Source organism: Thermodesulfovibrionia bacterium, assembly GCA_030646035.1.
Taxonomy (GTDB): domain Bacteria; phylum Nitrospirota; class Thermodesulfovibrionia; order UBA6902; family UBA6902; genus JACQZG01.
The window spans coordinates 1-57,671 of record JAUSMY010000010.1 but is presented as its reverse complement, the minus strand read 5'-3'; the positions used below and the strand labels follow the sequence as shown (position 1 = coordinate 57,671).

The following is a 57,671-nucleotide window of genomic DNA, read 5'->3' as shown; positions in this document are numbered from 1 at the left end:
TCTCCGGGTCTTGGCACAGTCCCGCCTCCGACCATTGCGACATCGGATAATGTATGGTGAGGGGAACGGAAGGGGCGGGTGGCAAAGAGCGGCTGCTTTCTCTTCAGTATGCCGACTACGCTGTGTATTCTTGTTGTCTGAAGAGCTTCTTCAAACGTCATGTCAGAGAGTATCGTCGGGATCCTTTTGGCAAGCATCGTCTTTCCGGAGCCGGGAGGGCCGATGAGAAGGATGTTGTGCCCGCCTGCTGCTGATACCTCAAGCGCGCGCTTCACCTGCTCCTGTCCCTTTACATCAGAGAAGTCGTTGATATATACAGAGTTCTCTTTCATTATCTCGGATATGTCTATATCGATCGGTTTTTTATTGTTATTACCATTAAAGAAATCTATCAGCTCAGGCAGGCTTTCAAAGCCGAAGACATCAATGCCTTTTACTACACCTGCCTCTCTCTCATTTTCTCTTGGAATGACCAACCCCTTCAGCTTGTCATCCCTCGCCCTTATCGCCATGGAGAGTGCGCCTTTGACAGGTTTTATCTTTCCGTCAAGAGAGAGCTCGCCGGATATCATATAACCGTTAATGGAATTCTTTTCGATCACACCCTCGGCAACAGCTATGCCTATCGCAATCGGGAGGTCAAAAGCAGAGCCTTCTTTCTTTATGTCGGCCGGCGCAAGGTTAACGGTGATCTGCTTGAGCGGGAAGTTGAAGCCTGTGTTCTTCAGCGCTGACTTCACGCGCTCTTTGCTCTCCTTTACCGCTGCGTCCGGGAGGCCGACGGTTGAAAAATGCGGCAGCCCTCTTGATGTGATATCCACTTCAACATCCACGACATGTGCGTCTATCCCGATCAATGCGGCGCTCAGTATTTTAGAAAGCATCTTTCATCTCCTGACCTGTTATAATGATAAGAAAACATAGTATACTTGTTTAAATAATTCAAGCTAACTTATTAACTTAAAAGATAAAAAGGCTTTATGAGGCATATAAAACTCACGCTTCAGTTTGACGGTTCCGGCTACTCCGGCTGGCAGGTTCAGGAGAAGGACAGGACGATACAGGGAGTTCTTGAGAGCGCGCTTTCTGCCATCACAAAAGAGGTTATCCGTATCACAGGATGCTCAAGGACAGACGCAGGTGTTCACGCGTTAGAGTTTGTGGCATCGTTCAAGACAGACTCAGCAATGAAGCCTGATGAATTTCTCCGGGCTATTAACTCAAACATACCGCAGGACATCAGGGTCATGAATGCTGAAGAGTGTGATGAAAGTTTTCATCCGCGATATGACGCAAAGAGCAAGCGCTATTCATATATCATCTCAACCGCAGTTCCTCAAAATGTATTTCTCAACAGATACGCGTGGCAGATGCCCTTAAGGAATCCATTAGATGTCAATGCTATGAAAGAGGCTTCGAAGGTTTTGATTGGCGAGCATGACTTCTCATCCTTTCGAGCCTCGGGCTGCGGTTCAAAACATCCTGTTAGAAATGTGATGAGCATAGAGATATCAGAAATGCCGTCGATAGATTTCATGACATTCAAGCTCAATATTCCTGTGATCAAGGTCAGTATTGAGGCTAATGCCTTTCTCAGGCACATGGTACGCAATATCGTCGGCACGCTTGTTGATGTAGGGAAGGGCAGGACATCTCCAGCTCAGATGGAAGAGATACTTAATGCCAAAGACAGAAGCGCCGCAGGAAAGACTGCGCCTTCCTGCGGGCTGTTTTTAGAGAATGTCAGGTATTAATTTCCAGGAATATTTTTAATAATTTTCAGCCAGCAATTCGTAATGAGCCTGCGGGTGTTTGCATGCAGGGCATTCTTTGGGCGCGTCAGCAGCTTCAATAACATAGCCGCAGTTTCTGCAGTGCCACTTTGATGCCGAAGGCTTTTTAAAGACGGAATCGCTTCTAAGATTGGCCGCCAGCCTTCTGTATCTTCCCTCATGAAATCTTTCAACAATGGATATCTGTTTGAAAGATTCAGCTACCTCGGGAAAGCCTTCATCCCTTGCAGTCTTTTCAAAATCCGCATAGAGTGTTGTCCACTCCAGATGCTCACCGGCTGCAGCGTGGTCAAGATTCTCAGCCGTGCTCCCGATCTTTCCGGCAGGATAAGCCGCAGTGATCTCCAGGTCTCCGCCTTCAAGATAATTAAAAAAGACCTTTGCATGCTCTTTTTCATTCTCCGCTGTTTCAATAAAGAATGCCGATATCTGTTCGTACCCTTCTTTTTTTGCAGCGCTGGCAAAATATGTGTACCTGTTCCTCGCCTGCGATTCGCCTGCGAAAGCCTTTAACAGATTCTGTTCTGTCTTTGTTCCCTTGATAGATTTAGACATGAAATGATCTCCTTAAACATATTTTGAATTGATTTTATCATACGACAATTAATAGTCAAGCTATCCTACGACATTATAATCTCTTATCCTGATCCCGACCCCCAGATCCTTTGCTATCTTTTCACATTTCTCAATGTCAATGTCCGGGAGTTTGACAACTGTGACGTTCACTTCGGGGATGTATTTCTTTGCTTCTCTGATAAATGAGATCACGCCTTCAAATGAATCTTTGAAGTCAGGTTTGCAGACCTTATCGTATTTCTCCTTATTATCTGCATCAAGACTTATCGACATGCTGTCAACTAAACCTTCAAGTTCAGGCAGGATGTTTCTTTTATGTATCATGTTTCCATGGCCATTGGTATTAATACGGACTCTGCTTCTTTTGCTCTTCAGCCATGTTGAAACTTCCTTTACAATATCCAACCTCATCAACGGCTCACCCAAACCGCAGAAGACGACCTCTTTGTAATGTGATGGATCTCCGATCGCATTTATTACATCTTTTGCAGACGGCTCGTTTTCAAGGTGGAGGTTATGTCCTTTAACAAAACTTGTATGGAACCTGACGCAGAAGCTGCATCTGTTCGTGCATCTGTTTGTGATGTTCAGATAAAGCGAGTCTCTTATCCTGTAAGCAATAGCTCCATTTTTGGGTATAGCCCCGATCTTGAAGAGGCTCTTTGCATTCAGTGTAGTTATCCTTGCGATGTCTTCTAAAGTCACACCTCTTATATCAGCAATCGCCTGTGCCGTGTATCTGACATAGGCAGGCTCGTTCCTCTTTCCCCTCATCGGAACAGGGCTGAGATACGGGGCATCGGTCTCAATAAGGAGGTTTTCATCAGGGATCATCTTAGCGACCTCTCTGAGTTCTTCAGCTTTTTTGAAAGTGACAGGCCCTGCTATTGAGATGTAAAAGCCCATATCAATGACCTTCTTCGCCATATTCACGTCGCCGGAAAAGCAGTGCAAAATGCCGGTAAGGCCTTTAGCATCTTTATTGAGAATGTCCAATGTGTCATCTTCTGCCTCACGGCTGTGAACTGTGATGGGAAGAGAGAGTTCCTTTGCAAGCGCTATCTGCTTTTTGAAGGCTGAAATCTGTATATCTTTAGCAGAGTGCATATAGTGGTAATCAAGGCCTATCTCACCGATAGCAACGACTTTTGGATTCTTAGCCCACTCTTTCAGTTCATTAAAGAGCTTGTCATCAAGCGTCTTTGCGTCATGGGGATGGATGCCTATTGTTGAGTAGATGTGAGGGAACTTGTCTGCAATCGCTAAAGACTTAATATTCCCTTCTCTGTCAGAGCCGATATTAATGATATACCCAACGCCGCTCTCTTTTGCCCTTTTAATGACCTCATCCCTGTCGATATCAAAAGGCTCCATATCGAGATGGCAGTGAGAGTCTATGAGTTCAATATTCATCATGTTTGCCTTAAAAGTGAATAAAAAAGGGCTTAAGGGACCATGGGGTAAAGGATTCAAGTGGATTTTCCTTGGTCACCAGAACCCTTGAATCCTCGTATCCTGAATTCTAACACATTTTATCCCATTGAAATCTAAGGGATTTTATCAAAGCTCAGTTTGAATTATTTTGTAAAATATGATAAATTTCAATTCACCTTTATTTCCATAAGGAGGGTTAACTATTGAAAGAGAGTGAGATAATCAAGGCATTAAGAAGTGAGAGTGAAGAATTCATTAAGTTTGAAAATGAGCACAGGGAGTTAGATTTGATACTTGATGAACTGCAGAAGAAGAAACACCTTACTACTGAAGAAGAGGTCGACAAGAAGACTATGCAGAAGCAGAAGCTCCATTATAAAGACCAGATGGCGCAGATTATAAGCCAGTACAAAGTTAAGTAAAATAGAAAGTTTTCATCAGATTTACGCAGCTGATAATACCCGTCACAATTATGTGGCGGGTTCTGTTATCACATAATGGGATGAAACGCTAAGTAAAAAAAACATTATGAAGAGCGATAAGATAAAAAAAGGATTGGAAAGGGCGCCGCACAGGGCATTGCTGCATGCAACAGGGCTTCCGCGTTCTGAGATGAAGAAGCCTTTTATCGGTGTCGCGACAAGCTTCACCGATATTATCCCGGGGCACTCAGGCATGCGCGACCTTGAGAGGTTCATTGAAAAGGGCGTGCATACCGGCGGAGGTTATCCTTTTTTCTTCGGGATACCAGGCATATGCGACGGCATTGCGATGGGGCATAGCGGAATGCATTACAGCCTCCCTTCCAGAGAGCTTATCGCGGATATGGTTGAGACTGTGGCAGAGGCCCATCAGTTTGACGGGCTAGTGCTTCTGACCAATTGCGACAAGATAACACCCGGCATGCTTATGGCTGCCGCGCGTGTCAATATCCCTTCTATTGTTGTGACTGCAGGGCCGATGTATTCCGGGAACTTGAGAGGCAAGAGGCTTTCAATGGTAAACGATACTTTTGAGGCGGTAGGAAAATATAAAAAGGGGCTTATAAATGATTCGGAACTCAAAGACCTTGAGATGTGCGCCTGCCCGGGGCCGGGTTCCTGTCAGGGTATGTATACAGCCAACACAATGTCCTGTGTTACAGAGTCTCTGGGCATGAGCCTGACAGGATGCGCGACAAGCCTTGCCGTTTCTTCAAAAAAGCGGATGATCGCTTTTCACAGCGGAGAGAGGATCGTCCAGCTGGTAAAGAAGAAGATAACGCCGAGAAAGATAATGACGCTGGATGCCATAAAGAACGCCATCGCGGTTGATATGGCATTAGGCGGTTCTACCAATACCGTTCTGCATATCACTGCGATAGCACATGAAGCAGGTGTTGAACTGCCGCTTGAGCTTTTTGACATTATAAGCAAAAAAACTCCGCATCTGACCAACATGCTTCCGGGCGGAACGGATTACCTTGAAGACCTTGAATATGCAGGCGGCATACCCGCTGTCATGAAGAGGCTCAAGAGCAAGCTGAAAAATACTTTGACTGTTACAGGCACCAAAACATTTGATATCGCAGACAATGCTGAGATTATGGATGCAAAGGTTATCAGGCCTTTTTCCCAGGCTTATCATAAAGAGGGCGGCATAGCTGTACTGAAGGGCAATATCGCACCTGACGGAGCTGTAGTAAAACAGTCCGCGGTCAGTGAGAAGATGATGAAGTTTGAGGGCAGGGCCAAGGTCTTTGATTCTGAAGAGGCAGGCATGAAGGCTATACTCTCAAACAAGATAAAGCCCGGAGATGTGGTTGTCATCAGGTATGAAGGGCCGAAGGGCGGACCCGGAATGAGGGAGATGCTGAGCCCTACCGCCGCGATCGCCGGCATGGGCCTTAGCGATTCAGTCGCGCTCATAACTGACGGCCGTTTTTCAGGAGGTACAAGAGGGCCTTGTATAGGCCATATTTCCCCTGAGGCTATGGAGGGTGGCCCTATTGCTATTGTGAGAGACGGTGATGTAATATCCATAGATATTTTTAAGAGAAAAATTAACATTGAACTTAGTGATGAAGAGATAAAAAACAGGCTCAAGAATCTGAAGCCTTTTAAGCCTAAGATACGCAAAGGCTGGCTTGCCAGATATGCTTCACATGTTACATCGGCAAGCACCGGTGCTGTGATGAAAATCTAAAGATATAATCAAGGTAAAAAACAAATGAAAATGAGCGGCGCGGAAATACTGATCGAATGTCTGAAAAAAGAGGGAGTAAAGCATGTCTTCGGTTATCCCGGAGGTGTGGTCCTCAATATCTTTGACGTTCTTTATGATGAGAAGGATCTGGAACTCATACTTACGAGGCATGAGCAGGCAGCAGTGCATGCTGCTGACGGTTACGCAAGGGTCAGCGGCAAGGTCGGCGTGGCTATCGTCACTTCAGGCCCGGGCGCGACAAACACTGTGACAGGACTTGCCACTGCTTCTATGGACTCGATACCTATCGTGGTCTTTACAGGCCAGGTCCCGACAATGCTTATCGGCAATGACGCGTTTCAGGAAGCGGATATAGTCGGAATAACGAGGCCCTGCACAAAGCATAATTATCTTGTTAAAGATGTAAAGGACCTTGCGCAGACCGTAAGGGAGGCTTTTCATATTGCCTCAACCGGAAGGCCGGGCCCTGTGCTCATAGACCTGCCGAAGGATGTTACTTCAGGCATGTGCGATTTTGTATGGCCTAAAGAAGTGAATATCAGAAGCTACAACCCGAAATATGAGGGCAACAAGTGGCAGATGAAGCAGGCTGCAGAGGAGATCGCAAAGGCAAAGAGGCCTGTAATAATGGCAGGCGGCGGAGTTATACTTTCCGGCGCATCAAAGGAACTTAAGGAACTGGCAGAGCTCACAAAGACACCGGTCACCGTGACGATGATGGGGCTTGGTGGATTTCCAGGGACCAACAATCTCTCAATGGGAATGTTAGGTATGCACGGCACATACTGCGCAAACATGGCTGTTCAGAATGCCGACCTTATCGTCGGCATAGGTGTCAGGTTTGATGACCGTGTAACAGGAAGGACAGCAGACTTTGCTCCAAAGGCAAGGATAGTTCATATAGACATTGACCCTACATCGATAAGAAAGACCACAAGGGTTGACGTTCCTGTTGTGGGAGATATAAAGCAGGTGCTTAAAGAGATAATAAAGAACCTTAAAGAGACAAAAGAGCAATGGGGCGCTGTAAGAAAGTCATGGCTGAAGCAGGTGGATACCTGGAAGAAGGAGAGGCCGCTTGACTATGAACATGACGATAAGATCATAAAGCCGCAGTTTGTTGTTGAGAAAATATATGAACTTACAAATGGCGAGGCTGTGATATGCACAGAGGTCGGCCAGAACCAGATGTGGGCTGCGCAGTTCTATAAATATGACAAGCCCAGAACATGGCTTTCATCAGGCGGGCTCGGCACAATGGGATACGGATTTCCTGCCGCTATAGGCGCGCAGTTTGCAATGCCTAAGGCGACCGTATTTGATATCGCAGGTGACGGGAGCATACAGATGAATATTCAGGAGCTTGCCACCGCAGTCATCAATAAACTGCCGATCAAGGTCGCGATTCTTAACAACCGCTATCTCGGAATGGTAAGGCAGTGGCAGGAACTTTTCTTCAACGAGAGATATTCTCATACGAATCTTGATGTTGTGCCTGACTTTGTAAAGGTTGCCGAGGCATACGGCGCTGTCGGGCTGAGGGCGACAAAACCTGAAGAAGTTGAGCCTGTTCTCAGGGAAGCATTGAAGATAAAGGACAGGCCGGTATTTATGGACTTTGTGGTTGACTGGCATGAGAAGGTCTATCCCATGGTTCCTGCGGGCGCAGCCATAGATGAGATGATATTCGGTGAGAAGAAGGAAAAGAAGCAGAAGTTTGACAGCAGTCAAATAAAGATCGCTTAGGAAGGTCTCGTTATGAAGCACACAATTTCTGTACTTGTAGAAAATAAGTTCGGCGTTCTTTCCAGGGTCTCAGGACTCTTCAGCGGCCGCGGATTCAATATCGAAAGCCTCTCTGTCGGAGAGACGATCGATCCTGATATCTCCAGCATGACGATCATCACACATGGAGATGACCTTATAATAGAGCAGATAACCAAGCAGCTCAATAAGCTTATAGATGTTATCAAGGTCACGGATCTGATGGAGGTCGAGCATGTTGAGAGGGAGATGGTTCTTGTCAAGATCGCTCCGGCAAAGGCTGACAGGCCTGACGCGCTTCGGATAACCGAAATATTCAGGGGAAGGATAATTGATTCAGGCCCGAAGACATTTACCATTGAGATAACCGGAGACGAGAAGAAGATCTCGGCGTTCGTAGAGATGATGAGGCCGTACAATATAAAAGAGTTTGTCCGCACAGGCAAGGTTGCGATAGCAAGAGAAGGCGTTAAAAAATAATCTATGTAGTCAGAAGACTGCTCAATTTCCAGAGGGGGATTTAATGAATATTCATTACGATAAAACTATCAAGAAGGATCTTATAAAAAAGAAGAAGGTCTGTATCATGGGATACGGCAGCCAGGGGCACGCCCATGCAAATAATTTAAAAGAGAGCGGCGTGGACGTTATCATAGGAGTTAGAAAGGGTTCCAGTTTTGAAAAGGCCAAGAAGGCAGGCTTTAAGACAATGGTGCCTGCTGATGCAGCAAAGGTTTCTGATGTGATAATGATCCTTCTTCCTGACGAGAGCCAGGGCGATACATACAGGGATGAGATAGCCCCGAATATCAAAAAGGGTGCATATCTCGCTTTTGCGCATGGTTTTAACATACACTTCAACCAGATAGTTCCTGCTGAAGATATTAACGTATTCATGGTCGCGCCTAAAGGCCCGGGACATCTTGTGAGGGCTGAATATGAAAGAGGCAGCGGCGTGCCCTGCCTTGTTGCGATACATCAGGACCCTTCAAAAAATACGATGGAACTTGCGCTTTCATATGCATCCGCAGTAGGAGGCGGAAGGGCGGGAGTTATTGAAACATCATTCAGGGAAGAGACCGAGACAGACCTCTTCGGGGAGCAGGTTGTATTATGCGGCGGGCTTACATCTCTTATTCAGGCAGGCTACGAGACGCTTGTTGAAGCAGGCTACGCGCCTGAGATGGCATACTTCGAGTGCATGCATGAGGTCAAACTCATTGTTGACCTTCTCTATGAAGGCGGTATCTCAAACATGAGGTATTCGATAAGCAATACAGCCCAGTACGGCGACATCACAAGGGGCCCGCGCGTTATTACCGGCGAGACAAAGAAAGAGATGAAGAGGATCCTTGATGAGATCCAGTCGGGTGTATTTGCGCGCGAGTGGATGCTTGAATGCAAGGCGAACAAGCCTGTCTTTAACGCGCTTACCAGAAGAGGCGAAGAGCACTCTATTGAGAAGGTCGGCGCAAAGCTGAGGGCGATGATGCCGTGGCTCAAAAAGGGCAAGCTTGTAGATAAGTCAAAGGCGTAGCGCCTTGCTTCTCACTATTCAATACCGGTTACTGAGAAAATGTTGAAGTATGCCAGGGAAGGCTATCCCTTTATCATTTTTTTTACAGTTATTACTCTGCTGACCCTGCTTTTCGGCAATCTGTGGGTGGCTGCGCTTCCATTTCTCCTTACGCTCTTCATGCTCTATTTCTTCAGAGACCCTGAGAGGGTATTTTCCGCAGATAACAATACCTTGATCGCGCCTGCGGACGGCTGCGTTGTGCAGATACGGGAGATCGTTGAAGATGAGATAACGAATGAGAAGATGATCGAGGTGAGCATCTTCATGAACGCCTTTAATGTACATGTTAACAGGGTTCCCTGTGACGGCACTGTTAAAGATGTTAAGCGCTATTCCGGAAGGTTCATGGCAGCATGGAGCGAGGAGGCTTCAAAGGCAAATGAACACATAACCATGCTATTTAATACTGTGCATGGCAATATAGTTGTAAGGCAGGTGGCAGGGCTTATAGCAAGACGCGCGGTATGCAGGGTGAAGCCCGGGGATGTGCTGAAACAGGCCGAGAGGTTCGGCATAATCAAGTTCAGCTCAAGGGTTGATATTTTTTTGCCACTTAATACGAAAATTAAAGTAAAATTAAAAGATAAAGTAAAGGCAGGGGAAACGGTTTTAGGAATTATCAGTCAGGTGAAATCATGAGAAAAGGTATCTACTTACTGCCAAATACGGTCACGCTCTGCGGGATGTTCTTCGGCTTCTATGCCATCATGTCAACCTTTAAGGGGCAGTATGTTCATGGCGCATGGGCCATCCTTGCGGCTGTCATATTTGACGGGCTTGACGGCTGGGTTGCAAGGATGACGAATACCGCGACAAAGTTCGGGATACAGCTTGACTCCCTGTCTGACCTCATCGCATTCGGTGTTGCCCCGGCAGTGCTTATATATGGATGGGGACTGAACGAGTTTGGACGGGTTGGCTGGGGCGCGTGTTTCTTTTATGTCGTCTGCGGCGCGCTAAGGCTTGCGAGGTATAACGTGCAGAAGGATACTGCTGAGAGCAAGGCCTTTACAGGACTGCCGATCCCCGGAGCCGCTACCATGATTGCAACACTTATCCTTTTCCATTCAGAGATGTGGGGAGGGGTTCCGCCGCTTAAGAGCTACACTCTTATGGTGCTGCCTTTTCTTCTCGCCGCGCTGATGGTGAGCACGTTTACTTATCATGGGATAAAAGAGGTCTCTACAAAACAGGGCACGCCTTTCTGGTTCCTTGTCGGTGTTGTAACAGCTCTTGCATTTATATTTATGTACCCTGAGATAGTCATGTTCATCCTCTCTGCAATTTATGTCTCCTGGGGGATTCTGGAAGGTTTTTACCGTCTCTTCAAGGGGAAGAGATCGAATATATCAAAAAGCAATAAGGCTGTTGACAGGGAAGAATGAGAACGATAAAGATATTTGATACTACATTAAGAGACGGCGAGCAGTCTCCGGGCGCTTCGATGAATGTTGATGAAAAGGTGCAGGTCGCAAAGCAGCTTGCGCGTCTCGGAGTCGATATTATTGAGGCGGGTTTTGCCATAGCATCACAGGGCGACTTTGACGCGATCAAAAGAATAGGCGACGAGGTTGAAGGGCCGATCCTGTGCAGCCTTGCGAGGGCGAAAGAGGGCGATATCAAGCGCGCGTGGGAAGCTATTAAGGATGCCAAGAGGAAGAGGATACATACTTTTCACTCAACGTCAGATATCCATCTCAAGCACCAGTTCCGCATTGGCCGTGACGAGGCGCTTAAGAGGTCTGTGGAGATGGTCAAATACGCAAAGAGTTTTACTGATGATATTGAATTTTCTCCTATGGATGCAACGAGGACTGATATCGGATATCTGTGTGATGTCGTAGAGGCGGTCATTGACGCAGGCGCATTGACGGTGAATATTCCCGACACGGTAGGCTACACCATTCCTGAAGAGTTCGGAAAGATGATAAAGACGATAACTCAGAAGGTGAAGAATATCAATAAGGCTGTCATAGCGGTGCATTGCCATAATGACCTCGGCCTTGCCGCTGCCAACTCGCTTGCCGCTGTAATAAACGGCGCCGGGCAGATAGAATGCACCATCAACGGCATAGGCGAACGCGCGGGCAACTGTTCCATGGAAGAGGTTGTCATGGCATTAAGGACAAGGCGTGATATATATAATGCTGATACGAAGATCAATACCGAAGAGATAATGAGAAGCAGCAGGCTTGTGACCAAGATAACAGGCATGTCGGTCCAGCCTAACAAGGCGATCGTCGGAGCTAACGCATTTGCGCATGAATCAGGCATACATCAGGACGGGCTTCTGAAGGAGAAGACCACTTATGAGATCATAAGGCCTGAGACTGTCGGTTTTCACAAGACAAAGTTCGTACTCGGCAAACACTCGGGAAGGCATGCCTTCAAGACAAAGCTTGCTGAACTTGGCTTCACTCTCAGCGAAGAGGAACTCAACAGCACATTTGAACGATTCAAGAACCTTGCTGACCAGAAGAAGGATATATACGATCAGGATATCGAGGCACTTGTATCTGATGAAGTAACAAAGGTTCCCGAGGTCTTCAGCCTTGTTGATATGAAGATATCCGCAGGGCTTCATGAAAAGCCCAAGGCTATGATCAAGTTGAAGATCAGAGGCAAAGATAAACAGAGAACCATGAACGGTGACGGGCCGGTTGACGCGGTGTATAAGGCGATAACCGCAATCACAGGGACAAAGAGCAAGCTCTTGAAGTATGAGGTTAAGAGCATAACCGGAGGCACTGACGCCCTCGGCGAGGTCATGGTCACGCTTGATGAAGACGGCAAATCCATGAGCGGCCACGGCGCTGACACTGACATAATTATCGCCTCTGCAAAGGCTTATATTAATGTTCTTAACAAGCTGGAAGCAAAGAAGAAAAAGTTAAAGTAGTTCATTAAGATACGGAGGGAATGTGACTATTACAGAGAAGATACTTGCGGCGCATGCCGGGAAGGATAAAGTTGTTCCGGGTGAGCTTATCCTTGCGAAGGTGGACTTTATACTTGCCAATGATATAACAGCTCCCATATCGATCACAGAGTTCAAAAAGACTGGCGCAAAGGGTGTGTTTGACAAGGGAAAGGTGACATTTATCCCCGACCATTTCGCGCCGCAGAAAGATATCAAGGCTGCTGAACAGTGCAAGATGCTCAGGGAATTTTCAAAGGATTACGGACTTGAACTCTATTTTGAAGTAGGCAGGATGGGTGTTGAACACGCGCTTCTTCCTGAGCAGGGTATCGTCGCGTCAGGCGACCTTGTGATAGGCGCTGACAGCCACACATGCACATACGGCGCTCTCGGCGCATTCTCCACAGGTGTCGGTTCCACAGATGTCGCGTCAGCCATGGCGACAGGCGAGTGCTGGTTCAAGGTCCCTGAGTCTATGAAGTTTGTCTATTACGGCAAGCTTAACAAATGGGTCAGCGGCAAAGACCTTATACTTCATACCATCGGTGACATAGGGGTTGACGGCGCTCTTTACAGGGCGATGGAGTTTGAGGGCGAGACGATAAGTTCACTCTCAATGTCAGGAAGGCTGACCATGTGCAACATGGCCATTGAGGCAGGCGGCAAGAACGGCATCATCGTCCCTGACAAGATAACAGAAGAGTATGTAAAGGGAAGGGCAAAGAGAAAATATAAATTCTATACATCCGATACTGATGCAAAGTATGTTGATGTCAGGGAGTATGACTGTTCAAAGATACCGCTTACAGTATCGTGTCCGCATCTTCCTTCAAATACAAAACCTGCGGCAGAGCTTTCGCATATCACCATTGATCAGGTGGTTGTAGGTTCATGCACAAACGGCAGGATCGAGGACTTGAGGGAAGCTGCAGAGATAATCAAAGGAAAGAAGGTCAACCCTAACACGAGAATGATAGTCATTCCTGCGACACAGCAGATATACCTGCAGGCTGTTAAAGAGGGATTGGCAGAGATATTTGTAAACGCAGAGGCGGTCTTTTCAACACCGACATGCGGGCCATGCCTCGGCGGTCATATGGGCATACTTGCAAAAGGCGAGAAGGCGCTTGCCACTACCAACAGGAACTTTGTCGGCAGGATGGGAGACCCGGGCAGCGAGGTCTATCTCTCAAACCCGGCAGTTGCCGCAGCATCCGCAGTTCTCGGCAGGATAGCCATACCGGAGGAGGTATTATGATACTTAAAGGAAGAGTATGGAAGTTTGGCAGGGATATAGATACTGACGCGATCATACCGGCAAGATATCTTAATACATCTGACCCGAATGAACTCGCAAAGCATGTCATGGAGGATGCTGATAAAGATTTCCCGTCAAAGGTTAAAAAAGGCGACATGATAATCGCTGACGCCAACTTCGGCTGCGGTTCTTCACGCGAGCACGCGCCTATAGCAATCAAGGCCGCTGGTATGCAGGGAGTAGTGGCAAAGAGCTTTGCGCGTATATTCTACAGGAATGCGTTCAATATCGGGCTTCCCATCTTTGAGTCTGAGGAGGCATCTGAAAAGATATCCGAAGGCGATGTCATAGAGGTGGACGCTGACAAAGGTGTTATAAAGAACATTACCAAAGGCGAAGAGTACACTGCAAAACCGATCCCGCCTTTCATGCAGGAACTTATCTCTGCCGGCGGGCTGATAGAGTGGACAAAGAAGCGGTTGAAAGCTTCATAGCATATTAATACAGACTTTGATATGAAGATGTTAAGCATTCTTGACATCTTATAAAGCCGTGTGTAAAACTAAATCACGCCACGAAGGCTGAGAGGTCAGAAGACCTTTGAAACTTTCGTGGTTTTTTTATTTTAGCTGGAAGGAGAATTCTTATGACAAATGAATTGATGATACTTGTGACTGCGGCAGCTTCTATCGGGTTTCTTCACACGCTGTTAGGGCCTGATCATTATATTCCTTTCATAGCGATGTCAAAGTCCGGTGAGTGGTCCATGCGCAAGACTACCCTTGTTACCGTTCTATGCGGCATCGGGCATGTCCTGAGTTCAGTTTTGCTGGGTACAGTAGGCATAACTTTCGGACTGGCTGTTTCAAAGCTTGAGGTCTTTGAATCGTTTCGCGGAGATATTGCAACATGGGCGCTTATAGCGTTCGGCCTAGTCTACTTTGCTTGGGGAATGAGGAGGGCTTACAGGAACAGGCCGCACACACATATACATCATCACGGAGGCGGCGCTGAGCATGTGCATACTCATGTTCATGCTGAAGAGCATCTGCATCTGCATAAAAAGAAGAATTCCGGTATCGTCACTCCATGGGCGCTTTTTATAATTTTCATCCTCGGCCCTTGCGAGCCGCTGATCCCGATGCTTATGTATCCTGCCGCAAGGCACAGCATGCTGGGTCTCGGGCTTGTTGCGGGAGTATTCAGCCTGGTAACTATATCTACCATGCTCGGCATTGTGCTTGTCTCTATATACGGAATAAATATTCTCCCAGCCAAAGGGCTTGAGCGTTATACCCATGCAATCGCAGGAGCGATAATAAGTTTTTGCGGAGTATCAGTACTGCTGTTTGGACTTTAAGTAATAATCCTACAATTAACCGGAGCTATATGACAGAACTTGAAAAACTGAAACATCTTCTTGAACACTGGATCGAACACAATGATGCGCATATCAATACTTATAAGGAATGGGCATCAAAGGCAGAGTCTCTCGGCGAGAAAGATTTGTCCGGTATTTTGGTAAAGGTTGTTGATGAGAGCAAGAAGCTTAACGATCTATTTAATAAGGCACAGGAGATTATATAACGCCCCCGGCTTTGCCACCCCCTCTTAAGCTAAGAGGGGGAATGGGGGAGTTATTCTACTACAATAACCCATGCCTGCATCCCTCTATGTCCACATCCCGTTTTGTCTGAAGCGTTGCATATACTGCGATTTTGTCTCTGGGATATATGACCCGCAAAAGGCTGCTGCATATATCAAAGCTCTGAAAAAAGAGATACTCGCAATCCCTCGCGGCACCTCATTTTCAACTATATACATTGGCGGAGGCACGCCAACAGCTCTTCCTACAGAATTTCTTAAGGATCTCATCGGTCATATCTTTACACGCTTTGATTTTTCACCCCCCCATCCCCCCCTTATTAAGGTGGGGCAAAGGGGAGGTGAGGCAACGATAGAGGCAAACCCCGGGACTCTTGATCTGGAAAAATTGAGAGATGTTAAAGAAGCCGGGATGAACAGGTTAAGCATCGGAGTTCAGTCTTTCAATGATGATGAACTTAAGTTGCTCCACAGGCTTCACTCTTCTTCAGAAGCAGAGAGGGCATTTTATCTTGCCAGAGAGGCGGGCTTTCAAAATATCGGCATTGACCTTATTTACGGCATTCCGGGACAGAGCATAGAGAGCTGGAAGAAGACGCTTCAAAAAGCGGTTCAGCTTGGCCCTGAGCATATATCTGCATACGAGCTTACCGTTGAGAATGGGACATTACTGCATGAGCGTATCAAAGAGGGCGGTATTTCAGTTTCAGATGAGGAGTTGATCATTGAAATGTATAACCACACAATTGACCATTTATCTTTATCAGGCTATGAGCATTACGAAATATCTAACTTTGCAAAACCCGGCTGCCGGTCCCGCCATAATCTCAACTACTGGGACAGGGGGGATTATTACGCCGCGGGCTTAGGCGCGCATTCATTCATCAATGGAAACCGTTCTTATAACATTGGCGATCTGGAAGATTATCTTAAAGCTATTTCTGATAATAGAAGCCCTGTTCAGGAAGAAGTTTATATAACCAAAGAGAAGGCTGCCTCTGAGGCTATCTTTCTCGGACTTAGAACGACTGATGGAATAAATGTCGAATCTTTCTTCAAGCGCTACGGGATGAATATCTTAAGTCATTATCAGGCTGAATTGGCGGATATGCAGGCAAATGGCCTGATCGAGATCACGAATTCAGAATGCTCATATGAAACCAATCTGAGGCTGACCAGACGCGGACTGCTCCTCTCCAATGAGGTATTTGTGAGGCTTTCCTGAAGTATAGTATCGATTTAATTCTAATGTTATAATAGTCACATTATGCAATATATACATGGGAGTATCTGGAATGTCGATGAAATTTGAACCTAAGTGGATAGCCTGGGAGATAACGAGAAGGTGCAATCTCAAGTGTGTTCACTGCCGTTCCTCGTCTGAAATGGAGGCCAAGGGCCATCCTGATTTTTCAACAGAAGAGGCGTACCGCGTAATTGACGATATAACAAGTTATGCAAAGCCTGTGATCGTGCTTTCCGGTGGAGAGCCTCTTTTACGCAAGGATGTCTTTGATATCGCAAAGTACGGCACTGATAAAGGGCTGAGGATGTGCATTGCTACAAACGGCTCTCTTGTTACAGAAGAGGTTTGTCTGAAGATGAAGGATTCAGGCGTGAAGATGGTCTCGCTCAGCCTTGACGGTTCAACAGCTGAGGTTCATGATAATTTCAGAAACCAGAAAGGCGCATTTGACGGCGTTATCAACGCCACAGGCCTTTTTAGAAAACACGATATCAAGTTTCTTATTAATTCATCATTCACAAAGAGAAACCAGGGTGAGATACCAAAGCTCAGCAGACTGGCAAAAGAGCTCGGCGCCACTGCATGGTATATGTTCATGATCGTTCCCACAGGAAGGGGAGAGGATATCATGAATGAGCTGATATCCAAAGAGGATTACGAGGAGCTGCTCAAGTGGCATTATGAGATGGAGAAGAATGAGAAGGATATGCTTGTGCGCCCCACCTGCGCGCCGCACTATTACAGGATAGTGCTTCAGATGCAGAAAGAGGAGGGCGAGAAATTTGCGCGCCGCACACTTAATTTCTCCACAGGCGGTTCAAAGGGATGCCTCGCGGGCCAGCTCATCTGCCTCATAGATGTGGACGGCAATGTGCTTCCTTGCAGTTATTTTCCTAAATCAGCAGGCAACATCAGGGAGAAGACTTTCAAGGATATATGGGAGAATTCCGTGCTTTTCAAAGATATGCGAGACTTCAAGTCATACAAGGGAAAGTGCGGTTCATGCGAATACGTAAATGTATGCGGCGGATGCAGGGCGCGCGCATATGCCGTGACCGGGGATTATATGGACGAGGAACCGTTCTGCGGTTATGTTCCGGTAAAAATGCTGAAAGAAGGTAAAAATAAAAACGAGCAGCAGAAGGGATAAGATCATGAATGATACTTTTTTAAAGGCATGCAGAGGGGAAGAAGTTTCATACACACCCATATGGATAATGCGGCAGGCAGGAAGATATCTGCCTCAATATCAGAAGGTAAGAGGTAAGGTTGATTTTTTGACTCTTTGTAAGACTCCCGAGCTTGCGGCTGAGGTAACTATTCAGCCGATAGATATTCTCGGCGTGGATGCCGCGATATTATTTTCCGACATCCTTATTCCGTGCGAGGCTATGGGTATAGGTCTTGATTTTCATGAAGGCAAGGGGCCTCTGCTCTCGCCTCCGATACGCGACGCAGCCACTGTGAATAGACTCTCTGTTCCTGACCCTGAAGAGAGGATGGGTTTTGTTATGGACACCATCCGTCTCTTGAGGAAAGAGCTTGCCGGAAGGGTTCCCCTCATAGGTTTCGCAGGCGCGCCTTTTACAACAGCAACCTACATGATCGAAGGCGGCACCTCGAGAAATTTCCTTAACACCAAAATGATGATCTATCAGAACCCCGCGCTCTACAGATCTCTGATGGATAAGGTCACAGCCACAATAACAGAGTATCTCAAGGCGCAGATAAGCGCGGGCGCACAGGCGGTGCAGATATTTGATACATGGGGCGGGATATTTTCGCCTTCAGATTTCAGGGAGCATGCGCTGTCATATGTTCAGAGGATAATCACAGACCTGAGGAGCTGGATGAAGGCCGAAAGAGTTGAAACAGTTCCTATTATCTATTTTGTAGGTGAGACAGCCGGGCTTCTTGAGGATATAAAGACATCAGGGGCAGATGTATATGGAGTTGACTGGAGAATAAATATAGATGATGCTATCAGAAGGCTTGGCGGAGATGTCGTGGTGCAGGGCAACCTTGACCCGCTCTCAATGTTCCTTCCGAAGCAGGAGATAGAGAAGAGGGTGCAGGATGTTTTAGACAGGGCATCATCTGCGAAAGGTCATATCTTCAATCTGGGGCACGGCGTTGTGCCGCAGACCTCTCCTGATAATGTGATAGCGCTTGTTGAGATGGTCCACAGGCTTTCTAAAAAATAAAGGCTGCAAGGATAGATATTGTGAGTGAACTGGCACAGAAGAACCATGTAGACATTGAACACCGGGGCAGCGAGGAGATATTCCGCAACATCTTTGAATCGCTTAGTGATGCTGTTTTTATTATTGATCCCTACGGTAAGTTTGTAGATGTCAATAAAACTGCTATTGACCGCCTTGGGTACACAAAGGAAGAGATATTATCCATGAACATATTTGAGCTTTCTCCCAGGGAATTTGCAGTCAGAATCCCTGAGTGCCTTAGTGCTGTACAGGAATGCGGCGAAGCTGTATATGAAATGGCCTTAAAAAAGAAGGACGGTACGATAATACCGGTTGAGGCAAACTGCAGGATGATTGATTTCGGCGGCGAGAATATAATGCTTAGCGTTATGAGGGATGTTACAGACAGGAAGAATGTAGAAGAGTCTCTCAGAAAACACCAGCTTTTTCTCTCTTCAATACTTGAGGGCATAGGCGACGGCGTTGTTGTGATAGACCGCGAGTATAAGATAATTACAGCCAACAGCGGATACCTGAAACAGACAAAGATAGATCTTGCCGAGATAGTCGGCATGCATTGTTATAAAGTGTCACACCATATTGACAAACCCTGCTTTCAGGCCGGTGAAGAATGCAGCGTAAAGAACGCCTTTGAAACAGGTGTGAGCCACAGGATAATCCACCGGCATTTTGATAAAGACAAAAATCCCATATTTGTTGAGACCATATCTTATCCTCTCAAAGGGGCTTCAGGTGAGATAGACTCTGTTGTTGAGGTTGTTTCAGATGTCACGGCAAGGATGAAGACAGATGAGAAACTCACCTCAAAGATAAAAGAGCTTGAGGATTTTTATGAGATGTCCATAGGCAGGGAGCTGAAGATGGTCGAATTGAAAAAAGAGATCGAGAGGCTTAAGGCTGCTGCAGGAGAGAAAGATACAATATGAAATTACGGCTCCCGATATTAGTAGCTTTTTTTGGCTGGCTGGTTGTCATAACATACTTATTTTATGATTATGCCGAGCACACTGATATGTTTTTTAGACACCTATTTCATTTTGATTCTTTTATTGAAACCTTTTTTCATATTCTTATTCTTACCTCACCTGTCGGCTCAACTATTACCGCATATCTGATGAATGAAAGAAGAAAGCTCCTTGAGAGGACGCTGAAGTCAGAGAAGATGCTGAGGTTAGCTTCTTCTGAATGGCTTACTACATTTGATTCCATGCCTTATGGCGTCATGCTGATCGATGAAAACTCAGATATTATGAGGGCAAATAAATATGTTGCGACCCTCGCTGGCAGAGACATAAAGGAGCTTGTACATAAGGGGAAATGCTGCGGGGCCGTCCATAAGCTTAATAAGCCGCTTGAAGGCTGCCCTCTTTTGAGATCCATCAGCAGCAACAGAACTGAGGAATTCATACATCACAACAAGGAAAGCAACAGGCATTTTATTGAGAGTGCCACCCCTATATTTGATGAGGATGGGGTTCCTAATGCATATGTGCTGGTGATAATTGACATCACGGACATTAAAGAGAATGAGAAAAAACTTATACAGTCCAAGGATGCCTTCTTTAATATGCTCAAGGACCTTGATGCAACATATAAGGAGCTTAGAGATATCTACAATGATCTTGTTATTGCATTCTCAAATGTCATTGACGCAAAGAGCCACTGGACCAAGGGCCATTCCATGGATGTTTCCTATTATGCCATCGCAATTGCCAAAGAGATGGGGCTGAAGGAGCAGGAGATCGAATATCTTAAGACAGCCGCGCTTTTACATGACATCGGCAAGATAGGCACATATGATGAGATCCTTGACAAGCCTTCCCAGCTCTCTGATGCCGAGTTTATGATGATCAGGATGCATCCTGTAAGAGGCGATGAGATACTCCGCCCTATAAAAGGGCTTGACAAGATACGCCCTATCATAAGGGCTCATCATGAAAAATATAACGGCACGGGTTATCCTGACAGCCTTAAGGGAGAACAGATCCCGCTGCTTGCAAGAGTATTATGTGTTGCAGACTCATATGACGCTATGATATCTGACAGGCCTTACCGTTTATCAGTCGGCAATGAATTTGCGATTGAAGAGCTTAAGCGCTGTTCAGGAGAACACTTTGATCCTGAGGTTGTGGATGCCTTTCTGAGAGTGCTTGGGAAACATAAAGAGTCTGCAATAAGGTAATAATATTTCATTCCGGCCTTGATCTTTTCAGGTATATAAATATGAACGATACGGCTGACAGAAAAACTGATCATACCATAGGCGTTCTTCTGCTCAACCTCGGCGGTCCTGACTCATTAGAGGCTGTCAGGCCCTTTCTATATAACCTCTTCTCTGACAGGGAGATCATCAGGCTGGGCCCCTCCTTTCTTCAGAAACCTATCGCAAGGATTATCTCAACATTCCGCTCGTCAAAGAGCAGGAGGATGTACGGGATGATAGGCGGAAGGTCGCCCATACTTGAGATCACCACAGCACAGGCTGAGGCGCTTGATAAGGCGCTTAATAAAGAAGTCATGGGAGTAGATAGTTTGCAAGGCGAGAAAACCTCAGCTTCTCAGCAGCTCAGCTTCTTAACCTCTCAACCTCTCTATAAAGTCTATATCGGCATGCGTTACTGGCACCCGTATATAAAGGATACCGTAAAAAGGATGGTGCAGGACGGGATCAAAGAGGTCATAGTCCTCTCTCTGTATCCTCATTACTCAAAGACCACAACAGGTTCATCAGTATCAGCGTTTAAATACGCTGCTGAGGAGATGGGCCTGAGCATAAAATATATAGAGCAATGGTTTGACTTTCCACCCTACATAGATGCAATGTGCGAACTCATCCATGAAGGCATTCAAAAGTTTAAGGATGAGGATATCGTTCTTTTGTACAGCGCCCACAGCCTTCCTAAATCTTTTATTGATGAAGGCGACCCGTATCTTGATCACATTAAAGGGACGATAGAGGCGGCTAATAAACGGCTTTCCGAAGAGCCGTATAATATTAAGGATATTAAATGGCAGCTCTCTTTTCAGAGCAGGAGCGGGCCTGTTGAGTGGCTTGAGCCTTCAACTGACAATACAATCTTAAAGCTCGGGGAGAAGGGATGCAGGAATATCCTTGTCGTGCCTATAAGTTTTGTGTCAGACCATATAGAGACTCTCTATGAAGTAGATATACTCTTCAGGGAACTTGCCAAAGGGCAGGGCATAAACCTCAGGAGATGCGGATCGCTGAACACATCAGAGAAGTTCATCAATGCATTAAAGGAACTGGTAATGATAAAAACAAGTGAGGCGCAATGAAGAAGGTTCTTGTTATAGGCGGAGGGCTTTCAGGTTTGTCGGTTGCTTATGCGTTGTTGAACAGCCCGCAACTGGATATCACTCTCCTTGAATCCGACCCAAGGACAGGCGGGAAGATATGGACTGATAATACTGAAGGCTTTGTATGCGAAAAGGGCGCAAACGGTTTTCTCGATAACAAGCCCAGGACGCTTGAGCTCTGCGGCAGCCTTGGCATTGACCCGGTGCGAAGCAATGAGAACGCAAAGAAGAGATACATCTTTTCGGGCGGGAAGCTTAACGCGCTTCCTGAATCACCTCCTGCATTTCTTAGATCTGATTTTATATCATGGCCCGGCAAGATAAGGATGCTCTATGACCTCTTTGCACCGAAGGGCCCTGAGGATGAGAGCGTAGCTGATTTCATAATACGCAGGCTCGGAAAGGAGGCGCTTGATAAGCTTATCGACCCTATGGTATCGGGTGTTTTTGCAGGCGACCCTTATAAGATGAGCATAAAGAGCTGCTTCCCTCGCATCAAGGAATTTGAATATAAATACGGCGGCCTCTTCAAGGCTCTGATAAAGATAAAGAGAGAGAGGGGCAACTCAGGCGCCAATGTCTCTGTCGCCCCTCCCGGCAGGCTCACATCTTTTTATGATGGCGCGCAGAAGATCACAGATGCCCTTTCAGAGGCGCTTGGCAGCAGGGTCAGGCTCGGGGCCTCTGTTCACGGGATAAACAGGAGCGGTGACAGTTATCAGGTGCATACATCTGCCGGCATCTTTGAAGCGGATATCGTGATCCTCGCCTCGCCTGCATACGCATCTGCTGATATTTTAAAAGATTTGGACAGGGAGCTTTCAGATACACTCTCTACAATCCCTTATCCGTCCCTGTCGGTTGTCTGCCTTGGATACAGGAGGGAGAAGGTGGGGCATGACCTGGGCGGTTTCGGCTTTCTCATACCTCAGAAAGAGGGCAGAAAGATACTCGGCACTCTCTGGGACTCAAGTATATTCCCGAACAGGGCGCCTGAAGGACATGTGCTGCTCAGGACGATGATCGGCGGAGCAAAGGCGTCTGAACTTGCGATGATGGATGACAGCAGGCTGCTGAGTACGGTGATGAACGAACTCAGGCCGATCATGACATTGAAGTCTGATCCTGATATGGCAAGGATCTACAGGTGGGAGAGGGCTATCCCTCAATATCTGGTGGGGCACTCAGACAAGCTGAAAAAGATTGATGAGAGGCTCAAGCTTCATAAGGGCATTTATCTTGCCGGCAACGCCTACAAAGGCATCGGCATGAATGACTGTATAGAGAATGGATATAAGCTTGCTGAAGAGGTTTTAAGGACGATATAGTGACGGTGTATTTACTGATCTTCCTTTGCGTGTATCTCAATCAGTGTGAGGAACAGCGCGGCGATCAAGGGCCCGATAATAAATCCCACAAGCCCCATGAGTTTTATTCCGCCGAGTACGCTTAGGAAGACTAACAGCGTGTGCATCTTTGTCCTGCTTCCGATCACCAGCGGCTTGATGATGTTGTCAATGGTGCTGATAATTATAAAGCCGAAAAGAAATAGCCCGATGCCCTTCATGTAACTGCCTGACAGGAACATGATAAGGCTTGCAGGCCCCCATATGAGAAAAGTCCCGAAGAAAGGCACGAGTGAGGCAACTGCCATTGTTGCTCCCCAGAATACCGGGGATGGAGTGCCGAATAACCAGAACGCGACACCTCCGAGCAGCCCCTGAGCGATTCCGACAACAACGCCGCCGTACACTCCGGCTATGACAGTCTCCTTTATGCGTTCTTCAAACCTATGCTTCTGTTCTTCAGTAAGAGGCAGGAGTTTTTTGAGATACGCCGCAAGCGCCTCTCCGTCTTTGAGGAAGAAATATATTATCATGAGCATGATGACAAAGTTCCCTGCCAGAAGGACAGCGTTTGTAAGGAGGCCGGTGATATTATGAAAGATGTATTCTCCTAATGACTTCAGGGTCGCTGTAAGGCTTTCCTGGAGGTTAAATCGTTGAAGCAATTCAGCGGGCACTAATTTCTGCAATGTTTCATCAAGCCGGGTATATATATCAAGATTTATGATGTTTTCAATGCCCTGCTGTTCGATCTTATTGTAGATGTCAGTAATATCGCCTGTGAGTGAACTGATAATAAAGAAGAACGGAAGCAGCACCGTTATCATAATAACAGCCAGAGTAAGCAGTGAGGCAGACCACTCCCGTTTGGATGATCTGAGTATTAATTTATACAGAGGGTAGAATGTAATGCTGAGGACCATTGCCCATGAGATAGTGAAGATAAAGGGGCTCAGTATCTTATAGAAAAGATAAAAGGTGATCAATGTGAAGATGAGATAGATCACTTTGGATAAACGAATATTAGTCATCATAGGTCACTTTTTTCCATATTTGCTTTTTGCCGGATCAGCATTAAGATATATTTTTTCGTAAGCTTTTGCAATTAAAGTATTTAAATACTGTTCATCTGATAATCCTGCCCGGCATCTTTCCTGTTGCCTGCCCTTCAAACAATACAGGCGTTCCATTCACAAAGACATGGTGGATGCCTTTCGGCCTTACAAACGGCTTGTTATATTCAGCTGTGTCATTGACCTTTTTCGGGTCAAAGACGGTAATGTCCGCAAAGCAGCCTTCTTTTATAATGCCGCGGTTCTTTATATTGAAAGTTCTTGCAGGAAGCCCTGTCATTTTATATATCGCTTCATTGAGCTTCAGCACACCGTATTCCCTGACATATTTGCCTAATATCCGGGGGAAACTTCCGAATGCCCTGGGGTGGGGTTTTTCATTTGACGTTATGCCGTCAAAGCTCCTTGCAGAGCTGTCAGAGCCAATCATTGCGTAAGGCCGTTTAAGTATCTCCCTGAGGTTGTCCTCGTTCATTGAGAAGAAGATGGCCCCGGTCCTGAGTTCGTCATCAATAAGCAGGTCGAACATGCAGTTGATAGGGCTTTTTTTCAGAGGGAGGCTGATCTCAAAGAGCGTCTTGCCTTCCATCCATTTGTTCTTATCTGTAGTCACGGACGATATCATCACAGACTTCCAGAAAGATTTTTCAGGGTGCTTCTTGAGAAAATCGTTTTTGAGATGTGCCTGTTCATTCCTGAGCCGGTGGAGCTCCTTTTTATGCCCGCCTTCAAACGCCCATGCAGGCAGTATCGTATCAAGATCTGTGCTTGAAGCGGTATAAGGATACCTGTCGCATGTGACATTAAAGCCCTTAATGTTCTCATGCTCTATCTGCTCAAATACACCTTTGAGCTTCTTCCAGTTATTCTCGCCGTTGGTCTTCAGGTGTGAGATGTGGGCTTTTATGCCTGATTCATTCACAATGGTCATTACCTCGTTGACCGACTCAAGGAGCCTGCTGCCCTCGCTCCTCATATGAGTTGTATAGATGCCATTGCTCTTTGCCGCCTCGCGCGCAAGCTCGATTATCTCCGGTGTATCAGTAAATATCCCCGGCGGATATATAAGGCCTGTTGAGATGCCCTTTGCACCTGCGCTGATAGCGTCGTTTAGAAGTTCTTTTGTCTTTTCGATAGTACTCGTTGAAAGCGGTTTGTCAGAATATCCGGCGACAGAGGCCCTGAGGTTGCCGTGTCCGGCAAGCGTTGCAAAGTTAACGGCAAAGCCTTTCTTTTCCAAAATGCTGAAGTATTCGGGGAAGGTGTTCCATCTCTCTTTGATATTCAGGTTTGCGAGCTCTTTCTCCCTGTGCTCAAGCGCCTCTCTGTAAAGCGGCGCTGCGGACAGGCCGCAGTTCCCGTTCATCTCTGTTGTTACGCCTTGGCAGATCTTCCCCTCAGCCCTTCCATCTGCAAGCAGGGTGAAGTCAGAATGCGCATGAGAGTCGATAAATCCCGGGCATAGGCAGAGCCCCTTAATATTTATTGTGTTATCGGCATGAACTCCCGAGAGCTCTCCTATCGCCTTTATGCGGTCGCCTTCAATGGCGATATCAGCTATCTTAGGCGAGGCATCGGGAGATGTGCCGTCAATAATGAATCCGCCCTTTATTAAATAGTCTATAGCCATATAATTTTATTTTTGCCTGGCCATCAATGTTGACCCTTTAATATAATCTCCGACACCTTCAGCTATGCCTTCTGCTATCCTGTCCCTGTAGCCCTTGCTTGCGAGGAGCTTCTCTTCATCGCTGTTGCTTATAAATGATACCTCAACCAGCGCGGACGGCATCTCAGCGCCCACAAGCACATAGAAGAGCGCCTGCTTTATTCCAAGGTCTGTTGTCTTATTGTACTGGTCTTTCAATGTGCTTACCATCGAATCCTGTAAATTGCGCGCGAACTTTACAGATTCCTGCTTCTTGTGGCTTCTGGTCAGGTCGTCAAGTATCATCTGAAGCCCGCCCCTTAACAGCTTCATCTTACTTATGGAGATATTGTTCTCTCTTGCCGCGACCTTCAGCGACTCGTCGTCATTTGTCCAGTTAAGTATATATGTTTCGATCCCTTTTGCAGACCTCTTTGTGTTTGCGTTAGCATGGACGGAGATAAAGAGGTCAGCGTTATTTGAGTTTGCTATCTCGGTCCGTTCATTAAGAGGGATGAATACATCTGTCTTCCGGGTATAGATTATATTTACGCCATATCTTTCATTAAGTATCTCGCCCAGTCTTTTGCCCACATCAAGGACCACATCTTTTTCCTTCAGCCCGTTCGGCCCGACTGCGCCAGGGTCTTTGCCTCCATGGCCGGGATCGATAACTATCGTCTTGATCTTTACATCATCCGGTATCTCTTTTATAAAGGGCTTGCTCTCAATGATTAGCGGCGCAAGTGCTGCTTCAGGTTTGTAGATATCGATAACGAGCCTGTCGGGATTTTCAAGTACAAATGCGGAATACTGGCTCATGCCTTCAAGGTCAAGAGTGACCCTTGCTGTATCTTCACTGAACTGGCCTGAGCGTATCTTCTTCAGTATACCGTTATTGACAGCTATCGAGGTTTTGGTATCTTTCGCGAGTGTGCATCCCTTGATATCAAAGTAGAGGCGTTCAGGTTTTTTAAGGCGGTTGCTGTTAAATGAAGCCAGGCTGCTGAGGTCGATTACCACCCTTGTATATGTCTTGTATGTTAAGTAGCGTACTCCCAGAATGCTGACATGCTCAACAGCGCTGATGCGGCTTGATATGAAGACCATGAGGATGACAAAAGCCAACAGGATCTTTTTCATAGTGTATTTTTGTATATATATATATTATTGTCAATAAGTTAGGCTATGACTTATAAATAAATTAATTGAGTAAATCAGGAAGAATAGATGTGTTTAACGCTTCAGGTAGTGAGTTATAAACTGATAATATTAAATAATGCAGGTGGAATAATGCTGTGTCTGCAATGTGCTATATGCAGCTAGGATCAATCGGGCTTGGGTCAAAATCCCCTTTACACCCACCGCCCTGGCAGCGGTCGTTAATGGAACATATGTCTCCGTCACTGCAATGTTCAAAATCGTCATAGACAGAATTGCCGCCGGAACATTTATAGCAAATTCCAGGATCCTGAAGGTCATCAGAAACAGTATTCCCACCGGAACATTTTCGGCATTGTCCCGGATCATCGAGATTATCAGGCACAGCACTGCCACCTGAGCATTTCTTACACAGTCCCGGATCTTCAAGATCGTCAGGGACGGAATTGCCGCCAGAACACTTCAGGCATGTACCTGGGTCTTCTGAATTATCAGGCACAGCACTGCCACCTGAACATTTTTTGCAACGGCCTGGATCTTCTGAGTTGTCAGAAACAGGACTTCCGTTTAAACATTTTTTGCACATGCCTGGATCTTCTGAATTGTCAGGGACAGGGATTCCATTAGAACACTTCTGACAGGGTCCAGGATCCATTGTATTATCAGGCACACAGTGGTTTTCATCATCAAGTACTTCACATTGTCCGCAATGGGTATCGTCACCGTTGTCATTGCTGTTGTCATTGCTGTTGTCGTTGCTGTTGTCGTTGCTGTTGTCATTGCTGTTGTCATTGCTAATATCATTACTGATTTTTTCCAGTTCTATTATTAACTCAGGAGTAATAGGTGAAGGGAATCCAGGCTGCTCATTATTTCTGGAAAAAATCGTGAATCCTTCTTTAATTATTTCTCTCCAGTCAGGATGCTCCATTAGCCAGAATTCAACTTCACCCTGCAGTACGGCAACACCGGATTCCTTATCACACATCCAGACATAGAATTCAGTACCCCTTGCAGCAGCCACGGCATTAGGGGTATGTACCTCAAGGCTGGACCTCCCTGAGACTGCTCTAAGGTCGCCATTTAAAAGCTCAAGAACAGAAACGTCTTTTTTGCTGCCTTCACTGCCGGAATACTTTTTAATGACTAATCTCGAGTTTTCGGTAAGGCTTATTATGCTGTCGTCAGAAAAATGAAGCTTCAATCTTGAGTTCTCTAATGTTTCTATTGTATCGAACTTGTAAATGGGGTCGTCTTTTATGGCATCAAAAGTTTTATTATCCCTTGTAATGGTAGCTGCTCCACTTACTGATAAGATAGTACCTACTTTTTCGGAGTTAAAGGCATCTGAAGGTATGCAGAAGAGAAAAATTAGAAGGAAAAAAGAAAAATATTTATAAAGCTTAACGTTATTCATTTTCATGACCATCAAAAGACCTTGTATTTATGACTTAAATAATTATACAGAATATAAGACAAGAAATACAATATAGCAAAATAGTTATGAAATGATGAACCTATTGATAAATAATGTTTCTTTCCAAGAAAACTTTGCAATTTTTATGGTCAGGTTTTATCTGAAGGCATTTCCTCCATTGATCAAAAGCCTCGCGCAACATGCCGAGTTTTTTATACTCGATGCCAAGCTGAAAGCGGTAATCCGCATTTTTCTGATCGAATAAAACAGCTTTGTTTAACGCATCAAGTGCTTCTTTATGCAAGCCCATGCCGCTGTAACTGTTTGCCAATAATTCATATATGGTGGCATTGTCCGGATTGAAGATAAGCGCTGTTTTCAGTACGTTAACAGCATTGCCGAGGTTCCCGGTGTTTAGATAGATCTGGGCAAGAGATATGTAAATAGAAACGTTTTTCGGATCTTCGGCAATTAATTGCTGAAGAATGATAGTTGCTTTTTCATTATTCCCCATTGTTTCATATATAGAAGCCAGTTGTCTGATTAGTCGTGCATCATTCGGATTCAGCTGAATCGCTGTCTGGATAGTGCCGAGAGCATTGGAATAGTCTTTCATGCTGGAATAAATTCCGCTGAGAGTGATATGAAGAGGAGCATCTTTGGGTTTTTCTTTAGTTAATTGCTGAAATATAGCAATCGCCTTTTTATGGTTTCCCATTCTTCCATATATTAAAGCCATCTGTTCTCTTAGATAAGGATCCTCCGGATGATAATTTAACGCTGTCTGTAGTGTTTCCAACGCATGCTGGTTATCATTTGTTTTGAGCAATATCCTGGAAAGTCGCAGATACATCGAAATATCTTTTGGATCTTCATTAAGTATCTGTTGATAAAGAATTATGGCTTTTTCATTCATATCAAGATTTTCATAGGTTATCGCAATCTCTTTGTTCAAGGAAATTTCATTGCCGAATTGTTTTATGTATTCCCCCCCTGCTTCAAGGGCTTTATAATATTCTTTTGCGTTATTAAGTTCGGTAATTATTGATAAGGCATTGAGTATTGATGGTTCAAGCCTGAAGGCAAAAGAGAATTCCTCAAAAGCCGCATGCTTTTCTCCTTTGCTTAACAGATAATATGCAAACCTCCTTCTGTATTCCGCTATTTCAGGTACCACAGGTTTCAGTTCAGCGTAGCTGGGATAGAACTTCCATAGATCATCGAGGATCTTTGGAAGATACGAAAAATTGGATCTTAACTGAAGGAACTTGCCGTATTCTTCGCGTGCTTTGTCAGCTTCGCCCCGGGAAAGAAAAAATGTTCCGGTGTCATAGTGGGTAAAGGGACTTTGCGGAGCAAAATGAGCGGCTTTTGTCAGCGCTTCTCCGGCCTCGTCAAGACGCCCCAATCGCTGAAGGCTGAAGGCTTTTTTGGTGTAGTAATATCCCCTGACCGGATTTGCAGTTATTGCATCATTGAAATATTTGACGGATTTATTAAGAAGGTCCTCTTTCTCAGATGTTTCTTTGGCGTTAACTGCTTTTGCAGCCATTATATCTCCCATTGCCGCAGGATGTTCCGCATTACCCGAATCAATTTGGATGGCCCGATATAGTGATTCTGCAGCAAGGTCATAATTGCCTGACTTTTGATGATCAATTGATTTATTCAGATAATAGCCTCCAAGAAATGGAGGAAGAATATTAATGAGCGCCATGGAACAAAATAATAAAATAATGCAATAACCAGCGAATCCCTGTTTCATGGAAATTGCTCTGCTGATCAGGGCTGCCTTCTCAGGCCTGGAAGCAATTAACGCAATGGCGGAGCAGATAAAAAAGAGAAAGGCATTTGAAGGAATGCTGAAGTTGAAGTCAGTATTGCTGTGAACTAATATAGCAAAACAGGATGACAGCGCTCCCAGTCCAACCGCCTGCAAGCCTTTGTCGGGAAGCGCAACAAGCTTTTTTGTCACTGAAATGAAAAAGACGATTATGCACAGAAATGCAGATATTATTCCTGCAATTCCCAATTCCGCAGTCAGTTCAAGATAATCATTATGGGCATGACTGTAATACAAACTGCTCAGGTGTTCGCTTTTAAAGAGAGGAAAGGCATGACTGAAAGTTCCGATACCTGTACCAAACCAGGGGTTTTCAGCAATCATGTCTATTATATCCTTCCATACTCCCAACCTCTCTTTTCCTGCTGCAAAAGGGTCTTTCAGTGTCTGAAGCCTTTCAATTACGGCACCCATGCCAAACCACGCCATGACAGATAAGGCAAGGACCAGGACACCGCTGATAAGCCATAGATTTTTCCTTCTGCCGCTGCTGGCGGAAAAGAGTGCAAAGAGACAGAGCATGCCGACTAAAAGGCTGATGACACCTCCGCGAGATAAAGAAAAAAAGATAGCTGCGGCAGCGGAGACGGCAAGACATATCAATAACAAACGCCTTATGCCGTTATACGCAATGGCAAGACCGATACATGATAGCGTGATCATCTCAAGGTATCCTGCGAAATGGTTGTGATTTACAAAGGTGAAGAAGCTGCTGTAAATATCAGGTGAGAAAATCCTTGAACCCTTTGACTTATCGATAAGCAGGAGCAAACCTGTAAAAGCATATAAGCCTCCAAAAACAGCTATAACCCAGGATAGCCTGAAAAGTTTACGCCTCTCGCTGAACGTATTGACCACAAAATAAAAGATCAAAACATAATTAATAAGTTTATATATCTGGATACGGGATGCATACGGGTAAACTGAAAAGAAGATAGAAATAAAGGCAAGGAATAAAAGAATCAGTGCAAACAGGTCCACCGGCGTGCGGTAAAGTTTTATTTGACCGCTGCGTATCATGGAGACTGCCCATAATGCTATGATGGCGATCGAGACCGCATGCAATACAGTCACAGACCATATCTCAACAGTACCGTAAGCCAGCGGCGTAAAGATAAGAAGAAAATAAAGAAGCGCTTCCTGCATTTGGAATATTATAATAAAGAAATAATAAAATTAACGGGCAGGCTGATTAACCAAGAGAATTGTATACAGTTATCAAAGCGGTGAGGCAGCAGTGCGCGCAGGCATCTGCTGCCATAGTCTTTATCAGGATTTCTGAAGCGCCTTTATTTCAGCTATTAACTTTTCAGGGTCAACATTATGCATGGCAGAGCCGAAAGTTATGGACTCGACATTGATCCCCGGGCATGTAAAGCACCCGTTGCCGAAGTACTTCTTTATAACAGCATCCGCTCCGGGCACCTCTTTTATTAAGTCACCTATTACTGAATTCTTTGTGATTTCCATCTGAGTACACCTCCATATTTATGAGCATCGCCTGCTCTGTTTTTATCTCTCTAAACTTATTGTATTACGTCCCGCAGGCGGTGTCTATGATGCAAATCATAAGCTACATCTGAACCGGCTTGATCGTCTTCAGTATATTGAATGCGAAGAGTATAACTGCGATAAGCGAGAGCGCTGCTGACAGCATGAGCATCGGCCCTGCAATACCAGCGGCATATCCAACTATAGTCATGGGCCATGTTGTCGCCATGCCGATCAGACCGGCGTTTGAGAGCCAGAACTGTACATTCATTATCTTGGGGCTGTATATATGAACACCGCTGAACTTCGGGAGTATGTGATAACCGACACCGTAGATCATCATCGTCATGAAACCGAGGAGGTTGAAGTGCACATGTATATCTTTATAGATCCCGGATTCTTCAGGCCATATGAACATCCCCATTCCCAAAGCCGCGCCTGCGACAAAGTATATGACGCTCATTCTCAAATACCAGACAACTATCTTATCCAATGTTCTCCTCCTTAATTATCAACTATTAACTTCTGACCTGCTCTACAGATTTCACCTCAGGAATTTCCTGCTTGAGAGTATCTTCAATTGCGTTCTTAAGCGTCATGGTCGCACCCGGACAGCCTGAGCATGCACCTTTAAGCCTGACCTTTACCACTCCGTCATCTGTAACTTCAACAAGCTCAACATCCCCTCCGTCCCTCTGAAGAAACGGCCTCACCTTTCCCAATACCTTTTCAACTCTTTCCTTTAACATGTTTCCTCCTTGTTTATATGAGATTAAATTTCAATCTGTATTTTAATTATAAATCTATTTGTAATTGCAGTCTATGATTTTAATCATAAATAAAAATTACCATAATGATACAAGATAAGCTGGTTTTTCTTCTATTGTATAGGATGGAGACATGTTTTAATCTTTAACAATTTCCAGATTTTGGTGTATACTTCTTTATACAAAAATCATAGGCATAGAGGCACAACATAATAGATGAATCTTCAGGACTTAATTTTAAAACTTCAGTCATTCTGGTCTGAGCAGGGCTGTGTCATGCAGCAGCCGTATGATACAGAGGTCGGTGCAGGCACATTCAACCCGGCAACATTCTTCCGCGTGCTCGGGCCTGAGCCGTGGAAGGCCGCATATGTCGAGCCGTCAAGAAGGCCGACTGACGGCAGGTATGGCAAGAACCCGAACAGGCTGCAGCACTACTACCAGTTTCAGGTGATATTGAAACCCTCGCCGGATAACATTCAGGACATCTATCTGAAGAGCCTTGCAGCGATGAAGATAGACCTCATTGACCATGACATACGTTTTGTCGAGGATGACTGGGAGTCGCCCACACTCGGCGCATGGGGACTCGGCTGGGAGGTGTGGCTTGACGGAATGGAGATTACACAGTTCACATATTTTCAGCAGGTGGGGGGTATCGAGCTTAAGCCTGTCTCTGTTGAGGTCACATACGGGCTTGAGCGCATAGCCATGTACCTGCAGGGCGTTGACAATGTGTATGACCTGAAGTGGAATGATGAGATCTCATACGGAGATGTGCATCACCGTTCAGAGGTGGAGTTCTCAACCTACAACTTTGACGAGGCTGATATCGGCATGCATCTGAAGCTCTTTGAGATGTATGAGAAGGAATCCCTTGACATGATAAAGAAAGGCCTTGTGCTTCCTTCATATGACTGCTGCCTCAAGTGTTCTCATGTATTCAACATGCTTGATGCGCGCGGCGCGTTGAGCGTCACGGAAAGGACCAAGTACATCGCCAAGGTGAGGAACCTTTCCAAACGCTGCGCAGTCGGTTATCTGAAACAGCGCGAGGATATGGAGTTTCCCCTCCTGAAAAAAATTAAATAAAATGAAACAGTTTTTATTAGAAATAGGCACTGAAGAGATACCTGCCAGGTTTATAAAAGGCGGCCTTGATTCGTTAAAATCCAACTTTATAAACTTCTTGACACAGGAAGCCATAACCTACGGAAAGATAAAGTTATTTGCAACGCCTCGAAGGCTTGCGATAATTATCGATGATGTGGCTGAGAAGCAGGAGGATCGGGTGAAGGAGATGGTCGGCCCTCCAACGAGCATAGCCTATGATAAGGACGGCGGACTGACAAAGGCTGCTGTCGGTTTTGCAAAGTCAGCAGGCATCGATGTTTCTGAACTCAAGGTTCTAAAGAATGAACGCGGCGAGTACCTTCAGGCTGTTGTTCAGGTGCCGGGGATGGATACAAAGGATCTCTTTTCAAAATCGCTTCCCGGACTTATCACATCGCTGTATTTTCCAAAGACCATGAGGTGGGCCGGTTACTCCACGAAGTTCGTAAGGCCTGTCCGCTGGATATTGGCGCTTATGGGAAGTGAGGTCATATCTTTTGAGCTTGAGGGGATCAAGAGCAGTAACCTTACTTACGGCCACCGCTTCTCATCACCGCAGCCGGTCAAGGTAGCAGATCCGTCTTCATATGCATCTCTTCTTAACAGGAACAAGGTCATAGCTGACCTGCAGAAAAGGAAAGAGATAATTGTTTCTGAGATAAAGAAGGTGGAGCAGGCTGAAGGATGCATAGTACATGAGGATGAGGAACTTCTTGATACGGTCGTATCTCTGGTTGAATATCCCACTGTGATCGTAGGTGGATTCGATAATGATTATTTGCTGCTTCCGAAAGAGCTTCCCATCACGGTCATGAGGATACATCAGAAGTACTTCTCTCTTGAAGATATGAACGGCAATCTTCTTCCGAAGTTCATAGTTGTCAGCAATTCGGTTTCTGACAATAAAGAAACTGTAAGAAAAGGCAACGAGCGTGTTCTCAGGGCGAGGCTTGAGGATGCGAGGTTTTACTACAATGACGACCTTCAGAAACCGCTCTGGGAATTAAAGGATGAGCTTAAGAACGTTACATTTCAGGAAGAGCTCGGAAGCATATTTGATAAGCTTGAGAGGGTTTCATTCATATGTTCGTTCATTGCGGCCAGACTTGACTTCAAGGATGAGGAGAAACTCCTGAGGGCGGCAATGCTCTCAAAGGCAGACCTTGTCTCCGGTGTTGTGGGCGAGTTTCCTGAGCTTCAGGGATATATGGGGAAGGTGTATGCGATCGGATCAGGGGAAGATGAGGATGTTGCAGATGCTATATATGAGCACTACCTCCCGAGGTTTGCCGAAGATGTTCTTCCTTCATCTGACATAGGCAGCATAATATCAATAGCGGACAAGGCGGACAACATCGCATCATTCTTCTTTTTAGGCATGATACCTACAGGTTCAGAAGACCCTTTTGCTCTCAGGCGGCAGGCAGCAGGCATAATCAGGATACTCCAAGAAAAGGACTACCCGCTTACGCTTGAGAACATTATCGAGACTGCGCTCCAAAGCCTTGAGAACCATACGCCTTCAATAAGGTCGCTCACTGAAAAGATACTCGTCTTCTTCAACCAGAGGCTTGAGGGGATACTTCTTTCGCAGGGATACAGCTATGACACTGTCAATGCCGTGCTTTCTGTCAAGGGCCTGACCATGAAGGGGATAAAGGAGAAGATGGACATACTTGCCGCCATCCGCAAGGAGGCCGGATTTGAAGGGCTTCTCACTTCCGCAAAGAGGGTCTATAACATTCTCGGCGAGAGCAAGGCAGGCGAGGTCAGGAAGGATCTCTTCATAGAGGAATCGGAAAAGGCGCTCTTTGATTCTGCTGAGAGCCTTTCTAATGAAATGGACGGGAAGGACTTTTCCGGGCTGTTCAGGCTTCAGGAGCCTATCAATATCTTTTTTGACAAGGTGCTTGTGATGGACAAGGACGCTGCTGTAAAGGCAAACAGGCTTGCTTTGCTTTCCAAAGTAAAAAGCATCTTTGATACGCTCGCAGACTTTTCCAGGATAGTGCAGTAGCTAACGATCTTTAACTGCCATATTTCAAAATATTTTCTTATTTGGTCATTAATCCCCCTGTTTCATTAATTTTTACGGAATTTTTGATTCCTGATATGCTAAAATAATCAACTTTTCGCCATTGAATCCCGGCAAAACTTATTCTTAACTTTTAAGTTTCAACTTTTAAATATTTTTAGAGGAGGAGTTTTAAAATGGCTAAGAAATATGTCTATTTTTTTGGTGCCGGAAAGGCTGACGGCAAGGCTGATATGAAGAACCTGCTTGGAGGCAAGGGCGCTAACCTTGCTGAGATGGCAGGCCATCCAAAACTTAAACTTCCGGTCCCGCCTGGATTCACCATCACAACTGAGGTCTGCACAGAGTATTACAAAAACAACCGCAAATATCCGAAGGAACTGCAGGGAGAAGTTGACAAGGCTATCGCCATGGTCGAGAAGATCATAGGCAAGAAGTTTGGTGACGTTGAAGACCCGCTGCTCTTTTCAGTCCGCTCAGGAGCAAGGAGTTCCATGCCGGGCATGATGGAGACGGTGCTTAACTGCGGGCTTACTTCAAAGACTATTCCGGGCCTTATCAGAAAGACCGGCAACCCGCGCTTTGTATATGATTCATACAGAAGGCTCATGACGATGTACTCGGATGTTGTTATGGAGAAGGCAGCCGGCATAGAGCTGAAGAATGAGGAAGACGGTATCCGCCATAAGCTCGACTCAGCACTCAAGGATATGAAGAATAAAAAAGGATACAAGAGCGATATTGACCTTTCGGTGCTTGACCTCAGGAAGCTGTGTGAAGAGTACAAAGCGATAATAAAAAAGACACTGAAGAAGGACTTCCCTGATGATCCGCATAAACAGCTTTGGGGAGGGATAAGTGCTGTATTTCAGTCGTGGATGGGCAAGCGCGCAGTTTCATACAGAAAGATAGAGAAGCTTCCCGACTGGTGGGGCACTGCGGTAAATGTTCAGGCTATGGTCTTTGGAAATACAGGAGATACATCTGCGACTGGAGTTGCCTTTACGCGTAACCCTGCTACCGGCGAGAACATGTTCTTCGGCGAGTGGCTCCCGAATGCTCAGGGCGAGGATGTTGTTGCCGGGCTAAGGACTCCTAATCCTGTCAACAAGTCAGGCAAGACAGATGACACAAGGCACCTTCCGTCTCTTGAAGAGGCGATGCCCAAGCTGTACAAGGAGCTGTATGGATATCAGAACAGGCTTGAGAATCATTATAAGGATATGCAGGACATAGAGTTCACCATAGAGGACGGCAGGCTCTGGATGCTTCAGACAAGGGTGGGCAAGCGTAACGGACAGTCTGCAATCCGCATGGCTGTGGAGATGGCCAAACAGAAGCTCATCACAAAAGAGACAGCGGTATTAAGAGTAAGGCCGGACCAGATAGATGAACTTCTTCATCCGAGCGTTGACCCCGCAGCAGAGAAGAAGGCTGTCGGGCTCGGAAAGGGGCTCCCCGCAGGGCCGGGAGGCGCAAGGGGAAGGGTTGTTCTAACTGCTGACGAAGCAGAGGCATGGGCAAAGAAGGGAGAGAAGGTCATACTCGTAAGGACTGAGACCTCTCCTGAAGACGTACACGGCATGCACGCAGCCGAGGCTATACTTACCGCAAAGGGCGGTATGACGAGCCATGCGGCGCTCGTTGCGCGCGGTTGGGGCAAGTGCTGTATAGTCGGATGCTCTGAGCTTCAGATAGACCTCAAGGGAAAGAAGATAAATATGAACGGCAGGTCTATCAAGCAGGGAGACTGGATAACGCTTAACGGTACAAAGGGGAGGGTGTATGAGGGAAGCCTCGCGCTTCTGCCTGCAGACCCCGAAAACAATAAATGGTATAAAGAGCTCATGACATGGGCTGATAATATAAGGTTCATAAAGGTCAGGACAAACGCTGAATCGCCGGAAGATGCGCAGGCTGCGGTAAAGTTCGGAGCCGAAGGTATAGGACTATGCAGGACAGAGCATATGTTCTTCGGGCCTGACAGGATAAAGGCTGTTCGTGAGATGATACTCTCTGATACGCTTGAGGGAAGACAGAAGGCGCTTGCAAAGCTCCTGCCGTTCCAGAAGAAGGACTTCCTCGGCATATTCAAGGCTATGGCAGGAAAGCCTGTCACAATAAGGCTGCTGGATCCGCCTCTTCACGAGTTCCTCCCGCATACAGATGATGAACTGAAGTCACTCGCAAAGAGTATGAATGTGGACTTCAAGGATCTGAAGACAAAGAACGAATCACTGCATGAGTTCAACCCGATGCTCGGGCACAGGGGATGCCGCCTTGGCGTCACTTTCCCTGAGATATACGCGATGCAGGCAAGGGCCATAATGGAGGCTGCATGCGAGTTAAAGAAGAAGAAGGTAAATGTCATTCCTGAGATAATGATACCGCTTGTAGGGCATGTCAAAGAACTTGAGATGATGAAGAAGGTCGTAGTTGATGCAGTGACCGAAGTTCAGCATAAGGCAAAGGTTAAAGTGCAATATTTAGTAGGCACGATGATAGAGCTTCCCCGCGCATGTGTAACGTCAGACGAGATAGCAGAGATAGCTGACTTCTACTCATTCGGCACAAACGACCTTACTCAGACCGTCTTCGGACTTTCCCGTGACGATGCCGGAAGGTTCCTTCCTCAATATGTGGAGCTTGGCATACTCACAGAAGACCCGTTCGTATCCATTGATGTGGACGGCGTAGGCCCGCTTATGAAGACCGCTGTTGAACTTGGCAGGTCAGTCAAGAAAGACCTTAAGCTCGGCATCTGCGGCGAGCACGGCGGAGAGCCGAAGTCTGTGGAGTTCTGCCACAACATTGGGCTTGACTATGTAAGCTGTTCACCATTCCGTGTACCTATCGCGAGGTTTGCTGCTGCTCAGGCTCAGTTGAGAAATAAGAGAACTAAGTAATTTTTTTTCAGTTATTAACTTTAAAGCGGCTCTGGCAACAGGGCCGCTTTTTTTTGTCTCCTCATATCAAGTGACATTTCATATATAATAAAATATGGACGATATGGAAATTAAGAGTAAAACACAGAAGAAGAAAGAGGCTCTATCTTTACAGGCGCTCGGAGTGAAGCTCATGAAGCTCTCAGCCGAGCAGATCAACTATATAGATATGCCTAAGGAGATCCTCGAGGCAGTGATCTTCGCAAAAAAGATAAGAAGCCATGGCGCTCTGAAAAGGCAGATGCAGTATATAGGAACGCTGATGCGGAATATCGATGCGGGGCCTATAGAGGAGGCGGTTCTAAATATAGAGACCGGAACCATGCAGAATACCGAGGCATTCAAAGAGACAGAGAGATTGCGTGAAGAGCTTATAGGCGGCAATGATGCTTTGATGAACGAGATATTGATAAAACTACCCGAAGCTGAAAAAGGCCAATTCATAAAACTTGTCAGGTCAGCCAGAAATGAAGTTGCAAGTAATAAAGCTCCGCGCGCATCCCGCACTTTATTTCGTTATCTGAAAAATATAAGCACTTAAAAAACAATGCCTGTAATTTGTATCTTCTATATTTCAATACTCTGCCTGCTTAATGTATAGTATTAGTAGTGAAATTCGAAGAACTTAATATCCCCGAAAAGGTCATGCAGGGAATCAGGGCGGCAGGGTTTGCTGAATGTACTCCTGTGCAGGCCATGACACTCCCCGATGCGCTGTCAGGCGTAGACATTGCTGCCCAGGCTCAGACCGGCACCGGAAAGACCGCAGCTTTTCTTATCGCTATTTTTTCGCGGATGCTTAATATGCCGCGGCTGGAACACGGCCTCTCACCCCGAGCGCTCATCATCGCTCCTACCAGGGAGCTTGTGGTTCAGATATCCAACGAAGCTAAACTGCTTGGCGGTTCTGCAGGCTTCACTATACTGCCTGTCTTCGGCGGCATCGATTATATGAAGCAGCGCGAGGAGATATCAAAGGGTGTTGACGTGCTCATAGGAACTCCGGGCAGGCTGATAGATTATTTAAAGCAGAAGGTCTACAGCCTGAAGAAGACAGAGTTCCTTGTGATCGACGAGGCAGACAGGATGTTCAATATGGGCTTTATCGCGGACATACGTTTTCTCCTCAGGAGGATGGCGCCTTATGACCAGCGGCAGTCGATGCTCTTTTCCGCCACGCTTTCACATAGGGTACATGAGCTGTGCTACGAACACATGAATATGCCCAAACAGTTCTCGCTCACGCCCGAGCAGGTGACAGTGAAGCAGATAGAGCAGAGGCTCTACCACGTCGGTTCGTCAGAGAAGTTCGGCCTTCTCCTTGGGATACTTAAAAATGAGCCAGCCGGCCGTTACCTTATCTTCTGCAACACCAGGGCTGCGACAGAGCGGCTTGACCGCCTCCTAAATGCAAATGAATTTGCAGCAGCTTCGATAACAGGGAACCTTGACCAGAATAAGCGCATGAAGGTGCTCACCCTTTTTAAGGGCGGCACTCTGCCGATACTCATAGCCACGGATGTTGCGAGCCGGGGCATACATATTGAAGATGTGACTCACGTGATCAACTATGACCTTCCCCAGGACCCGGAGGACTATGTGCACCGTATTGGCAGGACAGCCCGTGCCGGAGCGGAAGGAAAGGCGATAAGCCTTGCATGCGATGAGTACGTATATTCACTTCATGATATAGAGGCATATATCAAACAGAGCATACCTGTGACGCAGATCACAGACGAGATGATAGTTACAGGTTATCGCAGGAGGTCTGCGGTGCCGGCCGGCACAGACTCAGCTCCCGCAAAGCCGCGTCACGGCGCAGGCCCTAAGAAATTCGCAGCAGGGCAGGGGCCGCACAGAAGAGAAAATCATTCACAAAAGTCAGGCTCCTCCAAGAGCGCTGAAAAATCAGGTCCAGGGCGCATAGAGAGGAAAAAGCCTTTTAATAAACCGTCCGTCCGTCCTTCTCCAAAGAGCTGATCCTGCTTTATTTGTAATTCGAGCTTCCATCTTTTATATCTTTTCTTAACATTGCCTATTTGCCCGCATACGCATTTTTTACTTCTTCACATTTTTCTTCAGGATATGTTAATATCTCCACACATTTTCTAAGAAAAATATAGTATTCAAAAACAAAAAAAATAATGTTTGGGAGAGTATAAGGGATGGGAAAGATGAAACGTTCTAAAAATAAACAATTCACAGATGCTGACATAGATCAATTTTGCCAGAGCGTAGAAGAGATACTGGTGAAGATCAAGGACAAGAGCAGCACTAAAAAAGGCAAGAAAGTGAAGGTTAAAGACCTGCTGATCACGGACGTAGATGTCGACGATGATATTGTTTCTTTAGATGATGATGACCTGCTGACCTTCCACGATTAACCCGAGCGTTTAGTCCTGTATCCCATCTTCTCCAGCACCTGTATAAGTATGCCGCAATGGTCGCCCTGGATCTCCAGTGATGTATCTTTGACTGTGCCACCTGTGCCGAGCTTTGTTTTAAGCTGTTTCAGCAGCGCCTCAATCTCCTGCTGTGGAATAAATAGGCCTTCTATGAGTGTTACCGACTTCCCAGCCCTTGCTTTACGGTCAAGCCTGACGGTCAATTTCAGTTGCGCAGGCTGCAGGCTGGTACATACAGTCTTTTTTTCAGGCTTCTCTTTCCGCGGGACTTCCTGTTCAGTTGAGTAGACCAGCTTTGAATCTTCATCTGACATAGTTCATATTATTGTTAAGTCAGCTTTATCAGCTTATACTCCGGGTTTCCAGACCTCTGGATTCATGCTTCCCATTGTTCCCAATTCAATCCTTGAAGGCCTGATAATTACTATGCAATAGCTCGGGTCTTTAGGCCCGGAAAAGAAGTTGTTCAGTTCATCAAACCAGAAGGCATCACGTTCTGTCTGGTCCGTAGATACCTTGGCTGTTCCCTGTATCTGCAGCCAGCTCTTTGCAGTCTCAAGGCTTGAAACTCCAAGGGTGACATGTACGTTCGGGTTATTATTTATCTGAGGAACCTTCCTCGATTCCAAGTGGGTGCAGAAGCGGAAGGACAGGTCTTTATCTGCCTTGCCCATGACATATCGAACCCAAGGTTTGCCATCCTCTGTGATAGTAGCTACATTGATAAGCTGCAGTTCTTTTGCTGCTTCAAAAATTCTTTCCTTCAGGTCACCCATATTGAGCCTCCATTAATAGTTATTTCGCATGGCTTTTATTGTACGGTTATTATAATACAGAATCTTCAGCATTCAAAGAGGGGTGCTTTTCAGCCATTAATACCGCGGGGTTTTTCTATAAGCTTTTTGAAGGTCTCAAAAAGCTTATAGATTCTTCCAGTCTATGTTATGAATATTTTATGGTAACTTCGTAGTTGATCTCTGAGTCGCAGGCTGCAGGATGATTGCCTTCGCAACTGAGGTCTCCTTTAGCCGTCTTGCTTTGACTGCTGATCATAGAGGTTATTACTTGAGAAAGGTCAAATCCCCCTTCAACACAGTTATTGCTCAGGCAGTCAACATTGAAAAATGCATAACTCGCGGGAGTGAAATTAACGACCCTGTTTAATGACTTGCTCAGATTCTTCTGATGATAGACCATGCTGATCTCGATCTTTTCAACCCCGGGATAATGTTCAGCCACAGAGCCTTCATCTATCTTATGCTGCTGCCTTTCTCTCCTTGCCTCATTCTTCCTCTTGGTCATATTCATGTTCGTACCTCCAATAAAAAAAGACCACAAGGTCTGAATGTCCTTGTGGTTTTCAACAATTACAGCAGCTTCTAACCGTAATGTACTATAGCATTTTCAGAGGTATTTCAGCAATGCGGGGAAACACTCACGTCTTCATTCTCTCATATGTCTCTTCGAATTTCGTTGCAACCTGTTTGAAGGCTTTTAGTATCTGCGGGTCAAAATGATGCGGCATGGTCCTGCCGTCGCCTTCTGTAATAATCCTGCATGTTGTTTCATGATCAAATGCCGGTTTGTAGACGCGGCGGGTTCTAAGGGCGTCATACTGGTCGGCAATGTTCATAATTCTGCCGGAGATCGGGATATTTTCACCCTTTAAGCCGTTTGGATAGCCGCTGCCGTCCCATCTTTCGTGGTGAGATATGGCGATCTCCTTTGCCATTGACAGCCTGACATGGTCACCGATGATCATTGTGCCGTAAAGTGTGTGCTGCTTCATATCCTCAAATTCCTCGTGTGTGAGTTTGCCCGGCTTTTTAAGTATCTCGGGCGGGATATGTATCTTTCCAACGTCATGCATCTGTGCCTGCAGCCTGATTATGTTTGTGAACTTATCAGGCATCCCGATATGTCCGGCAATAAGTTCACAATATTCGCCGACCCTTACTATGTGTTCTCCTGTGTCTTCATCATTCACTTCCGCGGCGCGCGCAAGGGCATGCACTGTGTATGAGAAGGCATCCTCAGTCTCATTGATCTGAAGAGATAACGACCTCAGAAAGATGCTCTGCATGACAATACTGTTTAAGACCGCTACATCATAAGAGGAGACATGCCTGCCGTAATTGACCGCATGAATACAGAAGAACGGGCTGCTGTAGCGTACATAATTTTGAACATCTATGCCTAAAGAATTGAATACTTTTACATGCGGCTGGTGTTCAGCTTCTTTAAGGTCAACTGTATTAGCATAAATTATTGACTTGCTGTCACCGGCATCAAAAAGACAGTGATGGTCGCCGCCTTTATATAAAACCTTTTCAAGTGAGCCATTGCGGAACTCATACTTTATCAATACAGATGCCTGTTTTTCGTCTGAAATTCTCAAGACTACTGTCTTGGGTTTTCCCATGTCTTCATCATTTTTACTGATGATCTGTTCCACGATCTTTTCAAAACCGGTTACCAAATCAAAATTCAGAGGGTCAAAAGATTTGATCATCTTTTCGCCAAAAGATGTAAGGTCATTAATGTTGTCATATGCAAGGCTCAGCCTGTCATTCAGGTCCTTGACCTTCAGGAGCATCTTTATGCGCGCGAGCACCTCAGTCTGATCAAAAGGCTTTGAGATGAAGTCCTCTGCTCCTGCCTCTATGCTCTTGATCCTGTCTTCTTTGGATTGCAATGCGGTTATCATGACAACAGGTATTTTCTTATGCCTGTCATCAGACTTAATCTTCGTGCAGACCTCATATCCATTCATGCCCGGCATCATCACATCAAGCAATATGAGGTCAATCCCGCCTTCATTTATCTTTTCGAGGGCTGATGCTCCGTTGTCAGTCTTGATGACCTCATACCCCCTCGGCTTAAGCAATGCATCAAGAAGGCTCAGGTTTAATGGTTCATCGTCAACGCATAGTATTCGTGGCTTTGTACTATTCATGCCGTTCCTCCATCGATTTCAGATTTCTATTTGTCATTTAGTATCTTCTCCACTATCTTTGGCAGTTGCCGTGTATCTATAGGCTTTGCTATATAATCATCAGCGCCTGCACCCATAATTCTTTCCTTATCACCCACCATAGCAAATGATGTGACAGCAATGATCTTTATATTTTTTGTCTCGGCGTCTTTTTTGAGTATCTGTGTTGCAGCAAATCCATCCATAACAGGCATCTGCATATCCATCAGTATTAAATCAGGTTTATGTATCTTCGTCATTTTAATCCCTTCATCCCCATTTTCTGCCTCTATAATCTCATAACCGTAATATTTCAGAATATCACGCATTAACCTGCGATTTTGCTCATTGTCTTCTACGATAAGTATCTTCTTTGACATATATTTTCCCCTTGTTATATCGGTATCACAAATATAAACTTGCTCCCTTTGCCGTATTCGCTCTCAGCCCATATCCTGCCGCCTAACAACTCAACGAACCTCTTTGTCAGGATCAAACCAATGCCTGTGCCGCCGTATGTCTTAGTATACGGTGACTCTAATTGCGCAAATGGCTGAAAGAGCTTATCAATGTTTTCAGGTGTTATACCTATGCCTGTGTCAGTGACAGAGATTTCTATTAACTTCTCAGCTTCTATCTTCCGCGCGCTCACACTCACACTCCCCCCAGCAGGCGTGAACTTCACGGCGTTGTCTATGAGATTGTATAGTATTCGGGTGAGTTTTCCGGCATCGGTCTCAATCACAATGTCAGCGGCGGGCTCTATTTGAAGGGTGAGTTTCAGGTTGCGCTCTATTGATATCTCATTGAACATGGCGACTGAGGATTTCAGGGTCTCTTTCAGGAGAAACCTTTTCACTATTAACTCGTCTTTCCCTGATTCGGCTCTCACAAGGTCGAGCATATTTCTGATGAGACTTAGCAGGCGCATGCCGCCCTGAAGGACATTATCCACATATTCCTGCTGATCCGTATTCAACTCTCCGGACAGGCCGTCTTTAAGCACCTGCGAAAAACCAATGACAGAATTAAGAGGGGTCGTCAGTTCATGGCTCATATTCGCAAGAAAATCAGACTTTACCTTGTTTGAGGCTTCTGCTGTTATAAGGGCGTTTTGCAGATATTCCTCTGCCTTTTTGCGTTCTGTAATGTCACGGCAAAGCGTCAGTATCTGCGCCTTTCCGTCAATAAGCATGACTGTCGCATTGATTTCAATGGGAGTAACTTTGCCTTGCCCGGTGACATAGTGAATCTCAAGATTTCTGATGTGGCCGTCTCTGGCGCACTTTGCGACAGCCTTTGCATTTTTATCTTTTTCATAATCAGCGGTCCATTCCATGACGCTTCTGCCCCGTATCTCATTCAGGTCAGTATGCCCGGTTAGATGGACATATTCCTGATTAGCGTTAAGAACTTTTCCTTCGTAGTCTATGATCACATAGCCGGTGCCTGTTGTCTCAATAAGTGTTCTGTACCTCTTCTCGCTCGCACTCAGAACCTCCTCCGCCTCTTTTCGCGCCTGATTCTCAGCCTTCAAAGATTCATAGGCTTTGGCAATCTCAACAGTGCGATCCTCAATCTTGCGCTCCAGTTCCTCGTTGAGTTTATTGACATATTCTTCCATCTTCCTGCGTTCGGTAATATCAATGCCGGTGTGTATCGAACCGCTTAGCCGCCCTTCAGAATCATAAATCGGGGATACGGTAATTACGAAATACCCGCCCAGCCGTTCCTCATAAATCTCTGCTGAGTGCACCTGGCCGTCTGCCAATAATTTGGAATGAGGGCAGGTCGGATGCGGCTCATCCAAGCCGTGGACAACTTTGTAACAGGCCAATCCCTGCATTTCTGAAGGAGTAACTCCGAGTTTGTCAGCCATGGTTTTATTTGCCTTGACTATCTTATGGTTGGCATCCAATATCATAACGGGCTGTGTTATGGCGTCAAAAGTGCGCTCCCATTCTTCCTTGGCCCTTTTAATCTCATCTTCCTCCTGTTTATGCTGTGCATAATATATACTCATTCCCATGAATAAAATGCAGACCAGTAAAGCATACACACCGCCTATGATCCAATGCTCTATATCAAAATAGGAGATCTCGGGATGGAGCATACTGTCAACTATAGCGTTCAGATTGCCGGTCAGCAAAACTACTGAAAGAAATAATGTTACCTTGGGAAGAGTTGCCTCCTGTCGTATTCCGGGAAGAATTGAGATGGTCCTATTTATTATTTTATTACTCATCACCTATTCACCCAGATACTTCTTCATCATCGCCGGCAGCGCTCTGGTATCCATCGGCTTTGATATATAGTCATTAAACCCGGCAGAGAGTATCTTCTCGCGGTCACCAGCCATAGCAAAAGAAGTTAACGCGATAGCCTTGATATCTTTTGTCGCTGGATTCTCACGCAGAAGTTTAAGCGCTTTAAAGCCGTCCATGACCGGCATCTGTATGTCCATCAGAATAAGGTCCGGCAGCCGGCTGACGGCATATGTGACAGCCTCCTCTCCGTTGACAGCCTCAATGACCTCGTATTTGTAATACCTTAGAATATCTCTTATCAACCGCAGGTTCTTGTCATTGTCCTCGACAACGAGAATTTTTTTCATAACATCTTCTCCTTTCTACCACCCCGTCCCGAAGTATCGGGACACCCCTCCTAAAATAGGACCAACAGTAGGTGTCTTAAGCAGGGGTAGGGGTGGTTGGTTTAGCCGGTATCACAAACACAAACCTGCTTCCTTTTTCGAATTCGCTCTCTACCCATATCTTTCCGCCGTGAAGTTCGACGAGTTTTTTTGTCAGGGCAAGGCCGAGGCCTGTGCCTTCATATGTCTTCGTATATGTTGATTCAAGCTGTGTGAACTCCGTGAAAAGTTTCGGGATATCTTCAGCCTTTATGCCTATGCCTGTGTCAGTGACAGAGATTTCAATTAACTCCCCCTTGCCCCTGCTTAAGGCACCTACTGTTGGTCTTAAATTAAGAGGGGGTGGCGAAGCTGGGGGCGTTATATTAAAATTGGGTTCTATTTCCAAACTTTTAACTCGTTTTGCGCTCACACTTACGCTCCCGCCGTCCGGCGTGAACTTAACTGCATTGCTCAGGAGATTGAACATTATCTGTTTTAACTTCCGCTCATCTGCCTCTATCTCAATACCGGCATCCGGCTCTATTTCAAGGCTCAGCTTTATCCCGTGTTTCATCGTCTTTTCCTTAAGCATTGTCATTGACGCATTCAGAATATCTTTCAAAAGGAATCTGCTTGGTTCAATCTCAAGCTTTCCTGCCTCAACTTTTGAGAGGTCAAGGATATCGTTGATAAGACTCAGAAGGTGTCTGCCGCTTGAGAGTATGTTATTTATATACTCTTTCTGGTTTGAGTTAAGCTCTCCGTATAAGCCGTCTTCAAGGATCTCTGAAAACCCGATGATCGAGTTCATAGGCGTACGCAGTTCATGAGACATGTTCGCAAGAAAATCAGACTTGGCTTTGTTTGCAGATTCAGCGTTTAATATCGCTTCTTGTAACAACAGTTCTGCCTCACGCTCTGCTGTCACATCACGAAAGACCAGCACAACACCAAGAATTTCGCTGCCCTTGCCGCGGATCGGGGCGGCGCTGTCGGCTATAGGCCGCTCGGTCCCATCTCTTGAGATCAATATAGTATGGTTTGCCAGTCCCTTGATTAGTCCTGTTGAAAGAACCTCCTCGACAGGAATGACCGCAGGCATCCGCGTCTTTTCGCTTATAATACGGAAGACTTCTTCGACTCTGCGTCCTCTGGCATCCGCCTCATTCCATCCGGTAAGGTGTTCTGCAATCGGGTTGAGCCGAAGAACCTTCTGATCAACATCAACAACGAGAACTCCATCACCGATAGAATGAAGAGTTACGTTAAGGTTTTCCTCTGCCATTTTCACCGAAACCAACAGTGCTGAAGCCTTGTATGCAAGAAATCCCCCGAGCAAAAGCATAAATCCGGTAACAGTAAAGAGTGCGAATTGTATCTTCCTTGCCGGTGCGAGGACAGCATTAATCTGCTGCTCCACAACCACGCCCCATCCCCATTCTGCAACAGGATGATAGGCAGAGATGACCGGGAGTTTATGTACCGGGCCGATAATCTTTTCAATGCCCTCCCTGCCTTTTAACACATTCCTGACAGGAGGAACATTCGAATAATCTATTATCCTGTCCATGTCATAATCAGGGTGATATATCAGATTCCCCTTTTTGTCCACCACATAGATATGGCCTTTATGCACATTACCTTGGAGGTCTTCGGCAATATCCACGCCGCTGACAGCGTTTTCAATAAAATCATTCCTCGGCTGCATCACGAGTATCCCGATAACATTCCCGTTATATCTCATAGGGACTGCAATGGCAAAAAGATATCTTTGCGGCTTAGCTGTTCTCATGTAAAACTCAGACACATAAGGCGACCAGTTATTTGAGACTCCTTTATACCAGTCTCTATTGGAGAAATCCTTGCCAATGGTTTCAGGTGTTAATGGATAATTGTCGATCTGGATGCCTGCCGGGTCTGTTATAAATACCCGCTCAATTGTATTGGAATTTTCGATAAGGCTCACTAAATGCCTGTGCATCTCTTTCTTGTCTCTTATTACTAAACCTTCCAGAAAATAAGGCCTTGCTGCATACGATTTGCCGAAGGATATCTCACTCCTCAGCTTCTCCTCAATGGTATGAGCCGTGTATTGCGCAAGACGCTGGTTTTCTTTCAGCAGTCTTTCTTCAAGAGCGGATGTAACCTCTAAATAAATATATGCGGAAAGAGTAAGAAGCGGTATTGTTACAATCAATATTCCCGACAGTAAAATTCTCCAGCGTTTTTGCAGAATCCATTCCTTCATAGAAGCTCCCTGATAATACAGTTACAGAACAGAATATCAATATAAGATTTATAGCGTGTTTTTTATTTGAAGTCAAATTAAATTTCCCATCCGATTACAATAATAAGGCAGATTGTATCCGCTGCATTAAACGTCGAACTGAATCTGATTAAGGCAAATAATCACTTATTCCCCCCCTGATAATAGTGCTTGCTTTAATTCTGAATTGAGCTATAATGGAATCAGAAGATGAGATAGCGATACCCTGGGATGAATTGAGCTCTTAGCCGGGAACGCGGCTGGTGACGGGGTAGGAGACGGTGGATTGAGTTTCTCTGAGATTCAGAGTGAATGAAAACACCTTACCTCTCACAAAAGCTTCAGGGGCTTCGGCCCCACCAGGGAATCGCATAAATTACTTATAGAGCCGTCTGAAGGCAAAGGAAGTCAGCCTGATGATGACTCTATTTTTTTGTCAATTCCTGAAATAAGGCGTTCTTTTCACAGGCATCTTTCCAATCGCATTTTAAACAGTATGATGTATGCCAGGAGGGGAATATTCTGTATATCGTATTCCTGATCTCATCCCATTTAACATTATCTCCCCGTGAACTACGGAGAAGCATTAGTGCTTCAGTATCCATGTCTCGGATCTCTTCAGCAGAACTTTCAGTATACTGGCACCTTCTTTCTTTCAGATAGGGACAGCACCTGCATATATCATCATCGCCGGACGAGATGGTTATCTCTTCATCTTCTGCGCGTTCGAGTATCTTTTTCAGGTTGTTAATAAAGGCTTCATCATAGCCTTCACCATTGAAGAAGTGCAGGCAGATGAGGTGATGTCCTCTCAGCAGCGGCATTGACGCCTCCTTTTATACTTGAGTATACATGACTGTATGGAAAGAGGGGAGGGACTAAGAAAATTACATAAGCAGAAATACTACTGTCATAGTTCAGCAAAATCAGTGAAGCTTTTTATTCATGGAAGATGAGCAGTTCATCTTCCACTGGAAGCATATCCTCATCCTCTAAGAGAAGTTCTTCCGGTATCAGCAGGTCTTTACTCTTAGCTTTCTTGCCTTTTTTTAAACTGCTTCTGGTCTTGATCTGAGTAAGTACATCTTCCACGCTCCGGCAAAATTGTTCGATCTCAGCATCTGTAAAGCTTTTATGTTTAGACCGTTTCAATGTTTTCATAATGTAACCTCCTAAAAGTCTTATCCTTATTTAAATATATAACAAAATATTTGAAAAATATATGAAGATTTATTCAGGCATTATTCGCAGGGTATTTATTCTTATGATTTACTAAGTTAGCAAAAAAAATCAGCCTTGATTTTCTTTAAAAGGGCAGATCGTATTTAAGGGCATAAAAAAAGCAGGCTGCCTTTTACAGCAGCCTGCCCTCAGTTTCTAAAGATTAGAGTTATATCTTTTTGATGTTTGTTGCTTTTGGCCCTTTGTCGCCCTGTTCTACTTCAAAGCTGACTGAGTCGCCTTCCATGATGGTCTTGAAGCCTTCACCCTGGATCTCTGAGTAGTGTGCAAATACATCCGGTCCATTTTCCTGAGTGATAAAGCCGAAGCCCTTTGACTCATTAAACCACTTTACTGTTCCTGTTGGCATAGTATACCTCCTTATAAATTTTTGAAGCATAAAGGAGGTAGTTATGAATAAACCAACATGATATTACTTATGTGAGGCTTACAACAACTTTTACTTCCAGTATTCTTCTTTTATTGAGAATGGCATATGTATACATGAATAGTCAAGTAGTAGAGCTGTGCATTAACAAATTCCGGCATTCTTCATATATAATTTATTTATGAATATTCCACTCTTTCCTGAATTTAAAGATATCGATTTATCAATGAAGGATGATATCACAAGGTTTTTGTCACGATATCCAATTGAGGCTTCTGAATATACCTTTACAAATCTATTTGCCTTTAAAGGAACATATGACTTTAAAGTATCCATTCTCAATGACAGCCTGATAATCCTTAAGAACAGGCATCCTATCTCGTTATTCTGCCCTGTGAGTGACACACCTGACCTGCAACGGCTTTTTGGATACATGAAAGGGCAAGGGGCAGAACCCTGTTTTGAGAGGGTTCCTGAGAGCTTTGTGAAGAAACATCTTGAAGGCGATGAAAGATATATTTGCCTTGAAGAGAGAGACCAGTTTGATTATCTTCATGACGTGCAGGAACTTATAGATCTGAAGGGCAGAAGGTTTCATGATAAAAAGAACAGGGTTAACAGGTTCAGGAGTGAATATAAATATGAATACCAGACCCTGACAGCTGAACTGGTGGATGAATGTATCGAGTTTGAAGATTACTGGTGCGAGGTCAGGGAATGCGAGAAATACTATGGACTGGACAGGGAGAGGTGCGCTATCTTTGCAATGCTCAGGAATTTTAAATATCTGAACCTGAAGGGCGGGGTAATAAGGATAGATAACAGGATAGCTGCATTGACCATTGCTGAACAGTTTCTGTCTGATACCATTGTCATACATGTAGAGAAGGCAAATCCGGACATTCAGGGACTTTATCAGGTGATAAATCAGGAGTTCCTAATGCATGAAGCAGGAGATGTCAAGTTTGTGAACAGGGAACAGGACCTCGGCATCAAGGGATTAAGAGATGCCAAGATGTCTTATCATCCTGTGAAGTTCATAAAGAAATACAGGGTGACGGAATAACTTCACCTCTAAGGTTTAATCTTTTTCCATCTTCCGTTCCTGAACCTCATAGTCATTGCTATGCCTTGAAATAAGATTGATACAGCCATGGCTATCCAAACCCCGATGGCGCCGTAGCCTGCAACGACCGCGAGTATATAGGCAAGCGGCAGGCGGATCAGCCAGTGTGTGCTTACAATACAAAGCATCGCCCCTTTTGTATCTCCCGCGCCTGTGAGGCTCCCTGCCAAGATAACGCCGATCGCCATGAAAGGCTCTGAGAGCATGGTTATCCTGAGATACCGCACTGTCTCTGCAAGAACATTCGCATCTTTTGCCAGCGGGGAGGATATCTCCCCAGCCCATATGAAGATAGGCAGGGCGATAAGACTGACCAATGCAACTCCGGCAATGGATATGTTCCAGCCTATCTTTTCAGCTCTCTTGGGCTCGCCTGCGCCGAGGTTTTGCCCTGCAAGAACGGATGCCGCCATGTTCAGCGCGAATACAGGGAGATATATAATGGCTTCGATCCTCAGGCCGTTGGTAAGCGCAGCCATTGCCGTGATGCTGACATCCTGAAGACGGCTGAGGATGTTGTAAAGGATAATGGTGCCCGCGTTCCAGGATATCTGTATAAGGGCCGTAGGCCAACTTATTTTAATTATCCGCTTGGCAAGATCAGATGAAACATGCCATGTTCCTGAAAAGATATCCTTCCACCTGCTCTTTTTGAAGAGGAAGAAACATATGGCCATGCCGGCAAACATAGATATCGCGGTAGCCAGTGCGATGCCGATGTATCCTATTCCGAGACCGAAGACCAGAAGAAAATTCAATGCAATATTGATTAGGCTGACGAAGAACATCGCTATCAGCGTAAGCCGCACCTCTCCGCCTGCCCTGAATATTGCGTTTGATATGATCACCATATAATTAGGCGCGAGTGCGAATATGTAGATAACAAAGAATTTAACTGCGGCCTCACGGATGTTGCCGGAAAAACCAGAAAGCGATATTATCTGATCCTTAAGGAGAAAACCCGGCAGCGTGAGTACGATGGCGCATATTCCGCCGAAGATAAGGGACTGTCTTGCCGTAGAGAGGGAATCTTCGAACCTTCCGGCGCCGACCGACCGCGCAAGTATCGCCACAGTGCCGATGCTGATGGCGTTTGCAACTACTATGACAAAGAAATAGAGCTGGCCTACGAAACCAACAACCGCCTGTATCTCAGGGCCGAGAAAGCCGGCGACATAAATGTCAGTAAGGCCTACGAGGAAATTGAAGAACATGACAAAGAGCATGGGCCATGACATGCGCCAGATATTATCCCATGTGCTTCCCTTTGTAAGATCGCTTGTTTCGACCCTTTCCGTCACCGGGGCTCCGTGTTAATAAGCTTTAAACATTATATCGCTAAAGCAGTTCACTAACGCAGAAGTCCGCGTGCAGAGACTGCCTTATCAGCTGCCTGATACTGCCCTGCGTGTTGCTGGCCTGGTCCGTATTTTCGGATTGAAGGATTTGCGGATATCAGCACCGCGTTCCGGCTGGACCTTGTGCCACTTTTTTGGGGCGGCATCTGCGCTGGTCGTCCTCGGCCTGGATTTTGGAGCGGCATCTCCGCCGGTCGTCTTCGGCCTGGATTGCGGCCTCTTATTCTGTTCGCGCGGCGGACGGGCAAACTCTGTATTGCGCGGAGGCGCTGCTTTTTTATAATCAAAGTCTTTCAGAATGCGGCGCTCCACCTTTTCTCCAAGTACTAACTCAATACTGCGAACCGTTGCATCGTCTTCGCGTGTGATGAATGTGAAGGCATCGCCGTTCTTTGCGGCGCGTCCTGTCCTGCCTATGCGGTGCGTGTATGCATCTGCTGTATCAGGGATATCGTAGTTGATAACGTGTGATATGCTTGAGACATCTATACCGCGTGCTGCGATATCAGTAGCAACAAGCACCTGGAATCTGCCTTTACGGAATCCGTCAAGAGCCTCCTGCCGCTTGTTCTGCGAGAGGTTTCCCTGAAGGGACGCCGCTTTGTAGCCTGCCTTTACAAGCTGTTCGCCAACGCGCTTTGCGCGGTGTTTGGTACGGGTAAAGACCAGGACAGACTCAGTGTCGGTATGGCTCAGCAGTTTAAACAGCAGCTGGGTCTTCAGGTGTTGATCTATCGGGTAAAGCGCGTGAGCAACAGTGTTTAACGGCATGGTGTGGTCTACTTGTACGGTTACAGGATCCTGTAGAACATCGTTTGCCAGTTTCCTGATATCGTCAGGCATGGTGGCTGAAAATAGCAGCGTCTGGCGTTTTGCCGGTATATGCTTGATGATCTTCTTTATATCAGGCAGAAAACCCATATCGAACATGCGGTCTGCCTCGTCAAGTACAAGCACCTCTATGTTTGACAGGTTGACGGTATTCTGATTTATGTGATCGAGCAGCCGGCCCGGGCATGCAACTATTATATCGACCCCAGAACGGAACTTCTTTATCTGCGGGTTTATGCTCACTCCTCCGTAAACAGAAGTGCTCCTGATCATCGTCTTTTTCCCAAGGCTCTTTATCGACTCGTGTATCTGTTCGGCAAGTTCACGCGTTGGCGCCACGATAAGCGCGCGTGTTTTGCCCATAGGCCCGTTAATAAGCCTTTGAAGAATAGGCAGTACAAATGCGGCTGTCTTGCCTGTCCCTGTCTGTGCAAGGCCCATTACGTCGCGCCCTTTGAGCGCAGGCGGGATTGCCTGTGCCTGAATAGGTGTTGGTGCTGCATATCCTGCCGCTGTGATTCCTGCGGCGATCTTTTCGTTAAAATCAAATTTCTTAAATTCCATAATCTCCTTATTTTCTGCTTTCAGACGAAAAAAAAAGCCCCGTGTGTATTCCGGGACTTCCTGTTATGTTATTTCCATCCGGGTACAGCAATTGCTTAAGTTTATCAGCTACAGGGAAGTACTGTCAAGCTGAGGGATAGGGCATAACAGACAATTGGAACCATTTATGCTATAAATTTGCCGTATCTTATTTTATAAGTTCCTCAAGCTCTTTCACGTTATAAGAGGTCTCATGCGCCTCTTTCATCCATCTGGAACATCTGTTAGCATCGATTGGGATGCCGACAGGGGATATGCCTGCGCTGATGCACTCTCTCATTCCATGAACAAGTTCAGGTACACATGCGATTCCCAGCGCGCCCACGCTTTTATGTTTTGACCTGATCTTCTTAAACAGCGACTTGAGGTCTGTCGTGGCTGAGATGTAAGGGTGGATATCATATTTTCTAAGAAGATTGCCGCCGAGGTTTATTAAACATTCGTTTGTGCAGCTTTTGCATATTGCAGCCATCTCACCTGAGACAGATTTGCATCCGGGCCTGAAGTCCTTAAGGCAGTGTGCTATCAGGGCAAATTTGTATTCGCTCTTTTTGAAGGTTTTTATATATAGCCTGTTAATAAGCTCGATCTCTATCATATAGAGATGATACTGCTCTTCCTTTGTATTTATGACAGGGTCAAACTTTTGGCTAAGGGGAATATTTTTCAGATGTTCATTAACGCCTGTGGTATAAACAAAGAGTGATTCTCTAAGTAATTTCTTTATAAATAATATAAGTTGCTTATCGGTATTCCTGCCGGCCAGTTTACTAAGGAGGGAGCTGTTGCCTGCTTTCTGCACATGGTCAAGGAGAATATTCACATCAGGGCACATCAGTATTAAGAGGTCAGTCAGTTTTCTGATTGTGTCGTAATATCGTTCCGTGCTGCTTCTCCCGCCGTATAAAGAGTAAGTTTTGCCTTGCATCGTCATAACTAAATTATACATCAACAAGAAAATATGATAAGCGATGCCGGATTACAATTCGATGATGAAACTCTCTTTATTGTGAAAATCAGGACGTTCTTTTGTATGTGTTAAAGCCCAATATGTCATCCTGCTGTCTCTGTGTTTAATGACCGCGCTGATTCCTGCATTCAATTTTTCATCTGTCAGCTTGATCTTATCTAAATCAAGCTCAAGTGAAAGAAGCAGGGCATTATGATGGATCGAGACTTTAAACGGGAGCGATGTAAAAGCAGGTTCCTCCTGCCTGCCTTCCCGATACGAACTGAAGCGATAGACATTCCAGTGTCCTGCAGGAGAGATGTTGAATTCCCAATAGTTATCGGAATTCTTTAAACCTATAAATAACTCAAAACATGTTTCTTCCCATATGGCATTGCTGCGCTCCGGCAGATCTGTTGGCGCAGGTATTACGAGTTCCGAAATATCGCCTGTCAATGAATAGCTTACAGTAAGTTTATTGGAAGACCGCTCAATACTGACTGTTATATCTATTCCGCTTAAGCCTGAGGAGAACGGTGTGAGGGAAAAGCTTCTGCTCTTCATACGTCCAGCTTCTTCTCTATCTGAGTACATAATCCCATGAGCAAATTCAGTTCTATCTCAGTAAGCCCGGCCCTGCCGAGGAAGCGCTTTAAACTGGTGATGATCTTCGCATTGAGATCCATATCGCCCCTCGGTGCGTATTCAAGCAGTGTCAGTATCCTGGATATCCTATCGTATAAAGGCGCTATCTCTCCGTGCGCTTCAAGCTCTTCCAGAAGAACAGGCTTGTTATAATCCTTATAATTCGCTCCTCTGGATGAAACAGTAGTTTCTTCGCTATGCTTAGAAAGTTCGTACGCGATTAAGAGAACAGCGTGAGACAGATTCAGAGAGGGCTGCATCTTACTGCTTGGGATCGTTATCATAAAACCGCATTCATCAACATCTTCCTTACTGAGCCCGTTCGTCTCTGTACCAAAGAGGATGGCAACCTTATTGTTTGCAGTTATAGCGCGGATCTTCTCTGCGCCCTCTGAAACAGGCAATATCAATCCGCGGTGCATTCCCTTGCGCTGTGTTGTGCCGATAACAACCGCTTTGTCGCTAACAGCCTCTTTAACAGAATTATAAATCTTTGCCGACTTCAGGATATCATGTGCATTGCAGGCAAACCATCTCTCTTCTTTAGGCATGTGCGGCGGGGGATTAACAAGACAGAGGTTTGTGAATCCCATATTCTTCATAGCCCTGGCGGATGCTCCTATATTGCCCGGCTCTTTAGGTTCAACAAGGACAAAATATACATTTCTCTTCCAGTCATCCATGCCGTAGTTTATCAGGTCTCATTGTTTTTGCTCAATGAGCGACGATAGGAGAGTTATTTATACCGTTTTGTTAGCTTGCGCTTTATCTTATCAACAAGAGTTCTATCTTTAGGGAGATATTGGTATTTCTTGATGAGTGATTGCAATTTTATTAAGTCAGTATCTTGTTTCTTGCTAAAAACACCTAATGTTTCTACCTTATCTTTTAATTCTAAATATTTTAAAACAATATGATATTCGGGACGACTCCAGAAGTCATGGATGATAATTGTACAGTTTTCTGGCGTATTTAGTATGCAGTTAAGAGTACATGCTACCCTAAACCTGCCATCTACTAGAGCTAAATCATGATTGCTTTTTTTGGTGAAAACACTAAGCGAATAGTTTGGCCACAAATGTTTTTTTAATTCATTTTTTGGATACCCCCAAGCGATAGTTTCTCCTATGTCAATAATATGAAATAATAACTTTCCAGTTGATAGAGCATTAGTAATCGCAGTATTAGGTTTAAGATATTCACTGATATATCCTTCTGATGATTCAACTGAGTCAATACTCTTTATCATCGGAGCAGTTGACGCGTATATAGTGCTTTCCCCGGAACCAAACTCCAAATAATTATGGGATAAATCTATATATGAATGTATCATTTTCAGCTCGTCTTTTGTCATAGGCATGATTATTCTCAGAGGTGGACCCCATCCATTGGACAGGTTAGGGGCTGATTTAAGGTGGAATGCACCGGCCATCATGCCGCCTCCAAAAGCTGTTCTGATTTCCTATATCCGCCAATAGGCAGATTCCAGTATGCCTCATAAGGGGTCT

The 57,671-nt window shown here is 45.5% G+C and carries 55 protein-coding genes (1 of these 55 running past the window's edge); 27 read left to right on the top strand and 28 right to left on the bottom strand.

Features of this window, described 5'->3' with window-relative positions:
- On the bottom strand, window positions 1-884 hold the 5' portion of the coding sequence (locus tag Q7U10_01235; protein ID MDO8281241.1) for a YifB family Mg chelatase-like AAA ATPase. 649 nt of this gene lie to the left of the window's left edge; only the first 884 of its 1,533 coding nucleotides appear in the window; it begins with the start codon at window positions 882-884; the stop codon falls past the left edge of the window.
- Between the two features lie 96 nt (window positions 885-980).
- Between Q7U10_01235 and truA the strand changes: the two genes are divergently transcribed.
- On the top strand, window positions 981-1,754 hold the full coding sequence (gene truA / locus Q7U10_01230; protein ID MDO8281240.1) for a tRNA pseudouridine(38-40) synthase TruA: 774 nt from the start codon (window positions 981-983) through the stop codon (window positions 1,752-1,754).
- Window positions 1,755-1,769: 15 nt separating this feature from the next.
- Here truA and Q7U10_01225 read toward each other — a convergent pair whose 3' ends face one another.
- Together Q7U10_01225 and Q7U10_01220 are read right to left on the bottom strand one after the other, a co-directional pair.
- Window positions 1,770-2,348, bottom strand: a complete 579-nt coding sequence (locus Q7U10_01225; protein ID MDO8281239.1) for a rubrerythrin family protein — start codon at window positions 2,346-2,348, stop codon at window positions 1,770-1,772.
- A gap of 60 nt (window positions 2,349-2,408) precedes the next feature.
- Window positions 2,409-3,782, bottom strand: a complete 1,374-nt coding sequence (locus Q7U10_01220; protein ID MDO8281238.1) for a YchF/TatD family DNA exonuclease — start codon at window positions 3,780-3,782, stop codon at window positions 2,409-2,411.
- Window positions 3,783-4,006: 224 nt separating this feature from the next.
- On the opposite strand from Q7U10_01220, the gene Q7U10_01215 reads away from it, so the two are divergent.
- From Q7U10_01215 to hemG, 19 genes are all read left to right on the top strand, one after another.
- Entirely contained in the window at window positions 4,007-4,225 is a 219-nt protein-coding gene (locus Q7U10_01215) for a DUF465 domain-containing protein (GenBank protein MDO8281237.1), read from the top strand.
- A 106-nt stretch (window positions 4,226-4,331) separates the two neighbouring features.
- Window positions 4,332-5,987, top strand: coding sequence for a dihydroxy-acid dehydratase (gene ilvD / locus Q7U10_01210; protein MDO8281236.1), 1,656 nt, complete (start codon window positions 4,332-4,334; stop codon window positions 5,985-5,987).
- Window positions 5,988-6,011: 24 nt separating this feature from the next.
- Window positions 6,012-7,754: a biosynthetic-type acetolactate synthase large subunit gene (gene ilvB, locus Q7U10_01205; GenBank protein ID MDO8281235.1), complete on the top strand. Its 1,743-nt coding sequence runs from the start codon at window positions 6,012-6,014 to the stop codon at window positions 7,752-7,754.
- A gap of 12 nt (window positions 7,755-7,766) precedes the next feature.
- A complete protein-coding gene (gene ilvN, locus Q7U10_01200; GenBank protein ID MDO8281234.1) occupies window positions 7,767-8,252 on the top strand; it encodes an acetolactate synthase small subunit in 486 nt (161 codons plus the stop codon).
- 43 nt (window positions 8,253-8,295) lie between these two features.
- Window positions 8,296-9,309 carry a ketol-acid reductoisomerase gene (ilvC, locus tag Q7U10_01195; protein ID MDO8281233.1) on the top strand — a complete coding sequence of 338 codons (1,014 nt, stop codon included), beginning with the start codon at window positions 8,296-8,298 and terminating at the stop codon, window positions 9,307-9,309.
- A gap of 39 nt (window positions 9,310-9,348) precedes the next feature.
- Window positions 9,349-9,990 carry a phosphatidylserine decarboxylase family protein gene (locus tag Q7U10_01190; protein ID MDO8281232.1) on the top strand — a complete coding sequence of 214 codons (642 nt, stop codon included), beginning with the start codon at window positions 9,349-9,351 and terminating at the stop codon, window positions 9,988-9,990.
- Window positions 9,987-10,736, top strand: a complete 750-nt coding sequence (pssA, locus tag Q7U10_01185) for a CDP-diacylglycerol--serine O-phosphatidyltransferase (GenBank protein MDO8281231.1) — start codon at window positions 9,987-9,989, stop codon at window positions 10,734-10,736. Before Q7U10_01190 ends, pssA begins: the two co-directional genes overlap by 4 nt.
- On the top strand, window positions 10,733-12,250 hold the full coding sequence (locus tag Q7U10_01180; GenBank protein ID MDO8281230.1) for a 2-isopropylmalate synthase: 1,518 nt from the start codon (window positions 10,733-10,735) through the stop codon (window positions 12,248-12,250). Before pssA ends, Q7U10_01180 begins: the two co-directional genes overlap by 4 nt.
- Before the next feature lie 22 nt (window positions 12,251-12,272).
- Complete coding sequence (gene leuC, locus Q7U10_01175; GenBank protein ID MDO8281229.1) at window positions 12,273-13,529, top strand: 3-isopropylmalate dehydratase large subunit; 1,257 nt, start codon at window positions 12,273-12,275, stop codon at window positions 13,527-13,529.
- Window positions 13,526-14,023: a 3-isopropylmalate dehydratase small subunit gene (gene leuD, locus Q7U10_01170; GenBank protein MDO8281228.1), complete on the top strand. Its 498-nt coding sequence runs from the start codon at window positions 13,526-13,528 to the stop codon at window positions 14,021-14,023. Before leuC ends, leuD begins: the two co-directional genes overlap by 4 nt.
- A gap of 152 nt (window positions 14,024-14,175) precedes the next feature.
- Entirely contained in the window at window positions 14,176-14,889 is a 714-nt protein-coding gene (locus Q7U10_01165; protein ID MDO8281227.1) for a sulfite exporter TauE/SafE family protein, read from the top strand.
- Window positions 14,890-14,918: 29 nt separating this feature from the next.
- The gene (locus tag Q7U10_01160) at window positions 14,919-15,116 is read left to right on the top strand and encodes a hypothetical protein (protein ID MDO8281226.1); all 198 of its coding nucleotides are present in this window, start codon (window positions 14,919-14,921) and stop codon (window positions 15,114-15,116) included.
- A 70-nt stretch (window positions 15,117-15,186) separates the two neighbouring features.
- On the top strand, window positions 15,187-16,359 hold the full coding sequence (gene hemW, locus Q7U10_01155) for a radical SAM family heme chaperone HemW (GenBank protein ID MDO8281225.1): 1,173 nt from the start codon (window positions 15,187-15,189) through the stop codon (window positions 16,357-16,359).
- 76 nt (window positions 16,360-16,435) lie between these two features.
- Window positions 16,436-17,530: a radical SAM protein gene (locus Q7U10_01150; GenBank protein ID MDO8281224.1), complete on the top strand. Its 1,095-nt coding sequence runs from the start codon at window positions 16,436-16,438 to the stop codon at window positions 17,528-17,530.
- Window positions 17,531-17,534: 4 nt separating this feature from the next.
- Window positions 17,535-18,584: a uroporphyrinogen decarboxylase gene (hemE, locus tag Q7U10_01145; protein ID MDO8281223.1), complete on the top strand. Its 1,050-nt coding sequence runs from the start codon at window positions 17,535-17,537 to the stop codon at window positions 18,582-18,584.
- A gap of 20 nt (window positions 18,585-18,604) precedes the next feature.
- Window positions 18,605-19,531: a PAS domain S-box protein gene (locus tag Q7U10_01140; protein ID MDO8281222.1), complete on the top strand. Its 927-nt coding sequence runs from the start codon at window positions 18,605-18,607 to the stop codon at window positions 19,529-19,531.
- A complete protein-coding gene (locus Q7U10_01135) occupies window positions 19,528-20,787 on the top strand; it encodes an HD domain-containing protein (GenBank protein ID MDO8281221.1) in 1,260 nt (419 codons plus the stop codon). The genes Q7U10_01140 and Q7U10_01135 overlap by 4 nt, the downstream gene beginning before the upstream one ends.
- Window positions 20,788-20,828: 41 nt before the next feature.
- A complete protein-coding gene (hemH, locus tag Q7U10_01130) occupies window positions 20,829-21,902 on the top strand; it encodes a ferrochelatase (GenBank protein MDO8281220.1) in 1,074 nt (357 codons plus the stop codon).
- Window positions 21,899-23,251, top strand: a complete 1,353-nt coding sequence (hemG, locus tag Q7U10_01125) for a protoporphyrinogen oxidase (protein MDO8281219.1) — start codon at window positions 21,899-21,901, stop codon at window positions 23,249-23,251. Before hemH ends, hemG begins: the two co-directional genes overlap by 4 nt.
- 11 nt (window positions 23,252-23,262) lie before the next feature.
- Here the strand turns inward: hemG and Q7U10_01120 are convergent, their stop codons facing one another.
- The 8 genes from Q7U10_01120 to Q7U10_01085 all read right to left on the bottom strand — a co-directional run bounded on the left by Q7U10_01120 (window position 23,263) and on the right by Q7U10_01085 (window position 32,651).
- Entirely contained in the window at window positions 23,263-24,303 is a 1,041-nt protein-coding gene (locus tag Q7U10_01120; GenBank protein ID MDO8281218.1) for an AI-2E family transporter, read from the bottom strand.
- Window positions 24,304-24,394: 91 nt separating this feature from the next.
- The gene (locus Q7U10_01115; protein ID MDO8281217.1) at window positions 24,395-25,972 is read right to left on the bottom strand and encodes a D-aminoacylase; all 1,578 of its coding nucleotides are present in this window, start codon (window positions 25,970-25,972) and stop codon (window positions 24,395-24,397) included.
- A gap of 6 nt (window positions 25,973-25,978) precedes the next feature.
- On the bottom strand, window positions 25,979-27,133 hold the full coding sequence (locus Q7U10_01110; protein ID MDO8281216.1) for an N-acetylmuramoyl-L-alanine amidase: 1,155 nt from the start codon (window positions 27,131-27,133) through the stop codon (window positions 25,979-25,981).
- Between the two features lie 169 nt (window positions 27,134-27,302).
- Window positions 27,303-28,568 (bottom strand): FecR family protein, encoded by a 1,266-nt coding sequence (locus Q7U10_01105; protein ID MDO8281215.1) that lies wholly within the window; start codon window positions 28,566-28,568, stop codon window positions 27,303-27,305.
- A gap of 100 nt (window positions 28,569-28,668) precedes the next feature.
- Entirely contained in the window at window positions 28,669-31,557 is a 2,889-nt protein-coding gene (locus Q7U10_01100) for a tetratricopeptide repeat protein (protein MDO8281214.1), read from the bottom strand.
- Between the two features lie 123 nt (window positions 31,558-31,680).
- Entirely contained in the window at window positions 31,681-31,881 is a 201-nt protein-coding gene (locus tag Q7U10_01095; protein MDO8281213.1) for a DUF1858 domain-containing protein, read from the bottom strand.
- Between the two features lie 103 nt (window positions 31,882-31,984).
- Entirely contained in the window at window positions 31,985-32,395 is a 411-nt protein-coding gene (locus tag Q7U10_01090) for a cbb3-type cytochrome c oxidase subunit I (protein ID MDO8281212.1), read from the bottom strand.
- Between the two features lie 25 nt (window positions 32,396-32,420).
- Window positions 32,421-32,651: a NifU family protein gene (locus Q7U10_01085; protein ID MDO8281211.1), complete on the bottom strand. Its 231-nt coding sequence runs from the start codon at window positions 32,649-32,651 to the stop codon at window positions 32,421-32,423.
- Window positions 32,652-32,885: 234 nt separating this feature from the next.
- Between Q7U10_01085 and glyQ the strand changes: the two genes are divergently transcribed.
- From glyQ to Q7U10_01055, 6 genes are all read left to right on the top strand, one after another.
- Window positions 32,886-33,761, top strand: a complete 876-nt coding sequence (glyQ, locus tag Q7U10_01080) for a glycine--tRNA ligase subunit alpha (GenBank protein ID MDO8281210.1) — start codon at window positions 32,886-32,888, stop codon at window positions 33,759-33,761.
- 1 nt (window position 33,762) lies between these two features.
- Window positions 33,763-35,799, top strand: coding sequence for a glycine--tRNA ligase subunit beta (gene glyS, locus Q7U10_01075; GenBank protein MDO8281209.1), 2,037 nt, complete (start codon window positions 33,763-33,765; stop codon window positions 35,797-35,799).
- Between the two features lie 194 nt (window positions 35,800-35,993).
- A complete protein-coding gene (ppdK, locus tag Q7U10_01070) occupies window positions 35,994-38,723 on the top strand; it encodes a pyruvate, phosphate dikinase (GenBank protein MDO8281208.1) in 2,730 nt (909 codons plus the stop codon).
- A 103-nt stretch (window positions 38,724-38,826) separates the two neighbouring features.
- On the top strand, window positions 38,827-39,303 hold the full coding sequence (yjgA, locus tag Q7U10_01065) for a ribosome biogenesis factor YjgA (GenBank protein ID MDO8281207.1): 477 nt from the start codon (window positions 38,827-38,829) through the stop codon (window positions 39,301-39,303).
- A gap of 68 nt (window positions 39,304-39,371) precedes the next feature.
- Window positions 39,372-40,742 carry a DEAD/DEAH box helicase gene (locus tag Q7U10_01060; GenBank protein MDO8281206.1) on the top strand — a complete coding sequence of 457 codons (1,371 nt, stop codon included), beginning with the start codon at window positions 39,372-39,374 and terminating at the stop codon, window positions 40,740-40,742.
- Window positions 40,743-40,936: 194 nt separating this feature from the next.
- Complete coding sequence (locus Q7U10_01055; GenBank protein ID MDO8281205.1) at window positions 40,937-41,146, top strand: hypothetical protein; 210 nt, start codon at window positions 40,937-40,939, stop codon at window positions 41,144-41,146.
- On the opposite strand, the gene Q7U10_01050 is transcribed toward Q7U10_01055, so the two are convergent.
- The 11 genes from Q7U10_01050 to Q7U10_01000 form a co-directional block, all read right to left on the bottom strand.
- Window positions 41,143-41,481: a stress response translation initiation inhibitor YciH gene (locus tag Q7U10_01050; GenBank protein MDO8281204.1), complete on the bottom strand. Its 339-nt coding sequence runs from the start codon at window positions 41,479-41,481 to the stop codon at window positions 41,143-41,145. The genes Q7U10_01055 and Q7U10_01050 overlap by 4 nt on opposite strands.
- A gap of 33 nt (window positions 41,482-41,514) precedes the next feature.
- Window positions 41,515-41,943, bottom strand: coding sequence for a pyridoxamine 5'-phosphate oxidase family protein (locus Q7U10_01045; protein ID MDO8281203.1), 429 nt, complete (start codon window positions 41,941-41,943; stop codon window positions 41,515-41,517).
- 166 nt (window positions 41,944-42,109) lie between these two features.
- Window positions 42,110-42,475 (bottom strand): hypothetical protein, encoded by a 366-nt coding sequence (locus Q7U10_01040; protein ID MDO8281202.1) that lies wholly within the window; start codon window positions 42,473-42,475, stop codon window positions 42,110-42,112.
- Window positions 42,476-42,602: 127 nt separating this feature from the next.
- On the bottom strand, window positions 42,603-44,123 hold the full coding sequence (locus Q7U10_01035) for a response regulator (protein MDO8281201.1): 1,521 nt from the start codon (window positions 44,121-44,123) through the stop codon (window positions 42,603-42,605).
- A gap of 26 nt (window positions 44,124-44,149) precedes the next feature.
- On the bottom strand, window positions 44,150-44,521 hold the full coding sequence (locus Q7U10_01030) for a response regulator (GenBank protein MDO8281200.1): 372 nt from the start codon (window positions 44,519-44,521) through the stop codon (window positions 44,150-44,152).
- Window positions 44,522-44,535: 14 nt separating this feature from the next.
- On the bottom strand, window positions 44,536-46,386 hold the full coding sequence (locus Q7U10_01025; GenBank protein ID MDO8281199.1) for an ATP-binding protein: 1,851 nt from the start codon (window positions 46,384-46,386) through the stop codon (window positions 44,536-44,538).
- Between the two features lie 3 nt (window positions 46,387-46,389).
- On the bottom strand, window positions 46,390-46,755 hold the full coding sequence (locus Q7U10_01020) for a response regulator (protein MDO8281198.1): 366 nt from the start codon (window positions 46,753-46,755) through the stop codon (window positions 46,390-46,392).
- A 76-nt stretch (window positions 46,756-46,831) separates the two neighbouring features.
- Complete coding sequence (locus tag Q7U10_01015) at window positions 46,832-49,024, bottom strand: ATP-binding protein (protein ID MDO8281197.1); 2,193 nt, start codon at window positions 49,022-49,024, stop codon at window positions 46,832-46,834.
- Window positions 49,025-49,467: 443 nt separating this feature from the next.
- Window positions 49,468-49,866 carry a DUF1284 domain-containing protein gene (locus Q7U10_01010; GenBank protein MDO8281196.1) on the bottom strand — a complete coding sequence of 133 codons (399 nt, stop codon included), beginning with the start codon at window positions 49,864-49,866 and terminating at the stop codon, window positions 49,468-49,470.
- Window positions 49,867-49,981: 115 nt separating this feature from the next.
- On the bottom strand, window positions 49,982-50,203 hold the full coding sequence (locus Q7U10_01005) for a hypothetical protein (GenBank protein ID MDO8281195.1): 222 nt from the start codon (window positions 50,201-50,203) through the stop codon (window positions 49,982-49,984).
- Between the two features lie 229 nt (window positions 50,204-50,432).
- On the bottom strand, window positions 50,433-50,633 hold the full coding sequence (locus tag Q7U10_01000) for a cold-shock protein (protein ID MDO8281194.1): 201 nt from the start codon (window positions 50,631-50,633) through the stop codon (window positions 50,433-50,435).
- 199 nt (window positions 50,634-50,832) lie between these two features.
- On the opposite strand from Q7U10_01000, the gene Q7U10_00995 reads away from it, so the two are divergent.
- A complete protein-coding gene (locus Q7U10_00995) occupies window positions 50,833-51,717 on the top strand; it encodes a phosphatidylglycerol lysyltransferase domain-containing protein (GenBank protein MDO8281193.1) in 885 nt (294 codons plus the stop codon).
- Window positions 51,718-51,725: 8 nt separating this feature from the next.
- Here Q7U10_00995 and Q7U10_00990 read toward each other — a convergent pair whose 3' ends face one another.
- The 6 genes from Q7U10_00990 to Q7U10_00965 form a co-directional block, all read right to left on the bottom strand.
- Window positions 51,726-53,078, bottom strand: a complete 1,353-nt coding sequence (locus tag Q7U10_00990) for an MATE family efflux transporter (protein MDO8281192.1) — start codon at window positions 53,076-53,078, stop codon at window positions 51,726-51,728.
- 84 nt (window positions 53,079-53,162) lie between these two features.
- Complete coding sequence (locus tag Q7U10_00985; GenBank protein MDO8281191.1) at window positions 53,163-54,530, bottom strand: DEAD/DEAH box helicase; 1,368 nt, start codon at window positions 54,528-54,530, stop codon at window positions 53,163-53,165.
- Between the two features lie 187 nt (window positions 54,531-54,717).
- On the bottom strand, window positions 54,718-55,503 hold the full coding sequence (locus Q7U10_00980) for a DUF116 domain-containing protein (protein MDO8281190.1): 786 nt from the start codon (window positions 55,501-55,503) through the stop codon (window positions 54,718-54,720).
- Between the two features lie 45 nt (window positions 55,504-55,548).
- Window positions 55,549-56,082: a DOMON-like domain-containing protein gene (locus Q7U10_00975; protein MDO8281189.1), complete on the bottom strand. Its 534-nt coding sequence runs from the start codon at window positions 56,080-56,082 to the stop codon at window positions 55,549-55,551.
- A complete protein-coding gene (locus Q7U10_00970) occupies window positions 56,079-56,846 on the bottom strand; it encodes an RNA methyltransferase (GenBank protein MDO8281188.1) in 768 nt (255 codons plus the stop codon). Before Q7U10_00970 ends, Q7U10_00975 begins: the two co-directional genes overlap by 4 nt.
- 53 nt (window positions 56,847-56,899) lie before the next feature.
- Entirely contained in the window at window positions 56,900-57,598 is a 699-nt protein-coding gene (locus Q7U10_00965; GenBank protein ID MDO8281187.1) for a hypothetical protein, read from the bottom strand.
- Between the last annotated feature and the right edge of the window lie 73 nt (window positions 57,599-57,671).

What these genes read in the sequence shown, in the direction of transcription:
- Q7U10_01005 (MDO8281195.1), bottom strand. Translation starts at nt 50,203, where the DNA reads ATGAAAACATTGAAACGGTCTAAACATAAAAGCTTTACAGATGCTGAG.
- Q7U10_00965 (MDO8281187.1), bottom strand. Translation starts at nt 57,598, where the DNA reads ATGATGGCCGGTGCATTCCACCTTAAATCAGCCCCTAACCTGTCCAAT.
- Q7U10_01050 (MDO8281204.1), bottom strand. Translation starts at nt 41,481, where the DNA reads ATGTCAGATGAAGATTCAAAGCTGGTCTACTCAACTGAACAGGAAGTC.
- Q7U10_01055 (MDO8281205.1), top strand. Translation starts at nt 40,937, where the DNA reads ATGAAACGTTCTAAAAATAAACAATTCACAGATGCTGACATAGATCAA.
- glyS (MDO8281209.1), top strand. Translation starts at nt 33,763, where the DNA reads ATGAAACAGTTTTTATTAGAAATAGGCACTGAAGAGATACCTGCCAGG.
- ilvN (MDO8281234.1), top strand. Translation starts at nt 7,767, where the DNA reads ATGAAGCACACAATTTCTGTACTTGTAGAAAATAAGTTCGGCGTTCTT.
- Q7U10_00995 (MDO8281193.1), top strand. Translation starts at nt 50,833, where the DNA reads ATGAATATTCCACTCTTTCCTGAATTTAAAGATATCGATTTATCAATG.
- yjgA (MDO8281207.1), top strand. Translation starts at nt 38,827, where the DNA reads ATGGAAATTAAGAGTAAAACACAGAAGAAGAAAGAGGCTCTATCTTTA.
- leuD (MDO8281228.1), top strand. Translation starts at nt 13,526, where the DNA reads ATGATACTTAAAGGAAGAGTATGGAAGTTTGGCAGGGATATAGATACT.
- Q7U10_01135 (MDO8281221.1), top strand. Translation starts at nt 19,528, where the DNA reads ATGAAATTACGGCTCCCGATATTAGTAGCTTTTTTTGGCTGGCTGGTT.
- Q7U10_01190 (MDO8281232.1), top strand. Translation starts at nt 9,349, where the DNA reads ATGTTGAAGTATGCCAGGGAAGGCTATCCCTTTATCATTTTTTTTACA.
- Q7U10_01085 (MDO8281211.1), bottom strand. Translation starts at nt 32,651, where the DNA reads ATGTTAAAGGAAAGAGTTGAAAAGGTATTGGGAAAGGTGAGGCCGTTT.
- Q7U10_01115 (MDO8281217.1), bottom strand. Translation starts at nt 25,972, where the DNA reads ATGGCTATAGACTATTTAATAAAGGGCGGATTCATTATTGACGGCACA.
- Q7U10_01180 (MDO8281230.1), top strand. Translation starts at nt 10,733, where the DNA reads ATGAGAACGATAAAGATATTTGATACTACATTAAGAGACGGCGAGCAG.
- hemW (MDO8281225.1), top strand. Translation starts at nt 15,187, where the DNA reads ATGCCTGCATCCCTCTATGTCCACATCCCGTTTTGTCTGAAGCGTTGC.
- ilvD (MDO8281236.1), top strand. Translation starts at nt 4,332, where the DNA reads ATGAAGAGCGATAAGATAAAAAAAGGATTGGAAAGGGCGCCGCACAGG.
- hemE (MDO8281223.1), top strand. Translation starts at nt 17,535, where the DNA reads ATGAATGATACTTTTTTAAAGGCATGCAGAGGGGAAGAAGTTTCATAC.
- ppdK (MDO8281208.1), top strand. Translation starts at nt 35,994, where the DNA reads ATGGCTAAGAAATATGTCTATTTTTTTGGTGCCGGAAAGGCTGACGGC.
- Q7U10_01040 (MDO8281202.1), bottom strand. Translation starts at nt 42,475, where the DNA reads ATGAATATGACCAAGAGGAAGAATGAGGCAAGGAGAGAAAGGCAGCAG.
- glyQ (MDO8281210.1), top strand. Translation starts at nt 32,886, where the DNA reads ATGAATCTTCAGGACTTAATTTTAAAACTTCAGTCATTCTGGTCTGAG.
- Q7U10_01010 (MDO8281196.1), bottom strand. Translation starts at nt 49,866, where the DNA reads ATGCCGCTGCTGAGAGGACATCACCTCATCTGCCTGCACTTCTTCAAT.
- Q7U10_01000 (MDO8281194.1), bottom strand. Translation starts at nt 50,633, where the DNA reads ATGCCAACAGGAACAGTAAAGTGGTTTAATGAGTCAAAGGGCTTCGGC.
- hemH (MDO8281220.1), top strand. Translation starts at nt 20,829, where the DNA reads ATGAACGATACGGCTGACAGAAAAACTGATCATACCATAGGCGTTCTT.
- Q7U10_01045 (MDO8281203.1), bottom strand. Translation starts at nt 41,943, where the DNA reads ATGGGTGACCTGAAGGAAAGAATTTTTGAAGCAGCAAAAGAACTGCAG.
- Q7U10_01225 (MDO8281239.1), bottom strand. Translation starts at nt 2,348, where the DNA reads ATGTCTAAATCTATCAAGGGAACAAAGACAGAACAGAATCTGTTAAAG.
- Q7U10_01095 (MDO8281213.1), bottom strand. Translation starts at nt 31,881, where the DNA reads ATGGAAATCACAAAGAATTCAGTAATAGGTGACTTAATAAAAGAGGTG.
- Q7U10_01220 (MDO8281238.1), bottom strand. Translation starts at nt 3,782, where the DNA reads ATGAATATTGAACTCATAGACTCTCACTGCCATCTCGATATGGAGCCT.
- Q7U10_01150 (MDO8281224.1), top strand. Translation starts at nt 16,436, where the DNA reads ATGAAATTTGAACCTAAGTGGATAGCCTGGGAGATAACGAGAAGGTGC.
- Q7U10_01120 (MDO8281218.1), bottom strand. Translation starts at nt 24,303, where the DNA reads ATGATGACTAATATTCGTTTATCCAAAGTGATCTATCTCATCTTCACA.
- Q7U10_01110 (MDO8281216.1), bottom strand. Translation starts at nt 27,133, where the DNA reads ATGAAAAAGATCCTGTTGGCTTTTGTCATCCTCATGGTCTTCATATCA.
- Q7U10_01020 (MDO8281198.1), bottom strand. Translation starts at nt 46,755, where the DNA reads ATGAAAAAAATTCTCGTTGTCGAGGACAATGACAAGAACCTGCGGTTG.
- Q7U10_01100 (MDO8281214.1), bottom strand. Translation starts at nt 31,557, where the DNA reads ATGCAGGAAGCGCTTCTTTATTTTCTTCTTATCTTTACGCCGCTGGCT.
- pssA (MDO8281231.1), top strand. Translation starts at nt 9,987, where the DNA reads ATGAGAAAAGGTATCTACTTACTGCCAAATACGGTCACGCTCTGCGGG.
- Q7U10_01160 (MDO8281226.1), top strand. Translation starts at nt 14,919, where the DNA reads ATGACAGAACTTGAAAAACTGAAACATCTTCTTGAACACTGGATCGAA.
- Q7U10_01105 (MDO8281215.1), bottom strand. Translation starts at nt 28,568, where the DNA reads ATGAATAACGTTAAGCTTTATAAATATTTTTCTTTTTTCCTTCTAATT.
- Q7U10_01035 (MDO8281201.1), bottom strand. Translation starts at nt 44,123, where the DNA reads ATGAATAGTACAAAGCCACGAATACTATGCGTTGACGATGAACCATTA.
- Q7U10_01165 (MDO8281227.1), top strand. Translation starts at nt 14,176, where the DNA reads ATGACAAATGAATTGATGATACTTGTGACTGCGGCAGCTTCTATCGGG.
- truA (MDO8281240.1), top strand. Translation starts at nt 981, where the DNA reads ATGAGGCATATAAAACTCACGCTTCAGTTTGACGGTTCCGGCTACTCC.
- hemG (MDO8281219.1), top strand. Translation starts at nt 21,899, where the DNA reads ATGAAGAAGGTTCTTGTTATAGGCGGAGGGCTTTCAGGTTTGTCGGTT.
- Q7U10_00985 (MDO8281191.1), bottom strand. Translation starts at nt 54,530, where the DNA reads ATGGAATTTAAGAAATTTGATTTTAACGAAAAGATCGCCGCAGGAATC.
- Q7U10_00980 (MDO8281190.1), bottom strand. Translation starts at nt 55,503, where the DNA reads ATGACGATGCAAGGCAAAACTTACTCTTTATACGGCGGGAGAAGCAGC.
- Q7U10_01025 (MDO8281199.1), bottom strand. Translation starts at nt 46,386, where the DNA reads ATGAGTAATAAAATAATAAATAGGACCATCTCAATTCTTCCCGGAATA.
- Q7U10_00970 (MDO8281188.1), bottom strand. Translation starts at nt 56,846, where the DNA reads ATGGATGACTGGAAGAGAAATGTATATTTTGTCCTTGTTGAACCTAAA.
- ilvC (MDO8281233.1), top strand. Translation starts at nt 8,296, where the DNA reads ATGAATATTCATTACGATAAAACTATCAAGAAGGATCTTATAAAAAAG.
- Q7U10_00975 (MDO8281189.1), bottom strand. Translation starts at nt 56,082, where the DNA reads ATGAAGAGCAGAAGCTTTTCCCTCACACCGTTCTCCTCAGGCTTAAGC.
- Q7U10_01030 (MDO8281200.1), bottom strand. Translation starts at nt 44,521, where the DNA reads ATGTCAAAGAAGATACTTATCGTAGAAGACAATGAGCAAAATCGCAGG.
- ilvB (MDO8281235.1), top strand. Translation starts at nt 6,012, where the DNA reads ATGAAAATGAGCGGCGCGGAAATACTGATCGAATGTCTGAAAAAAGAG.
- Q7U10_01015 (MDO8281197.1), bottom strand. Translation starts at nt 49,024, where the DNA reads ATGAAGGAATGGATTCTGCAAAAACGCTGGAGAATTTTACTGTCGGGA.